Below are 57,671 nucleotides of genomic sequence, written 5' to 3'. Positions count from 1 at the left end.
TTCATTTAAATAACGATGATCCAAATGAATCTCTATCTTTTCTTTCCATATTCCTTTAATATCACCAAAATCAATCATCAAACCCCGTTCATCAGTGTAACCACTCAGTCCTAATATTACGCGATACGTATGACCGTGCAGGTTTTTACATTTCCCCTCATAGTTATGTAAATGATGAGCAGCATCGAAGGTAAATTCTTTACTTACGAGAACGCGCTTTGCATGATAGTTCAATTGATTTCTTTGAATATCTACATCTAGTTTTTGGAGCTTATCGACGATTCTAAAATCTGACATGCCTTATGACTCCTTCCTGTAACTCAAATACTCATCAAGCCCTTTTTTTCGCAGTTTACATGCTGGGCATTCACCACAGCCATCTGCTAGTACACCGTTATAGCAAGTTAACGTTCTTTCCCGAACAAATTCAAGTGCTCCAAACTGATCAGCAAGTTCCCATGTTTGTGCCTTATTCAGCCACATCAACGGTGTATCAATTACAAAGGAATCATCCATCGATAAATTTAACGTAACATTCAAGGATTTAATAAACACATCTCGGCAATCCGGATATCCGCTAAAATCCGTTTCACAAACGCCAGTTACAATATGCTTAGCTCCTACTTGGCTCGCTAAAACGCCCGCAAATGAAAGGAAGAGAAGATTTCGACCAGGTACAAAAGTCGATGGAAGCTCTCCATTTTCTCCGTCTTCTACCTTTATGTCTTGTCGTGTCAATGCATTCGGAGCAAGCTGATTCAGGAGTGACATATCAAGAATGTGATGCTTGACACCGAGCTCTTCTGTTATCATCTTTGCACATTCAATTTCAAGACGATGCCTTTGGCCATAATCAAAAGTTACTGCTTCAACCTCTTTAAAACGTTCTTTTGCCCAGAACAAACAAGTTGTACTGTCCTGACCTCCACTAAATACAACAATTGCTTTTTCCTGCTTCATCTGTAAAAACTCCCTTGTTTCAAGAAAACAGCACTATAAGAAAAAGTACTGCTTCTTTTAGTTTTTTTAGAGGGTAGCTAAATACCTCTTTCTTAATTGAACGATTCAATACCGTAGTTATCGATAATCAATTTTTTCCGAATTAAAATATTGTGTACTTTGGTTACTCAATAATGGTAAATCCTACAGTCCTTCTGTATGGCTTCGGCCAGACATAAAAAAACCTCCTTGTAAAATGTTTCCCAACACTTTTCAAGAGAGGCATAACCAATCGTTCTAATAAAACGTAAGTAAAAACATAAAAAAAGCCACGTCCGATATGGACATGGCATAATTATCATGTTTCCATAGTTTTTTATAGAGGGTATCAGCTATGAACCTCTCCCGTTCTAGTCCGGGCATTCTTTTCTTAAATATAATACAAAAAATAGTAGAAAACGTCAAATGGATTTTTAAAGGCTGTTTCTAAAAGATTGTTGCTATAAAAACATAAGAACAGATTAATTTTACAAAATATGCAGAGAATGAACGCTTTCTTTTGGTTTTGATTATGAATTCTCTTAAAATCTTGGAGATTCGTCATGTTATGGATTACCTTATTTATTATTATTTCCAAATTGCTCATTAGTTTGCTGTAGCGTACGAACTATGATCGATAAGCTATATTACAGGTTCACCAATGATTTTGACTATTTGTAAGAATTGTGGAGAAGTAGCTTCAATGAAAGTTAAGAAACTAGATAAGTTCAAATAGAATCTTTTAGTTATACTTTGGGTCACTTCAAGTAGAGTAACCCTTTATTAATTTCTTACCTCAGGATGACCTCGCCCTTATGAACATTTTCTTTCAGACCCAACAAAAAAAACCGAACTATCCAATGAAACTTTCATGAAGTTTTTTGGAATCGTTCGGTTTTTATATTCATCTTGTTTTGTTAATCAAGATTTTATTCGGCTCTATAAAGGAACGATTTAGTTCTGTCCCAGCCTCTTATTCATCACGATCAAGTGACTCTTTCACAAATGTAGGAAGTGCGAATGCACCAACGTGTAAATCTGTATTGTAATATTTCGTTTTTAGGCCAAATTTATCCCAAGCATCTACTTGAATATCTTTAATTGGATGTAATGCTTTTGAAGCAAATCCGAATAGCCAATGTCCAGATGGGTATGTTGGCATATGGAATTGATATACGCTCGCGATTGGGAAAATACCTTTAATTTTTTTATGTGCTTTGCGCATGTTTTCTGCATACTCGGCAAAGTATGGAGATTCATGTTGGTTAATTAAAATTCCTTTTTCATTTAATACACGGTAACATTCTTTATAGAAAGCTGTTGTAAATAAACCTTCACCGACTGAAATTGGATCAGTAGAATCTACTAATATTAAATCGAATGACTGATCAGCTGCGTTTTGAACATAAGCTAAGCCATCATCGAAAATCATTTCCATACGTGGATCTTCTTCAACACCAGCAGCTGTAATTGGAAGATATTTTTGGCTCAAACGGAATACTAACTCATCGATTTCTACCATTACTACTTTTTCTACTGATTCGTAACGTAGTACTTCACGAGCAGTACCACCATCACCACCACCGATAATTAATACCTTTTTTATGTCTGGGTTAGTAGCGAATGCTGGGTGCGTAATCATATCGTGATAAACGAACTCATCTTTTTCATTAACCATCATCAAACCGTCTAACGTGAAGAAAGTACCAAACTCTTCACTTTTATAAAAATCGATTTTTTGGAACGGAGATTGTTCACTATGAATTTCTTCGTTGTATCCGATTGAAAATTTACAGTTATCGCTCCATTGTTCTGTATACCATTTCATTAAATCACGTCCTCTAATACTTCTTGTTTCACTAGAATTGTATCAATTTCTTGTTCTGCAAATTGGCGAATTTTATCTGCCATTCCACGTGGTACTTCAAATGATTCTGTCTTTTTCGCTTGCAGTTTTTGTTCTAAATATTCTGCTGCCTTCCAAGGACTTACTGAGTCACCACATGTGTAAACATCTACAGAAGCAAATCCGTATTCTGGCCAAGTATGAATCGTTAAATGTGATTCAGCAATAATTACTGCACCCGAAACACCATATGGGTTGAAATGATGGAAGCAAGATTCTACAATTGTTGCCCCAGAATAGTCAGCAGCTTCATTCATAAACTGCTCGATTAATGCGTTTTGCTCAATAATTTCACTTGGGCAACCATAAAATTCAATTAATACGTGTCTACCTAATGTTGATAATTCAATGCTCATTTATTTGTCTCCCTTACGACTGTAATATAATTTTCTTCTTTCGTTTCGAACAGAACATTCCCAAAATTAAGAAAATAGAAGTTGTATAATTCTACTACTTCCTCTGAAATAACTTCACCAGGGATAATTAGTGGTATTCCCGGTGGATAAATCATTAATGAGTCTGCACTAATCCGACCTACCGCATCATAAATTAAAATTGTTTCTGTTTCTGCATTACACGCCTGTTGCGGTGTCATTGCTAATTTATTAATTTGATTCGCTGTCACATAAGCTGACTGAATCGCATCTTTTTTTGTGTGATTAAGTTCAATATCTTTTAACGCATGTACTAATTTACCGATTGTTTCACTCGTATCAACATGACTTATGACTGCCATTATGACATATCCTTCAGCAAGTTCTAATTGAATGCCATACTGTTGTTTCAATATTGTGTAAACTTCGAAACCAGTCAAACCGAGATCGTTCACACGAATAACAAGTTTCGTCCAATCATAGGATTGATTGAAATTTTGTTGTACATAATCAGCTTTAAGCACTTCATAGCGTGAATTATTTTCAATTTCTTCAATTGCTACATCAACAACTGACTTTAATTGGCTATAACGTTGTTGTCCATACATTACTAATTCTCTTCGCGCTACATCTAAAGAACTCATTAATAAATAATTTGCACTCGTCGTTTGAAGCATATTTAATACTTTTTGCAAATGCTTCGAATCGATTCGTTTTTCTTGTAGTAATAGAAGCGAACTTTGTGTTAATGAACCCCCAGTTTTATGCATACTGACTGTTACTGCATCTGCACCAGCACTAATCGCATCGTTAGCATCAGGTAAAAATGTTAAATGCGCTCCGTGTGCACTATCAACAATAACTGTTACATTCTGTTCATGTGCGAGCTTACAAATTTCTTGCAGTTGATTCATTGAACCAAAATATGTTGGATACGTTACTAGTAAAGCTTTCGCTTGTGGATTTTCTGCAAGTGCCGCTTTTACATTTTCAACTGAAATTCCGTGTGCAATGCCAAAATGTTGATCAACTTCAGGTTGAATAAATACTGGTTTTGCTCCGCTTAATATAATGCCGTTCATAACTGATTTATGGCAGTTACGAGGTACGATCAATGTATCGCCCTGTTTACATGTCGCTAAAATCATCGCCAAAATTCCTACAGTAGTTCCATTTACTAAAAAGTAAGCGTAGTCTACATTAAATGCTTGTGCAGCTAATTGTTGAGCTTCTTTAATAACCGATTCCGGGTGACTTAATAAATCAAGCTCCTTCATCGAGTTTACGTCCATTCTTAATGTCATTTCTCCAAGCGTCCATTTTAATGGGTTTTCATGTAGCCCCATTTTATGTCCAGGTACATCAAACGGCGTAACATCTTGTTTAGTATAATTGACTAAAGCTTCAAATAATGGCATGCGGTCTTGAGTGGCTAAAAATTCCTCAGTAGCCACTCGATTTTGCACGCATTGCATTATTGTCCCATAGCAACTGTTAAAAGTTGCTCTAATTCTGAAACTTTGTCTGTTTTTTCCCAAGTTACGTTTACATCACTACGTCCAAAGTGACCATAAGCTGCAACTTGTTGATATTGAGGTTTACGTAGATTTAGCATGTTAATAATGCCATCTGGCGTTAAGTCGAATAATTGACGAATCGCTTTTAAAATTTCTACTTTCGCTACTTTTTCTGTACCAAATGTTTCTAAAGCGATACTAATTGGTTCACTTACACCAATTGCATATGATAATTGGATTTCACATTTATCTGCCAAGCCTGCTGCAACAATATTTTTTGCAACGTATCGTGCTGCGTAAGCCGCTGAACGGTCAACTTTTGTACAGTCTTTACCAGAGAATGCGCCACCACCATGACGAGCTGCCCCGCCATAAGTATCAACAATAATCTTACGTCCTGTTAAACCTGCATCTCCGTGTGGTCCGCCTACTACGAAACGACCAGTAGGATTAATTAAAATGCGGAAGTCTTCATTCATACCAAATTGCTTCGCAACAGCTTTAATTACATTTTCTGTAACGTAATCAATGAATTCTACTCGGTCAAAATCATCATCATGTTGAATTGACATTAAAACAGTATCAATTTTAGGTTGCATACTATCCGTATAATCAATTGTTACTTGTGATTTCATATCTGGTCGAGCCCATTTGAATTGACCATTTTTACGTAACTCAGTTGCACGTTTTACAAGCATATGTGCCATTTCAATTGCTAATGGCATATAGTTTTCAGTTTCATTAGTCGCAAAACCGAACATAATACCTTGGTCACCTGCACCAACTTCTTTTGTATCGCTTGAAGAATCAACACCCATTGCGATATCAGGAGATTGCGTGTGTACTAAAACTTGTACATTACAGTTATGACCATCAATACCGAACTTATCATCTGTGTAACCAATGCCGATTAGGGTATTACGGGCAATTTTTTCGATATCTAGTTCTGCTTTTGTAGTGATCTCTCCACCAACAATTACTGTGTTTGTAGTTGTGAATACTTCACATGCCACACGTGATAGCGGATCTTGCGATAATGCCGCGTCTAATACTGCATCTGAGATTTGGTCTGCAATTTTATCTGGATGTCCTTCCGATACAGACTCCGATGTGAATAATACTTTTTCTGACAATTTTAACTACCCCTAACAAATTATAGATTTTTAGGGCATAAAAAAAAGCTCACCCAATTTTAAGGAAAGCTTCGAATACTATCAGCTGCTGTTCCTCTTATTGTTCACAAAAGTTAATTTTGTGCTCAGGTTCGGCCCACTGGATTCAGTTCATTTTGAACTAAATTGTTTGGCCACCGTATCTTCGACCCCTCGTCTCAACGGTTATTAATAAGAGCTATATTATTATGCTGAGACTCATATTAAGTCATAAACAATTGAGTGTCAATTTATTTTTTAATATTTTTTTATAATGAATCGCTATGAAAATTAATTCATTTACCCTTTTGAACCAAAAAATACTTAGTGTAACATTTCACAAGATGTTAATTTTTATTCCAATAAGTGAATAAAAATACACGTAAAGGTTTTTTATATTAATAATAGAACGAACTCCTATTAAATTTGTAAATAGATGTGTCAAATTAACATATTGTAAGCAAAAAAATTTTTAAATTAGCAAAGAAAATTCAGGTATTTTTAGCGTCTTTTATTTATAGAAATCCGTTAAATTTCCATAATTCAGACTATTATTTTCGGTCAATTCTAAGAAGAACATGACGATTCTTTGTTTCAAATTTGGTATGTTGATTAGCTAATTTTAACCACATTTATCAAAACTGCTAGGTTGATTTTGTCTACGGATATCTCACATATCTTTCCTTATCTTTAAAACCACTATGGACATCAAAGTTATGAAATGAGAAATTCATTTGTCTTAGCGAAGGTTTATTTAATGCCTTTTCCCTCTTTCTACCAATTTTCTGATTCAAATAATTTAAATATATATTGCATTCTACTAAGAATTTTACGGCTTGTTTGATATGTCCAATTATAAAATTTCTACGTATAGTTGACAGAAAATTCGGACTTAGTATATAATTTTTGGTATTACCAATTTATTTAAGTTGTATTACCACATAGTAAAGGGGACAAGGTTTTGAAAGAAAAGGAACGCTCCTCAGATAAAATTGAGAATGAATTAATTAGATCAATAGTGGCTGGTGTTTATTCTGTAGGAAGTACTTTACCGCCAGAAAGAGAGCTTGCAAAAGAATTTGGTGTAGGTCGGCCAACTATTCGGGAGGTACTTCAACGTTTAGGAAGGGGTGGATGGATAACAGGGAGAAAAAGAATGCCTGCGGTTGTTAATGATTATTGGCGCAATGGGAATTTAACGACACTTGTTAATATTATTGAGAATCATCATACCTTAACAGATGAATTTATCATGTATTTATTAGAATTAAGAAGTTCTTTGGCTCCGACTTATATTCGTGATGCTGTCACGTTTAATCAACCTAAAGTGGTTGCTCTCCTTGCCAATCTAGAGCAACTCGAAGATAGTGCAGAAAGCTATGCTGCATTTGATTGGAATTTGCAAAAAAGGTGTGCTGGCCTTGCAGTCAATCCAATCTTCTTACTCATTTTAAATAGCTTCGATTCTATTTATCTGGATATGGCAAAAAGATATTTTTCTATAAAAGAACATCGTCTGTTGTCCTTCGACTTTTACCACGGCTTATTAAAAGCTGCATTAAAAGGAGATGTAATGGAAGCGGAAAGGTTATCTACGACAACAATGGCGAAAAGCTTAGAAATCTGGAAAGATAGAAAAAAATAAAGAATACTGGAGGCGTGATAAATGAAGTTGAAATATTTTAAAGAATATTTTTTCTATCCTGATATATTAATCATGACCTGTCTATTCCTTATTAGTTTTGTATTTATGATTCTACATTTAACCTCTATCGGAATTTTGGGTGCTTTTATTTTGGGAATGATTATGTATTCCTTAGCTGAGTATGTAACACACAGGTTTCTTTTTCATCTGAAACCGCCAAAGAATGCATTTTTGTTAAAAATGCTTAAACGCTTACATTATGACCACCATACAAATCCGAATGAATTGCATTTATTATTTTTACCCTTATGGTATAGTGTGCCAAACATTGCAATTGCAGCAGCCATTTTTAATTTTTTTTCATCTAGCTTAGTAATGACAAACGCATTTATTGCAGGTATCATGCTCTTTTTATTATTTTATGAGTGGAAGCATTATATCGCCCATCGTCCCCTTCAGCCAATATCTCCATGGGGTCGTTGGATGAAAAAGGTTCATTTATGGCATCATTTCAAAAATGAAAATTACTGGTATGGCGTTACGAACCCAGCTTATGATTTTCTCATGGGTACCTTTAAAAACCAAAAGGATGTTGATCAAAGTAAAACTGTTAAAAATCTAGAGAAACGAGGCGACTAGGAAATAGAATGATAAAAAATGCCTTGTAGGTTAAATATTAGGTCCTATTCTGTCAACATAATTATAGACTTTAAATAAACATTAAAAAGTCACAACCCATTTAGAGGTTTTGTAATCCCAAAAAGGAATAAATTTTTCTTAAACTCTTTCTATGTAGAAATTTGCTTAGCTTATATTCTCGTTAAAATGTGAGCGCTACGTCATTATAGAGTTCTATGAAGTTACATCCATTCTTATTGAAAACCATGGATAGAATAAGGGCTGTCACAAAATTCACTTTTATGACAGTCCTTTGTATATTTCTCATACACAATAAATATAAGTATTTGTTATTTAGAAACAACTTCTATGACTGTTGATTCAATTTTTTCCCCAGCTTACATTTGATGTTTTTAGGGGCTCTTTTTTTATAATATTCCAATGTTTACATATTGAATGAAAAGCTGGAGTGAAGCTGATGATCGTTCAAATTTATAATTCTGTTTACATAAAACAGCACCATCCACACGTAATGGAATGGTGCTTTCTCTGTTTATCAAAAAAACTTTATTTACTTATGATACTTTTCTCCATAATGAGTCCAAATGGGATTTTAATTTTTGATTCGGACCAAATTTGGTCCAACAACTACAAACCCCCGAATACAAGTAGTAGTAGTTAGCCAAGAGTTGCGATTAGTTAAAAATATTTAGTCAAACCGGATAGCCCTTTTGGGATGTTAGGAAAAATAACTGTTCTTGATGACTTCTGTGAAAAAAACGCACTTATTTATGATGTTCACCGTAACGTAACTAAATGAGGTTTTCGATCAAATGTACTCATACATTATTCTGGCCCTACGCATGTCAGCTATTCGCTATTAGTCGTTGCTTTACAATCATCTAGAAAGAGAGAGAGAACAGAACAGCATTTATATTTCCTAGAAGATATTATATTTTAATTCTTTTTAACTTTTCCAATGAATTGTAATTGTTACGTTTCCTCTTGATCACCATTCTCACCTTTATTTATTGCACGACCTTCTCCACCAACCGCATGCTGCTGCTTCGTATTAGAACTTCCTATGGCTGAATTAGTTCCTCCCGTACTATCTAAACCACTGCCGCTTGCTACCTGAGTAGCTGAGGACTGTTTTTGCTCCTTATTTATCTGATTATTGATGATGATAACAATTTCTTCGTCACCATCACAGTCTTTATGCTGTTCGTGAGGTTCAGTCTGCTTCCCCTTCATACCGCTGTTTCTAGCTACCCCTTGTGCTCCCACACTTTGCTGTTGATCGGTATTCGAGGAATCTATTGCAGCATTACTACCAGCTGCACTATTTCTTCCTGCCCCACTTGCAATTTGCGTGGTATTAGGTGCACTAGTGAACTGATTATTTATAACAATTACAACCTTTAACTTATCCGATACAGGAGCATCAGTCCTAATTTCTTCACCATCTTTTTTTACAATAATCCTTACTTTTTCATTTTTACTTTCCACTCCGTTTTGTAATTCCTTGGAATTAGACCCATCATTACTATCTTTATGATTTCGTTGATTTGACATTATACCACCTTCTTTTCAATTTAGAATAATATATCTTATTCGAAGAAGAAATTTAGGTTTAGTCAAATACATTATTTTAACTAAAGTATTATTTGGATAATATCTTTGCGTATAGCATTTTATAAAAATCTCCCCATGGCGAGGTGTATGTCTAACCGCATTATCCAATAAATTGTTCACGTATCGCTCCAATAAGTGCGAATCATCAATGACATTTTGACGGAATTCTTTGGTTTAAATCAATTTTTTAGAACCTTGCTATCCAGAGGAACTTCTATTCTCTGCTTTCCCACTATTCTGTTCTCATATTTTATTCTTGTTATACGGCCAAACAACAAAAAACACTTATTCTACTATCTTGGGAGGTGCTGTACTATTTTTCAAAAAAACCTCACTTACTTATGATACGGTTCACCGAAACTAATATGAAATTGTAAGACCTATTTTCGCGCTTACGCCTATCTCTTTTGCTAAACGATAAAACAGTCGTTTTTCTTCAATTAACTTGCGCCGTTAGTAAAAGAGCGATTTCACTAATTGAACAATCACCCTCCCTTATTTTAAATACATTTATTCATTATCTAATTAAGGAATGGATGCAACTGCATTTTAAATTATGCCTCGGCATTATTTCTCTCCCAAAATAAAATACCGCCGTCATCTGCAATTACAAAATAATTGCCACTAAATGAAAACCCATAGCAATACAAAAAATCTCTATAAATGCGGATACAATTTTTATTGTGCCCTTGGACCAAACAGTCCTCAAACGCAGGTTGATAAATTATATCTTCACAAGGGTACAGAGGAGATACTCTTTGTAAACATAAATCAAAGTCATCTGTATAATCTCGGGATATTTTTTCTGCCCTTGCTAAATCTAGTATTCCCCTACCGTTACTTGATACGACAAGTAACAAATCGGATGATTCATCAAACCCGAATTATTCAAAACCACCGGATACTAAAATTACCCTTAAAAGTCCATCCAACCGGACTTTTAGCAGAAAGAATTTGTTCTAATAAGTTATATGTATTTTTTCTATGTTCCTCAAAAGCCTTACTTTTAAAGTAATTCATGATAACCTCCATTGTAGAACTGTTAAAAATATACTAAAAAACTATTAATTAATTTATAAAAGCGTGCACAAATTTTCTATTGTTATTTATACACGCTTAATCACAATCCAATACAGATGAAAAACGATCTTTCTTTATTCAAAACGCTCCTGTCTTTCAGTCAGTACCCATTTTCGTACATAGCCCATTTTTTCCTGAATATTTTCGATTGTTTTTTCACTTTGAAACGCCTTTTGCATGACGGTATAGCGCAAATCCGTGGCTCTCACATTTGTGCCAATATCCTTTGATATCGTTTGGAAAATTCGCTCAATTGTTTTTGTAGAGATGAATTTAGATTGACTAGCCTCACTTACCCATACCCATTCTCCTAAATTTTCTTCATGTAATTCTTCGGTTGCTTCCTTATAGTGTGCCAGCATGTTCATTAAAATTGAAGTCAGCTTTATTTCTCTACGCCCATTTTGATTAGCAATGTAAATAATCGATGAGTCAAACTGAAGATGAGACCATTTCATACGGACAAGTTCTGCTGGTTTACATCCTGTCTCCATAAGTAGTTGGACAATGCAGCCATTTCGTCTTGCTAGCCAAGCATGCTCCATTGTTTTAGCGTATTGAAAACAAGTTGGCCAGACATTCGTAATTTGAATTAATTGCTTCTTTGTCAACAATGTCAAAGCTTCTTTTTGTCTCTTTTTAGGCTGTAAAATAACTTCATAGTCAAATGGATCCACCCATTCTCTTAAAAAAACAAAGTCTATAAAGCCCCGCAAAGTAGCAATTTTATGATTAAACGTGTTGACATTTGTGTAGGTCTCTTTTAAATAATTACTATATATGAATAACAATTCTTTTAAATGATGATTTACATTGAAGTAGTTGTTCTCATGAGCAAACGCTATAAATTGCTGTCCATCTATATTGTATTGTTTTTTCGTAGCAGCACTTTTTTTCAATGAGTTTAAAAGTAAAAAATAGCTGTCCCATGCTTCCACTAAAGTGACCATCTTATGACCTCCTTAATAACTGTGCGTGTTTTATTTAAGTTTACTATATTTTTGGGGCGTTAGTTTATAATTCATTTATATAAATTGTAATGTCGGATAATCTGTAGTATTCATACACTATCCTGCTTTCAGTGTTCAAATGATCCTTTCAAAATGAAGAAACAAATGATCCTATAGCAGTGTCCCACATCTTATGTTTTCTTACAATAGTAATTTTCCGCACTTTGTTGTAATACAATTTCTTTACTATGCCTCTATTCTTGTATAACTAGGCTGATTTACATGAAAATTCGTATAATTTAGTGTTTATGTCCGTTTGTGTTATATAATAGGAGTAACAACTATAACATGTAGGGGGCTTTTCAAGTATGCAAGTAAAAACAACTCGACTTGAAGCAGAAGACGCAAAAATTATTTATCAAGAAACAGCTGGGCTAGCAATCATTACGATCCATCGCCCACAGGCTAAAAACGCGCTTACAGCAAATATGTGGGATCAATTAGCTAAAATTGCCTTACAAGTATTAGATAATCCGAAAAATAAAGTATTGATTTTACGCGGCTCTGGTGAAAACTTTACAGCTGGCTCAGATATTAAAGAATTCAACGCCATTTCTCTTGAAAAAGCCGAAGAAGCGTTTGTACATATGGAAAAAACGATTTCCACAATTGAGCGTTTACCGATTCCAACAATTGGCGTCATTAATGGTCCCGCAATGGGTGCTGGTTTAGAGCTTGCATTAGCCTGTGATATCCGCATCGGCTCTGAAAAAGCAAAGCTCGGTATTCCTGTCGGTAAATTAGGCATCACCTTGAATAACAAATTTGCACAACGTTTAGTTCAATTAGTAGGTCCTTCTACAACAAAGGATTTAGTATTTACGGGTCGCATGTTTAAAGCTGAAGAAGCCTTTAAGCTTGGCATGCTTAACTATTTAGTAACTGAAAAAGACTTAAATAAATACATGATTCGCATGGGTAAGCTTGTTGCAGGCATGTCACCTGAATCTTTACTAGCTGTGAAACAATCTGTTCAAGAATGTGTGGACAGTATACCTTCATTATGGCAAGGCTCAACACCGTTTGTCGGAAAGGATTTTGCAGAAGGTTGCCGTGCCTTTGTAGAAAAACGTCAGCCGCAATTTACACGTCAATCGAAATAGAAAATAGGTACTCCGCTCGCCCTCTTGCGAATGGAGTACCTGTTTTTAGGATTTTCGTTTTTGTACTACCGACTTAATTTGAAGATGAATCGCATCTAATTCATACCCAAAATGCTGGTAGAATTCCTCCTGAATCGATTTTTGTAATGCATACAATCGATCTGGTATGGAATAAGTAATAGGTAACTTTAGCTGTAAAGTAATCGTTGCTTGTACTAGGTCGCCTAACACGAATTGTACGTGCTCAACTTTGTGCACGATATCTTGCTTTACACAGCAATACGTTAGTAGCTGCACATAAACATGCTTACCAATTTCAATATACTCTTGTTGAAAATCAGGACGAACAATCGTCGTCTCCCCTATTTTTTCACGCTTTGTAGAGAAAATCTCCTTCCCTTTTTGAACGAGTCGTTTAAAAAAGTTTTGTTCGACTTGTCGGTACGGGATTGGCATCACATGCTTCCCCTGCGTCTGTCGAATAAAGCGAGCTTTTGCAATTTCTTTTTGAGAACGTACATCCTCAACATAGTAATATGTATTGATAGGACCTAGCTCAAGTTGACGAGCGATTGTTTTAGTCATTTTATCGGACGTACCAATTAGCAAAATCGACTGTACTTTATATGTATCAAGTGCTTTTTTTACTTCATTACGATGTGTATCATCTGTAAAAATGGCTCGACGAACGGCTGTAATCGTATTTTTCTCAAATTTTGCGGAAATTCCAGCTACTTTCACACCATTTACAATAAGAAGACCATCATCAATAAGAGCCTCTACCCCGATTTTATGGGCGAAAACTAGTGCGCTTGTACTTTTCCCTGTTCCACTTGGACCACTCAAAGAATAAACAACCATGACTGACAGCTCCTTTCCATTTTATGATAGCAGAAACAGTACATTTTTTCCGTCAAAATTATTGTTTCCAGCATTAGATCAATTATGCCTCGGCATAATTGCGTCCGGAATCGGCTTTGTGTTTAGGCCTGCACGAGGGCCGACACGATGTCGGTCATTTCGATAATGCCACAGGACGTGGCGTTATTAGACTGAGTTCCTCTATTTCAGCTGGTTTTTACACACTCACTGAAAAACAACTGAAAATTCTTTTCGTTACATCACATCACCTATCAAGATGGGAGACTACAGCTGAAAGAAGTTAATTTATTCCTGCTAGTCTATGCATACAATTTCTCCATTATAAAAATATATTCTTTTTTCAGAATATCTTTCCCTTTATATGCTTTAGTATGATAAAATGTGAACTACTATTCTGTTATACAACTATAAGGAGTGTACTAGTTTGAAAATCGTACCATCTAAAAAAATGTCTTTATTTACACCAGCAATTTTCGGAGATTTAAAAAATCATGCTAAGCAACAGGAAGCAAAAGGCATGAAAATGATTGATTTAAGCTTAGGTAGTCCTGACCTTCCTCCTCATGCTAAAATTCGCGAGCATTTATCGTATAGAGCGGGTTTAGCAGAATCCTACGGCTATACATTAACAGGCACGCAACGTTTTTATGAAGCTGTTAGTCGCTACTATAAACGTCGTAGTAATGTAGATTTAGATCCCGCTTCTGAAATCATTCAAACGATCGGCTCTCAAGAGGGATTAGTGCATTTACCAATCGCCTTTTGTGATCCAGGTGATATCGTACTATCTACAAACCCAGCTTACGTAGCCTATGATGCAGGAATTCACCTAGCAGGCGCAACACCTTACTATATGCCTCAAACAGCTGACAACGATTATTTACCAGACCTAGATGCTGTTCCCGAAGAGATTGCGCAAAAAGCAAAACTATTAATTTTAAACTTACCAGGTAATCCTGTACCTGCAATGCCTTCAATCGCTTATTTTGAAAAAGTCATTGCCTTTGCAAAAAAATACAACATTATCATTCTACATGATGCGGCATACTCTGAGTTCTACTTTACTGGTGATGGCCCAATTAGCTTCCTAGCCACTCCTGGCGCAAAAGAAGTTGGGATGGAAATTAACTCATTATCGAAAAGCTTTAGCCTTGCTGGTACACGTATCGCTTATATCGCGGGTAACGCTGAGATGATTTCGATTTTAAAACAATTAAAATCAAATTTAGATTTCGGTATTTTCGAACCAATTCAAGATGCTGCGGTCGTAGCACTTGATAATGCAGAGGAAATTACTGCAGACCTACGCGCAACTTTCTCTGAGCGCCATAAAACATTAATGAATGGCTTACATACTTTAGGATGGGATGCCGCTCCTTCTGAAGGTGGCATGTTCGTCTGGGCAAAATATCCGTACGATATTGACTGTACAGAGCTAGCCTTTAAACTAATTGAACAAGCTGGCATCGTGACAGTTCCTGGTACAGTATTTGGCTCGGCTGGACAAGGCTATTTACGTTTAGCGTTAGTACAACCGAATGAAATGTTGCAAGAAGCTGTTGATCGCTTAGCACAAGTGCAACTAGCACCACAAAAATCATGAGCTAAACAACATGAAAGCCCTTCTAACTTTAATCGTTGGAAGGGTTTTTATAGATTATTATGTAATTCTTAAGTATTGGTCTATCAGGGGTACCGTCAGGAAAATGCGGATTTACAACGCTAAATGACGGATGTAAACCAATTAGAACGTGATCTTATTCGTATGCGGCAGCTTGAAGGGATTGAACTGGCTAAAAAAGAAGGAAAGTTTAAAGGTCGGTTAAAGAAGTACCATAAAAATCATGTAGGAATGAATTATGCAATAAAGCTTTATAAAGAAGGAGATATGACTGTAAATCAAATTTGTGAAATTACAAATGTGTCTAGGGCCTCATTATATAGAAAGCTATCGGAAAAGAACAGTTGATGAGTTATACCAAAAATCGGAAATATATAATAGAAAATAAATTTCATATAGAGGTGGAATTATATGCCTAAGATTGACAATATGTTAGCAATTCTATGGATGCTTCGTTCAGGTGAAAAAATTACTGCAAAACAAATTTCGGAAAAGTTAGAGATGAATATAAGGACTGTGTATCGTTATATTGATACAATTTCAACAAGTGGCGTACCTATAATTTCAGAACCAGGGCATAACGGTGGATACACTTTATTGAACAATTTTATTGAGGCTCCTCTTTTTTTTGATTTTGAGGAGCAAACTTCAATTTATCATGCTGCTGTTTTTGCAGAAGAAGCTGGATATTATGGTGGTGAAGCACTAAATAGGGCTATTTCAAAGCTAAGCAAATATTCAAATCAAGAGCAAGAAACAAAGATAAACCAACATTTGACCAGTCTTGAAGTAATAAGTCGATTAAGTTCCCTCTCTATGGAACTTTTCTTGAAGGAGTTGGAGCAGGCCGTAGCTGACGGATACTCTTTAAAAATTCTTTACCATAAAAGTGGCGAAGATCAATCACAGTATAGATTGGTTGATCCGTACAGAATTATTTATTGGAATAATAAGTGGTATGTGATTGGATTTTGTCATCTTAGGAACGATATCCGTAGTTTTAGAGTAGATCGAATTGAAAGTCTAAAGCTAACCAAAAATAAGTTTAACCGTCCAGAAAATTTTTCAGCACGTGACTTTTTTATGAAAAACCTCCTTCCAACTATAGAAGATAAGGAAGGGATTATTTCTTTAGTTATTAATGGAAATAAAAGGACGTTGGATGATATTTGCCAACATTGGTTTTTAGGACATTATTTACAAGAACGGACTTCAAATCAAGCAGTTTTTCTTCTTGAAAAAGATATGATACATACATATGTACCTTATTTACTTTTACCGTACGGTAAATCTATTAAAGTTATTGAGCCAATAAGTCTTAAGAAAAGACTTATTGAAGTGCTGTCGGAATTAATAAAATTTCATCAAGTATGATAACTTCCCTGACGTTAACTGTCAGGGAAGTTATCTTATAATAGGCTATATCAATTGTGATTGGAGTGTTATTGGATGCAAACAAAAAAAGTTTATCTTTATGTTTTTAATACAATGTCAGACTGGGAATATGGATATTTAATTGCTGAACTAAACTCAGGAAGATATTTCAAAAAAGATTTAGCACCTTTAAAAGTAGTTACAGTAGGAGCCAATAAAGAAATTATTACTACGATGGGAGGACTGAGCATAAAACCAGATATTTCTCCTGATGAATGTACACTTGAAAGTAAGGATCTTTTAATTTTACCTGGAGGGACTACTTGGAGAGAAGATATTCATCAACCTATCTTAAAAAAAATTGGCGAAGCTTTAAAGCTTGGTACTATTGTTGCTGCAATTTGTGGTGCAACTGAGGCCCTTGCAAATATGGGATACTTAGATTCTAGAAAACACACAAGCAATGACTTAGAGTATATTAAAACGGTTTGTCCTAATTATAAAGGAGAAAAATTTTATGAGATGAGACCTGCGGTATCTGGTGAGAATTTGATTACTGCATCAGGAGTAGCACCTCTAGAATTTACGACGGAAGTACTGAAAAAATTAGATGTATTTGCACCCGACACATTACATTCATGGTATAACCTAAATAAGACTTATCAACCTGAATACTTCTTCCAGTTAATGAATTCAATAAATAACTGAGCTAAAAAATCAACTTAGCAGTTTTTTATTAGTTCGAAAAAAATAATGAAGTAACTGAAATGCTCACTTTCTCTATTTTGTTTTGCAGAGAAGTTGGGCTTTTTAATTTGGAATTTCCTTATCGTTGTAAATCCGCATTTTCCTGACGCTACCCCTATCAGGAGAACTAATAAAAACTGTAGCATTGTGCCTTAGTTTGAATCCTTTATATATCCTATAAAGTTCTCCTTTATTTCATGAAGCTGTTATTCGTTAAAATTGGCGGGAATTTTCACTAACACATAGTCTCCAGTCCACATTTGTGTCGACACAATCAAGTTTTCGCCATGTCTTTCAAAGAAGAGTCCATTCCCCTCTTTTTGTTTAAAAGTCCATCCATTTTGATCAAGCATTTCTCTAATCATTTCATCAGCTACAGATGTATCTCTTTCCTTGACTACATACCATTCTTGACCATTTTCGTTCGACAATTTAACCATTTGTATGTTGGAATCCTTTATTTTTTCTATAACTGTCTTTTTACTTATATTTTCTATTGGGAGTGGGGGGAGATAAAGTTTGTTGTAAAATACGAATGCTCCAACAAGGAAAATGATTATTCCGATTGTTAATAACACCTTTTTCATAAAACACCTCCGTTGATTTTACATAAATATCCTAAGCAACCTTATACATCTAATTTTACACCAGCTTTATATTGAATAGATACTACTTCAGCATATCTTTCTTACCGATGTTGTTCAAAATAGAGGGATTTTCTTGTAGAAAGCTTATATAGCAACATTTATCATATTTTTTTAAAAGAATTTTTTCTTGTTCATAATCTATAAAGCTATTCTCATATACTTTCGAACAATAGATAAATTGATTTTAATATGTTGGGTGCGGAAGAATAAGCAGACTTTCATGGATCAACATTTTGTGCAGATCTATGAAAGTAGCATAAAAGAAATTGATACGTGGAACCGATTTACACGCATATGTTATTCTTTTTAAATATTGGGGCGACTAATGGGGGTTGTACAGTATACCTGGTACTATATCCGACGTAGTATTTCACTTTTTTATTAAGCTTTATGCTCAACAAATATAAATATTCTCATTATTCTTTTAACTACGAAAGGTAGTAAGTTAGAAGCTAAAAATGCAACTACAAAAGCAATCCCCCATGCTCTCATCCATGATTTAAGGAAAAAAGCTGTATATCCAACATTCATTGAAGTCATAACGAAAGAGATAATACAGGATATACCTAAAATCATAAAGATACTAAAAATTAATGGTTCGAATTTTTTATTGATTTTCAAAAATAACACCTTTTCTATTTATTCTACGCTATCAAATTTGATCGACATCTAATATTACTGTTTAAAATCTAGGTTGTCTAGGGTGATTTACTTGGAATCATTTATTAATTCTATAATTGCTTTTCTATAAATCCTCCTATTGTAAATGTGAGTCATGACGTTAGTAAAAGGCATGGATGTATTTTAAGTCATAATTTTATTGATTTTAAAAATGAATCAGGATACGACGAATAGCCTTGCAAAAAAACCTTCGAATAAAAATATTCGAAGGAAGGTAATTTCTATTCATTTGTTATTTTTTCGTTTACTCTTTGCTTTAAATGATTATATTGTTTGTCATTTGTGTCTGCAAAAGCTTCTTCTCTATTAGAAGGAACATCCATATATTCAATAGAACAAGGAAATTGACTTTCTGTAAAATCATAACGTTTTCCATTTATTTCATTTTAAAAATGCCATCCATCTTCAAGTTCTGTCTTTACTATTTCTCCTCCAAATAAATCATTTATCACTAGTGCTGTTACCCCACATTGCCCTTTTGCAGGATTCTTTATAGTCCACTTAGAACTTGATTCTATCGACCAAGATTGAAATATAATATTTTGTATGTTTTCCCCTTCGAAAAATAACAATTCCCCATCTCCTATCTAGTGGCAATTATGTAGCTTCAATCTCTTCTAGAAACGAGAACGCATAAATAAACTTCATAAGCAACAACAAGTCCTACCTTCTTCTAAACAAGTTAAACATGAAATAATCGCTACGAATAATGATATATAGCTTGCCACGTACCCATTTTTATTGTGTAGCATCATTTTTTCAACTATCCATTACTTTTTCTCGGTCGCGTAATAAATCGCCGCAATGGTCGGTAAAGCTATTCCAATCAATAATGCTGCTTTCCAGCCAAACATGGCGTATGCCCATCCTCCTGTCGCAGAACCTATTGCACCGCCACCAAAAAAAATTGCCATGTATAAACCATTAAGTCGGCTTCGAAACTCTGCTCCCAATGAGAAAATGGCGCGTTGACCAAGGACTAGATTAGCAGAAACCCCCATGTCTAAAAGAATGGCCGAAACTACCAATATTACTAATGCTAATGTCGAGCCGCTTTGGATCATAAGGGGTAGAATGACAGAAATGATAACTAAAGCTAAAGCTAAACCTGTAGCTGGTCGAACCCAACCCTTATCAGCAAGACGGCCTGCTACAGGTGCTGCAACCGCGCCAGATACTCCTACCAATGCGAACACCGCAACTTCTTTTTGCGAAAAATTGAAAATCGGACTAGTCAATAACATAGGAACAGTTGTCCAGAACAAACTAAAAGTTCCGAACACACAAAAGTGATAGATTGCTCTACGTTGTAGGACTGGTGTCGATTTGAGTAAATGCAACATAGATCTCAGCAGTGTTGGATATTGTGTTGTTGTTAATGGCTGCCTTGTAGGTAGTAACTTTATTAATACAACAGCCAGAACAAAAATTATTACTGCGGAAAAGACGAATATAGCGCGCCAACCCATATACTCCGCCACAATACTTGATATGGGACGAGCGAGCATGATACCAAGTAACAAACCACTCATAACATTGCCCACATTGCGGCCGCGTGTGGCATCGGGTGAAAGATGAGCTGCATACGGTACTAGTACTTGAGCGGCTACTGAGCCTACCCCGATAAACAGTGAAGTTGCAAGAAATAGCGTAGCACTTTTAACCACCGCAGCAATCGCCAACACGACTGCAGTGAAGAGCAATAAAGTAACAACTAGTTTTCTATTTTCCAGGATATCTCCCAAAGGAACGATAAATAACAATCCGATTCCGTAACCAATTTGAGTCAGCGTGACGATGAGGCCAGCTGCCCTGGAAGATAATTCTAGTGTAGAACTGATAGGTCCTACTAAGGGTTGAGCATAATAGAGATTAGCAACAATCACGCCACAAGCTATGGCCAGAATGAGTATAATCCACGATGAAACAGGTTTCTCCATTTTTTGTTTTGCGATTAAACTCATAGAAAACTCTCCCTCACTTTATTAAAGTCTTATTCTTATTTACTGGAACGAACATTCCAGTAATATTAAAAAAATTGTCTATAGCATCTCAATTACATTATTCATCATGTTATAAATATTTTTTTTGTTGTTATTCACCTTTGATACTACTTTGATACTGTGATTAAGATTAAGCAGTAAATGTGATAAAGCCTTAATATCTTTCTTAGGGTCGATTTCTCCCACCTCTTGTCCTTTACTTAATAGTTCATAGAAAGACTGTTCTAATTCCTCAAAGCTGTCTCGTATCAATTTACGTAGTTGTTCATCCGGTGAATCCAAACCAATACTTGCATTTGTAATCAAGCATCCTTTGGGCAAATCATCATCAAAAGCAGAAGAAATATGCTGATCAAAATACTGCCGTATTCCAACTTTCGCAGATGGCGCATTTACCAAGAGATTGCGTTTATTTTGATTGAATTTTTTGTAATGGCGAATTGCCTCAACATAAAGTGTTTGTTTATCCGTAAAGGTTTCGTACAAACTTGATCTGCTTAATTCCATAGCTTCTAACAAATCCGGTATACTCGTTGCATCGTATCCTTTTTCCCAAAATACTAACATTGCCTTATGTAGTACGTGTTCCTTGTCAAACTCTTTTGAACGTCCGATGGTAAATTCCTCCTTTCAATAACAATAATATAATATTTCCGGAACGAATAGTCCAGTATTTTTTATTACTAAATACTGCATGCGATAATTATTTACCCACTTGCCTTACCGACAAATATATAGCGGGTCTCTGCCCTTATTTCCAGCATTATTCGAAATTGTCGCTGCTCGTTTTGTTCTTTCGGGCTCATACGTATATATCTAGCCTTATAAAAAACAGCTACTGCATGTTCGCAGTAGCTGTCTCTTCTTATACATCATATTTTTGATGCATATCATCCGTATAACGATTATAACGCTTTTTATATAGTTTAAATAAATGTGTTACTAGCACTTTTAAAATGGCATAACCCGGAATCCCTAAAATGACACCTGGTACGCCAAATAAAGAACCAGCCGTTAATAACACGAAAATAATTGTAATTGGATGGATACTCAGTGATTTCCCCATAATTTGTGGAGAAATAAATTTCCCTTCAATGAGCTGTACAACCGTCCATACAATGGCTAGTTTAATAAGCATGAATGGCGATGTAACAAGAGCGATAATGACCGCTGGCGTAATGGCGATGACAGGCCCTAAGTATGGAACCACGCTCGTAATCATAGCAAGGAAGCCAAGCAATAAGGCATATTTCATACCGATAATTAAAAATCCGATAGTCACCATTGCACCTATGCACATGGACACTAAAATTTGTCCTTGAATGTAGGAACTAATTTGCTTGTCCATGTCTTGTAAGATTTCTGTTACTTCTTTACGCATACGTGGCGGACAAATTTTTATAATAAAACTAGGTAGTTTTTTACCATCTTTAAGTAAGTAAAATAATATAAATGGAACCGTCACTAATGATAGAACAATTCCAGTTAACGCTGATACGAATCCAGTAATTCCAGAGGCTACACCTTGCGCTAAATTCGCAGCCGTATCTTTTACCGTGTCCACCATATCTGTAGTAAAATTCTCTACCATTGAATCATAATTTAAATTAACTTTATCTAAGTACTCATTGAGTCGTGCATTATTGAGAAACTCAGCGATATTTTGTGTAAATGCCATAAAATATCCCGGGAATTCCTGTGCTAAATTAGTAAACTGGTCTCGTAAAAACGGATAGACAAGTACTACTAATAACGTAATGATGCCGATCAGAATAATATATAGAAGAAAGATACCCCAAACCCTTGGGATCCGCCATCTTTCGAAAAGTCCCAATATTGGACGAAGTAAATAATACCCAATAATGGCTAATACCCCTGGTAGAATAACTACCTCAAATAAAACTTTTAACGGGGTAAATATAAAGGAAACTTTTTGGAACATAAAAATAACGCATGCTAATAATAATAATACAATCAGTGTAAAAAATAAGTTTTTACCACCGATAAAGCGAATAAACTTCGTTGAAAAGAAATTTGAACGCTCATCTGATCTGTCTTTTTCCATCTAATCACCCCAATACCAATCCTATATCCTTATTTTACAAGATGATGTTGGATTTTGCGAAAAATCACTCTAAAGGAATTCCTAAAAATTTACGTAAAAATTCTTTGTTTTTCTCCACATCCATAACAATTGAATCCCCGACACCTCTAAAGCTTTGGAAATTATAACTACCTTCAATTGGAACTGTTGCTTTTTCTATACTGACTTTACCTTTCGACACCATTTTCAGCACTTGTTGAACCTCTTCTGCTGATGAATAGTCCGTCGTTATATATCCTTGCGCTGCTCCAACGAATTTTGGTAAGTTCATCATATTTTGAGGTGATAAAACTTCATTTTTTAAGGCTTCGATCACCTTTTGCTGACGTGCTACTCGACCAAAATCCCCTTCAGCATCGTGACGGAATCGGGCAAAGCCAAGTAATTCTTGACCGTTTAAGTTATGAACACCTTGTTTTAATGAAACCCCGATATTTTCAGACATATCTTTATCTACATCGATTTCAACACCATTTGGCGCTAAAATATCTACAAGTGATTCGAAATTTTTAAAATCAATAATGGCATAATGATGAATCGGTAGGCCAAACATATTAGTAATCGTATCTTTTAATAATTGAACACCGTCTAAATAGTAGGCCGTGTTAAGCTTATAGGATTTATAACCAGGAATTTCTGCATAAATATCTCGCATGAGTGACACGAGCTTCATATCATTTGTTTTCTTATTCCACGATAATACCATCATTGTATCTGTACGTGATTTTTCTTCACCACGAGTATCGATCCCTAATAATAAATAGTTTTCCACATCGCCATTTACTGTATCGCCCTTGAAAGCCTCTTGGGCTACCTTTGTATCACTTGCCAATTTAAGTCCACTTCGATATTGCATAACGGAATAACCTGCAATCACGATGACTAAAAGTAATAACAATGTGAACAATGCTCGCCCTTTACGCAAGCGGCGTTTTTGTGGGCGCTGCGAGCGTCTTGAATAATCTTGCTCTTCCATAACTGTTAACTCCTCTATTTTTTATAGTAATGTAACGATTCAATCTAAGAAAGGTTCATTTTATAGTATGTTGCTAATCCTTTCAATAACTATTTTAAGGTTATTTTACACCCTTTTTGCCAGGAATGAACCAAATAATGCTATAATATTTTCACGACAGAAAGGATGATGAACATGATTGAGAAAGCTACGTTTGCTGGCGGTTGTTTTTGGTGCATGGTAAAGCCATTTGTTGAATGGGATGGTATACATAAGGTCACTTCTGGCTACATGGGTGGCCATATAGACAATCCTACTTATGAGGATGTCAAAGAAGGTACTTCTGGCCATTTAGAAGTAGTCGAAATTGAATTTGACTCTAGCGTTTTTAGTTATGAGCAGCTCCTTGATATTTACTGGATGCAAATCGACCCTACAGATGCTTTTGGTCAATTCCATGACCGTGGTGAATCATATACGACAGCTATCTTTACTTATTCAGAAGAACAAAAGTGCATTGCAGAAGCTTCCAAGGAAAAGCTAGCAAACAGTGGTCGCTTTGATAAACCTATTGTAACCACAATTCGCGATGCTAAGCACTTCTACCCTGCAGAAGATTATCATCAGGACTTTTATAAAAAAGAGTCGGAGCATTATCAGAAAGACCGCGCGCTTTCTGGCCGAGATCAGTTCATCACTGAGCATTGGGAGAAAAAATTTTCATGAAGTTCCATTTTGATTGACGAATCCCCTATTTAACTCAAGGTTTAGCCGTTTTCGAAATGGATTTATCTCTTTTGTTTTCCTGTATAAAAAATAATGAACGGTCTATACTATTTAAGATTTCACTTTCAAATCCAATGACAAGGAGGGTTAACCCGATGAGTGGGGCTGACCGGTAACTCAGAAGGACCATCAAAGCTGAATGAAGCTTAAGCACAGTTTCTTAAAAATTTTAAGATCAATGCGGAAGCGAGGCAGTGTGTCATGGAGCACTATAAGTAAGTGAATCAAACCCGGAATATTAATATTCCGGGTTATTTTTTGTTTTATCCCCTCTTTAGTAATTCTTCATAAGGATAATGGCTAACTGAGTTGTGTCGCTTCGCTTTCGCACAGACAAAAACATTTTGTTGCTGTCGCACAGACGAAAACATGTTGTTGCTGTCGCTTCGCTTTCGCACAGACAAAGACATGTTGTTGCTGTCGCTTCGCTTTCGCACAGACGAAGACATGTTGTTGCTGTCGCACTGTCGCTTCGATTTCACGCAAAAGAACATATGCGGCTCTAAGGTAATTCAGGACGCATTTATGCGGGGGTATAAATTTAGCCGTTGGATCTTATTCCTTTTTAAAAACGTGTATAGAAAATGATGAACGGTCTATACTATTTAAGATTTCACTTTCAAATCCAATGACAAGGAGGGTTAACCCGATGAGTGGGATTGACCGGTAACTCAGAAGGACCATCAAAACTGAATGCAGCTAAAGCACAGTTGTCTTAAAAATTTAAGATCAATGCGGAAGCGAGGCAGTGTGTCATGGAGCACTATAAGTAAGTGAGAATCAAGCCCGGAATATGTATATTCCGGGTTTTTTTATTTTGGTACTGTAGGTTTGACAAACCACCTCTTTAGTTATTCTTTATGGTAATTTATTTAATAGATATTTATGCTAAAATTGATTTTGTGAAAAATTGTACTTAAACAATTCAAGCGGTATAGTGAAGAAGGAACTAAACCTAAATTCGAAAAATGAAAAAATTGAAAGTCAGACAGGAGCTAGATACGATGATAAAAGGTTTCGGGGGAATATTTTGGAGAACTAATAATCTTGATGTAGTAAAAAAATGGTACAGTGAAGTGTTGAAGATTGAAATGGAAAATTGGAATGGGGCTGTGATTAAACCTCAATTAGGAAATGAGACGATCTTTTCTTTCTTTACCGAAGATGACAGTTATTTTCCAACTGAACAACAAGTAATGTTAAATTTCCAAGTACATGATATAGACGAAACAATTAAGCATCTCGAACAAATTGGTATTCCACTTGAGAAGGAAAAAGAAATAAGTGAATTTGGAAAGTTTATTTGGATTAAAGATCCTGAAGGTCGACTAATCGAACTTTGCGAGAAATAGCAGGTTGTAATACTTTGCAAATATAAAGGAAGTGCCTAATTATGTTGAATTAAGCACTCCTTTTTTTCTCTTTAAACTGTTTTCAAAAAAGATTGCAGAGCCTCGAAGAAACGCTCGCCATATTTTTCGAATTTCACTTCACCAATACCGCTAACATGTCGTAAATCTTCTAGCTCATTTGGTTTTTTGTCACATAAATCACGTAATGTTTTATCAGAGAACACAACAAATGGTGGTACCTTTTCCTCATCTGCGATCTCTTTACGTAATAATCGTAAATGCTCAAATAACGGATCATTGTCTACAAGCTTACGCACAGTAACAGCTTCTTTTCTCATGACTTGTTGATTTCCGAGTAGAACTTCTTTGCCTTCCTCTGAAACATAAATGGTTGGAAACGTGCCATGTTTAACGGCAAGAACGCCCTCAGCAATTAAAAACTCAATAAAGGTTGAGACATCCTTTGAGGAATATTGTCCTTTTAAAATGCCATAGGTAGACAGCCTTGCAAAGCCAAATTCTATGACCTTTTGATTTTTGGAGCCAATTAATACTTGGGCTACCATCGTCTTACCGAATTTTTGCCCCATCCTTACGACGCAGGCTAACACCTTTTGTGCATCTACCGTCACATCTTTCACTTCTCGTCCATCATTACAGTTACTACAACGACTACAAGGCTCCCCTGGTACTTCTCCAAAATACGTTAAGATGGCATTTTGTAAACAGCCTTCTGTATGGCAATAATCCACCATCGTTTGCAGCTTTCCTAATTCCTGTGCAATCCGTGTTTCATCCTGCGTCTGTTCAATTAAAAAGCGCTGTGTTTGAACATCACCTGATGCATACAGTAAAATACAAGCACTTGGTAAGCCGTCACGCCCTGCACGTCCGGCTTCCTGATAATAGCTCTCCATATTGCGTGGCATTTGATAATGAATAACAAAGCGTACATTACTCTTATCAATACCCATTCCAAATGCATTGGTAGCTACCATAATGCGCGCCTCATCTTTTAAAAAGCGCTCTTGCTCTAACATACGCATGTCCTCTGATAATCCCGCATGGTATTTTGCAACAGCTTCGCCCGAACGACTTAACAGCTCATAGATCGCGTCTACAGCCTTTCGTGTAGCCGCATAAATAATGCCCGCTTCATTTTTATTTTTCATTAAGTAATTTTTAATGTAGCGCTCTTTGTTTTCACCGATTAACACAGAAAATGATAAATTGTCGCGAGAAAAACCAGTAATGACAGTTGATTGCTCGTCAATGTCTAATAATTGTCTAATATCATCACAAACAGCTGGTGTAGCTGTGGCAGTAAGTGCTAAGACAGTTGGTTTTTGCGGCCACAACGTAAATAATTTTTGGATTGCTCGGTAGCTTGGTCTAAAATCATGCCCCCACTGAGATATACAGTGTGCTTCATCCACAGCAATCAAAGGTACAGATAAATTCGATAATACTTGTAAAAAACTTGCACTTTCTAATCGCTCTGGCGCTATATAAAGAAGCTTTAAATATCCCGCACTAGCGAGCTGGATCGTTTCATTCACTTCTTGCACGGTTAATGTACTATTAATATACGCCGCTGGAATATTTGCAGCACGTAATGCTTCTACCTGATCTTGCATCAAAGAAATCAAAGGGGATATGACGACTGTAAGGCCATCTAGCATGAGCGCCGGAATTTGATAGCAAATTGATTTACCTCCGCCAGTTGGCATCACACAAAGACTTGATTGACCTCGTAATGTTTGTTCAATAATTGGTTCTTGTCCATTGCGAAATGAATCATAGCCAAAATGATGTTGTAGCATTTGTCTTGCTTGCTCCATCCAACTTTTCACTCCTCAGTTGTTAGACGAATAAGCTTATACTCGCCCTGTTCATTTTTATTTATTTCATATACCATCATAGAGTTTGCAAGTGCCTCTTGACCAGCAGAATTTGTTAGGACATATTCTGTTTTGGCACGAACAATCATATTTTGTCCTTCCATGCTGATATTTGTTATCGTCGTATCGGAAAAATATATTTGCGCTTTTTTGGAAGCGTAATAGGCAACCATATTATCCAGGGTGCTTTGTAAATCGTTTGACCCTACGAAAGAATTCATGACACTTGCATCTTGAACCTCAACAGCTGCTCTTAATTGCTTATGAAATGTATCTAAAAATAGCTTTATTTCATCGGTATTAAAAGCAAAAATGTTCTTTCCATATTGATCAATTGCTTGCTGGACGGCTTCCTTATTACCTTGTTCTATATAAGGATACAAGTTTTTGGCTTGAGTTAGTCTATTACTTGGCTTCATGCCACTTTCACACCATTCATCCAATAACATCACAATATCTTTAAATGGCAATATATACGGCTGTGATCCACCGTTTTCCTTACGTTTAAAATAGATGCCCACAAGTTTGCCATTCTCTGCTTCTAGAACAGGACTCCCTATACGTGTATTTTGATTTGCATCTATGTAATAAGCTGCTACACTGTCACTATATTTTTGAATAGTGTGTGGTAAGCTATCGACATAAACAGCTAACTGATCTAATTCCCCATTATAAACGGTCGGTACCTTTACCGATACGTTATAGGAAACTTCTAAAATGGCTATATTATAAGCTGTCGATAAATAGTGAACTTCGGCTTCCTTCAGTTTATCATTATTAAATTGTACAAGCGCAGTTGGCTTTGAAGCGACGAGCGCCCCATTTGTCACAATATAAAGTTTACCATCCTCTTTTTTAAAAATAATCCCTGCACCGATTCCGTTCTCCCCAACTACTTTTACTTCCGGAACAATTTTTTCTTGCTGCTTCGTCACAGCCTTTTCCGATTTCACATCACTCTTTTTACTTTGAACTACCTCTGCCAATGTTTCATTGCCACAGCCGGTTAAAAGTAAAGTTGTCGCTCCAAGAATGAGCATCTTTTTCCACATACGTTCACCAAAACTTTCTATCATTCAACTATGCCTTGGCATAATTGCGTCCGGAGGCTTTAACTTCTTTCAGTGGACGTGCTGAAAAATAACTTCAACCCGTATTCATCTCATCACCTATAGAGGTGGCAAATTTCATTACTGAAAGTAAGTTAAACATCTTTCTATTCTATCATAAACAAGGTTACGCTACGTTTCAAGTTTACATAATAATATTATTATTTTAAATGTAATATAAAATAAAGCTCTTGTCTTATGTTCAATTCGTTCTACCTATAAAAAACGACTCTTTATTATCTTTGCTATAGAAAATAACTTATCGTTTGCAGTTAAAATGATATAAAAAAAGATGCCTCCCGCTTCAATTACTGAGCTTGGAAGACATGTTGAGTTCAAGGTAGCTGAAAAAAGAATTTTTTTTTAGTAGATCTATTTAAAGTTTTTTCGACAAGTGAATTGGAGACAATGTAGTGGGTCTTAAAAGATGTTATATCGTTTTCATGTTGATGTAAAGGTGGTTTTGAAGAAGACACCTCAATTAGATATGGATTAAAACCAAAATGACGTTTCAGTTGAAGATCTTTAAATAGTTCGAAATATGAAGTAATCATAATTAGGGAGAATGGTCGATTAAAATAAATCCAAGAAGGTAATTACTATTTTGGAGTTTGTCTTGTTTAATAGTGCCTATCTTTCATTCTGGTACTAACTATGATAACCCGCTATTACTTTATTTACACGGTGGTCCCAGTCCCCTTCTAGAAAATAAATGGTAGGCTTCCCTTAAAAAATTATGTATCATTCCATATGCTGAACATCGAATCATGTTAGAACAACCTACCTTGTTTACTAATTATTACACCACTATAATAATGAACATCGTAAACTAATTATTTGTTTTTATATTTATTGTTTCCAGGTAGTTTCTTGATTGTATTCCATGCTTCAATCGCTTCTTCACGACTTTTCCCTTGGTTTTCCGGGTCAGAAAAAAAGTCACGGATGAATTGATTATATTCAAATTGGGGTGCAATGTTTTTCTTGTATGAAGGGTCTTTCTTTCGTTCCTCCTCTTTATTCCAAGCATCTACGACATCTCGATAAGTTTTTCCGACATTGTTTTTAAAATAGTTTTGGATATAGGTTGAAAAATGAAATTTTGGGAGTACTGTCTTAAAAAACGCCCTTACATTTTGACTACAACGATGACTTTCGGTAATGACTGTATCAAGACTTAAGTCTACTTGCTGTTCTATTTTTTTCGCTTTTGATTTTCTGACAGGCTTCTTAATCTCCCCTGTCTGCAGAAATGTTTCAATCCTATTGGCAATCTCTATTTTAGAACCAGAAGCACTTATTCCGTTTTTTCTACAAAAAGATTGCAATTCTTCCTTTAACCAATAAAAATCGTTAAAACTATCTACACTTATATCTTTCGTTAGTTTAGGTCTCATAAAATAGTCCTCCATTTCACTTCTTCCACATTATAGAACAATAGTTCCTATTTGGCAAAATCAATCATGAAAACAGCATAAAAAAACATGCGCGTACATTTGCGCATGTTTCCACATTATTTTTTCTTAAGAAAAATGATAGTAGCTATAATGCCTAGCATTAAAGTGATAAAAATTGCATAAGTAAATGTATGATTACCCGTCAAATCATAGCAATAGCCAATCAGTATAGGGATAATGGCGCTTATCATGAAGCCGCCTGAAAGCACCATAGATGACCAGCTATTTGCTTCCTCGTCATTTCTTGCCTCATCCAATGGTAGTAATAAACCGATTGGAAATAAGCCGCTTAAGACAATACCAATTATGAATACCGCAATCCATAATAAAGCCCCTGAGCCTACCCATAGCAACACAAAGCCAAAAATACCAAAGACCCCCAAGGAGAAGAGCCAGCCGATTCGACTCGACCATTTTTCCATTAATATAGGGACCAAAATATTCCCAATCATTTGTACAATAGACATAAATGTTAGCATAGTACTTGCAGCGCCAAGGGAAAAGCCTTTATCCTGTAACATCGGTGCTAACCAGGACATCATAGAGAAGAACAAAGATGTTTGTAAGCCAAAGTAAATTAAAATGGTCCAAGCACGGACATTTTTCCACGGATTCCGTGCTACTTTTTCTGTAAATACAGCTGTCTCTGGTAGCTCTTGATTTTGTATTGTCAGGATCCATATACATAGAGCAATAATAGCAAGTATTGCCCAAAAGCCAAGTGCCATCGTCCAGCTCTCATGAAAATGATTATAAAATGGTAATGTTAGTGCCGCACTCAATGTTGCACCTGTTCCTATTCCAAATGAATAAATACCAACCACCGTAGTAAAACGACTCGGGAATTTTTTCTTAATATAGGCATTTAATATAGGTCCTATCAGTGCAATGGCAAATCCTGCCGCAAAGCTTGTGACTACAAGTAGTACATAACTTTCTTTTAAAAAGCGTAGACCATTTGCTATTGTTAGGATGATTATTAATAGCGTAATAGCTGTTTTTGTTCCAAGTTTTCTTTGTAATGGGACTGCGAATGGTGCAAAGAGTCCCATACAAAACACCGGAATAGATGTTAAAAAGCTCATTTTCGTATTTGATATATGGAGTGATTCTAAAAGTACATTAAATAGTGGTCCTATTCCTGTGACTGCTGGGCGCATATTGAGCGCAACTAAGAAAATACAAACAACCACAAGTACCATGGAAACACGCCTTTGCTTTTTCTCCATACTTTCTAAAAACCTTCTCTCTAATTATGCGGTTAAAAATTCAACGAAATTTGATAAGACCTTTGAATTCTCACTATACTCTTTTACCATTTTTTCTAGTAATGGTCAATTTCCACAGCTATTACTAGTTGCAGGATATAGCTAGCACGATGTTGTAGACACACTAATCATACTTACATATTTTTAGGTGTGGCAATGCCTAATAATGCCAACGACTCTTTTAACACAATGGATACACATAAACAAAATGCTAATCTTAATTTTAATTGGCTGTCATTGACCAATACTTTATTTTGCGCATAATATTTATTAAATTGACGCGCTAATTGTAAAGCGTATTTAGCAATTTGTGATGGATCTGCTAGTTCAAAGGCGTTAGCAATTACTTTCGGAAACTGTTCGAGTAATAAAATAACAGGCCATGCTTGCTCACCTAATGGTTCGAGTGATACTTCATAACTTTATGCATCTGCTTTTGCCAAAAGAGATGCAATACGTGCATACGTATATTGAATATATGGCCCTGTTTCACCTTCAAAATTCATCATGTGCTCAATAGAAAACTCAATATCATGAACACGATCATTTTTCAAATCATTAAAAATGACCGCTCCTACACCAACCTGTTGTGCGATACTCTCTTTATGCATTAGATTTGGATTTTTTTCCTCGATATTTCGCTTCGCCGTAGCTATTGCTTCTGTTAGTACATCTGTTAATAGAACGATCTTTCCTTTACGCGTCGACATTTTTTTGCCCTCTTTTAAAATCATCCCAAAAGGCACATGTTGCAAGTCTTTTGCCCATTCATACCCCATCTTCTCAATGACCTTAAATAATTGGCTAAAATGAAGTGACTGTTCATGCCCTACAACATAAAATGATTTTTTAGGGTCATATTGTTGTTTACGATAAAAAGCAGCTGCTAAATCACGTGTAGCGTAAAGCGTAGCACCATCAGTTTTGGTTATTAAGCATGGAGGCATATTGTCTATTTCAACGACATGAGCACCCTCGGATTTCACAAGCAGTTCTTTTTCTTCCAACTCCTTATCAACAGCAGCCATTTTGTCATTATAGAACTCTTCTCCAGCGAATGAATCAAAGCCAATTCCAAGCAATTCGTAAATGTTTTTGAATTCTTCGAGTGATGCATCTCTAAACCATTGCCAAAGAGCTAACGTCTTTTCATCCCCATCTTCTAATGCTTTAAATGCAGTACGTGCCTGTTCATTCAGTGAATCATCCTGCTCCGCTTCTTCATGGAATTTTACATAAATTTTCAGCAGTTCCTCTATTGGGGCAGCTTCAATCGTCTTTTGATTTCCCCACTTTTGATATGCGACGATTAATTTACCAAATTGCGTTCCCCAGTCACCCAAATGATTAATGCGAATTGCTTTGTAGCCGTTTTTCTCGGCGATATTAGCCAAAGCATTACCGATTACTGTTGAACGTAAATGGCCCATAGAAAAAGGCTTCGCTATATTAGGTGAAGAAAAATCCAGTACTATATTCCCTTTTGACTCTTGTTGAGTCCCGTATAAATTTTTCTCTTTTACAATTTTGCAAAGAACTTGTTGAGTAATCGTTGGCTGATGATAAAAAATATTGACATAACCACCTACTACTTGAACTTCTTGTATGAAATCGCAGCTTATATTATTTTTTTTGTCGGACGCGATAGTGTGAGGGGATTTTCTTAGTTTTTTGGCTAACGTAAAGCACGGGAATGCCAAATCCCCTAAGTCCAATTTTTTTGGTTTCTCCAGTAAATTTTGAATTTCAATAATTGACAGCACATTATTTAATGCCACAGCTATACTTTTTGCAATTTGTGTATTCATATTCATTCTCCTCCCGTTTTCTTGTAGACAAACAAAGTGTCCGGATTTTGAATTGTGCGCGCACAATTCATACTAAATGAAGATAAAAAAAGCCCTCGTCTCTAAAATAGAGACGAGAGCATAGTTATCCCGTGGTACCACTCTAGTTGCCATATAATATGACCACTTTCCATTGTTAACGGGGTGACTCCCCGATATTCTCTACTACTAATTCGAGAACCTTCTCCAAAGTGCGTTTCATTTATGGCTTCTGCATTAGGCTCACACCATCCCTAATTCGCTTTCCAGTAATTCCATAAACTACTCTCTTTATCATCGAATTTATCTGTAATTTCAAAATATTTTACAGGAGTTCTTTTTTTTAGTCAACCGTCTTTTCATTTTTAAATAATTGAATCGATTCAAATGGAGCACTTAAAGTGATAGAGCATATTACGAATACATGAATGCGATAACTAAAAGGAAAAGGAACATTCCCCACTAATTAGTGGGTATGTTCCTTTTCTGAATAATGGATGACATCAGCCATTATCGCATACAACTCTTTTAATTTTAGTTCCTTGTTTTCCGTTAATCTTTTTGCTAATTTTTCACTGATAATCCCTTTTTCAAGCAATACATCCCAGTTATTATCACTTGACTTGCCTACTAATACTTCCGTCAAGAATTCTGCAACTTCATCTCTTTTAATTGGGCTTTTTTCTTTTTTAGCTACTTTATAGATAACGACATCCAGCTTATCCTTTAGCTCGTTCATTTTCTCTGGACTAACACGTTGAACGCCCTCTTTTAGCATTTTCGCAAACTTAATCTTTGTTGCCGTATCTTCAACATTTAAGTTATTCGAATAACCACCGACAACAAGACCGTAATTGATTAAAGTTTGAATAGATTTATCATACCATTCATCTTTATAAGGATAATCCATTTCAAAAGGATCTACAAAGGCTCCTTGGTTCTTCAAATCTTCCCGTAAAGTATTGATGAGTTTTTTGTCCTTGCTCAATGCTCTAAAGGTTACGTCTTCTTTAATCGCTAATGCTGCTGCTGCTCCAGCTGCTTCACCTGTCACCATACCCGTTGGAACGACACGTGCACTCCCCGCTGCAAGTGATGAATAACCTGCAGAACGACCTACAACAAGCAAGCCATCGATTTCTTTCGGCACTAAAGAACGGAAAGGAATGGCATATTGTTTTGGAGCTGAAATAACATATCCATAATCATGAGGCGTTTGAGCTTGTACATCAACTGGATACGCAGCTACGCCAATGCTATCCCAATGATCACTATTCTTCCAAACATCAGACATCGGTAATTGGTATTCTGCCCAAATATGTCTTGTTTCGCGGACGTATAGTTCCTCCGGATAACTCACAACTTCTGCATTTTCAAAACCAGGAAACTTCTCATGTAAATATTTTAAAATATGTTCAGTCTCTTTCTTTCCTTTTTCAATTGCTTCCTGTTTGGAAAGTTCATTCAAACCATCGATTCCGAAAATTTGTAAAGCATTAATATAATATTCATCATCTACTTTTGCTAAATTCAAGCCTCGTAGTCTCGTACCTTCTTGTACTGGCTTATAGTCATCATGAAGCTTTGTAAAGCCCCACATAACTGAATCATTTAGGTGAGCACCACCAAAAGTATTTGAATTTGCTTCTTTTTTCACCTTATCCCAATCAACATTTTTTAAATGTAGCATCAAGGTAACAGCCATTCTCTTATCCTTAATACCAATATCTTCTCCACCCATGAAAAATGGAACTTTTGACATTGTAGCAAAATCAGCATCTTGTGTAGCATCAATGAATGTCTTGCCTTTTACAATATACGTACCATATTTATTTTTTAATTCTACTGATGTTAGCTGATTTGAATCAAGGCCGGCATTAACAACTTCGGTTTGAACAGAAAGCGTTAAATTCGGTTCTTCATCGACAAGCTTTTTAAAGGCAGCTTTCGCATCTAAAATTCCAAAGGCATCTTTCCCTCTAACTAGGTCGTGCCATTCTTTAAAAATACCCATACTGACTGGTCGTTTAGAGTCATTTCGAGGTATATCAAGGAAATTGAGCATTCCATACGTAAATAACCCACCTAATTCCTCACGCTTTTCTACTAAAAGTGTTTTTGCACCATTACGAGCTGCTGAAACTGCAGCAGCAACTCCTTCTGGCTCTCCACCAATGACAATTACATCATATTCGTCATTTATCGTTTTCGGAATTGGTTTTTCATAGTTTTTCACAAGTTTTTTATGTGCCATTTCACTTCTAATATCTGTTATAAAATAATAACTTCCTATACCTAGTACAATTACTACTATTAATATGGCTGATCTTATCAAGCCCTTACCCATAACATACCTCCGATAGATAAATTTTCCATATGCATCTCTTGTTTATAATCATGATCACCTTTTGAAAAAGTTGACATGACATATTTATATAGTTATTAACTGTTTTACATTTCAACGTGAGTTCGTAGCAAACCTAATAGGTCTTTACAGTCTAGGTACTTATCAAAATAGTTTTTCATACAGTAGATAAAATTGAATCCCACTAAAATAACTTACCTTGGTGAGTTCATGGGTTTTCATTTCCTATAACAAGTGGTACCATTTTTGGACGGCACGGCATGAAAATATGATGAAATAATAGTCATCTACTGACAGTTACCTATACTGATATTCGTAGTGGTAAATCTTTGGGGTTGGAATAGCAGCAGAATATCAACTTTAAGAACTAACCAAATGCATTTAACGCATATGCAACAATAAATATGTATGTATAATCTAAAACAAAAAAAGATACATAATCATTCTAGCGATATTGTAGCAATGAAGCAACTACAACCTATTAAATTGTTGTAGGTCTTTATGATTGTTTTTTCATTTTCCGACAGAAATCTCCATTTCAAGGAATATAAAGGGCAGTAAGATAATGAAAACCTTCGATTAAGAAGGTTTGCTTTGGAATCTCCCCCTTCTAAGAGAAGCGAAATTGGTGTAGTTCAATAAATTATCATTTTATATGATATATCATAATCTAATAGAAGGTATGAACGCATGTTAAAGGACAAATGTGTAAATGTATGTGTTCTATCGCAAAGCCATCCACCTCCTTCATGATCAAGCTTTTGATACATAGTTAGTTATTACTGTCCGTTTGCCCACCAAATAAATCTAATTCCATTACTTCTGAATACGCCAAATCACTCCCACTAATGGCATGTCTGTATTTCTTGTAAAATAGAAGCAAAGCCCTCCTCAACACGGAAGGCAAAAGACTTATTTTTTATTTTCTAACAGAAAGGACAAAGATGATCTCTATTTATAAAAATAGCACTGAACATAAATGACCATGGAATATCATCTGTACATCTTTCACATTTATCATAATAATAAGGTAATAAACCATTTTCTATAAAGACATGCCATTGTTCATCTGATAATCTTCCCGGTCCGTTTTTTATGGCAAGTATCGATATTTCCAACACTTCACCATCTTCAAATCTATTTGTACTAATTAGTTTCTCCACATAAGAAGTGAATTCAGATGGTTCACTTACTATTCTTTGTTTTAGCTCTCTATGCATAAAAACCCCTCTAAATTAAAGAAATTGAAAAAGACCAAGTCTCATTTTTTCGAGTACCTGGAATAAATCTTTCTTACTAAATACTTTCGTTCACAACTATTTGGATTTAATCATCAATTTGTTTAAAAAGCATTTCTAGATTATCGTAAAATCTTAAATAAGCGTCATGTTCTCATTACTACATGTTCAACCCTTTCTAACTCATCCTCCAATACCTCATTATGCTTTGCGTTTGCTACCCATAAGGACAAATGTTAAAAGAATAAATAAAAAACCATTAAAAAATGCATCTTTAATAATATATAATTTTCATTCCATACCATTTTATTCAGATACAAATGCACACCTAGTTAGGCTGTTAATGACCTGTTTAGTCTTCCAATGTACTTCATAGCTTATAATTGACGCTAAGACAGCCACTGAACTTCCTCAGATAACACCTTGGATTATTCAATAGTTTGTATTACTTATCCCCTCGCGTAAATATTATATGGTATTTAAGGGATAATTTGTATAAAATAAAAATAGAGACTCAAATTAATCTATCCCTCAGTGTGTATGTAACTATCAGATTGTAATACTCATACCGTTTGTATCATTTATTTGTCAAACGATCTATCGTTCATCCTCTTACTTTTAAATAAGCCGTTGCCTAACTTACCCCAAAGCTTACATATTTCAAAAAATTTCTTCACTGATTCAAGATCATAATTAATTGTTATTTTTTTGCGTGTCAAATATTGTCTAATAAGTAGGATGTGTTTAAAAAGCTGTAGAGAAATAGATTGCGAGGTATATATGAAAAAATCATTAAAAATTTCTTCAATTATTATTCTTGTTATTGTAGTCGTGTCTATAGTAGCTTTGCTCGCTTTGCTATTATTTGGGCGTAGTAACCATAGTAATTTATCTGGAAGCGTTCCTGAAAAAATCGATCAATATTTGATAAATGAAAAATTTCAGGGTACTGTCCTATTCGCTAAGGAAGATGAAGTTTTATTTTCAAAGGGTTACCTACTGTCTGCCACTGATTTACCTAATAGCCCAAGCAGGCTCTATCAGATTGCTTCATTATGTTACACGGCTAAATGACGAAGAATTAACAGTGATTGTTCTTAGCAATGAGATGACGGTGAATTCAAAAAAAATCAACCGTCACCTTACATCCATCGTTCTTCAGCAGCCAATTTGGATATGGGAAGAGAAACTTTAATGATAAAAGCCTTTTCTCCAGTTTGATTTAAAATAATTTAGTGAAATAAAGCCATTCTCACTAGAGAGGTCTTTATTTCATAAAACCTGTTCTTTACAATTGAGACGATTAAATACATAAAAAAAGTATATGTATTCACTTTTTATTAACATTATCCCCACTCTTATCCCACTCAAATATTTGACAATACATAACCAAACGTTGATTTAATAATGTTTATAGACTATGGTACATATTTCATGATATACTAGTGCCATTGTGAAAAAAGGAGGAACTTGCATGATTCAAGTAAGTAATGTAGGTCTTCGCTATGGCGATCGTAAACTATTTGAAGACGTAAATATAAAATTCACACCAGGGAACTGCTACGGTTTAATAGGTGCAAACGGTGCTGGTAAATCAACATTTTTAAAAATTCTTTCTGGTGAAATTGAAGCGCAAGAAGGACACGTATCAATGGGTAAGGACGAACGTTTATCAGTTCTTAAACAAAACCACTTTGAATACGATGAATTCAATGTATTAGATACAGTTGTTATGGGGAACAAACGTCTTTGGGAAGTAAAATCTGAAAAAGACGCTATCTACGCTAAAGAAGACTTTTCTGATGAGGATGGCATGCGTGCTGCTGAATTAGAAGGTGAATTCGCTGACCTAAATGGTTGGGAAGCTGACTCAGAAGCAGCAACATTATTAAACGGGTTAGGAATTGGCGACGAGCTTCACTATATGCTAATGGCTGATCTTGAAGGTTCTGACAAAGTCAAAGTATTATTAGCACAAGCTCTATTTGGTAAACCAGACGTTCTATTACTAGATGAGCCTACCAACCACCTTGACTTAAAAGCAATTCAATGGTTAGAAGAATTCTTAATTAACTTTGAAAATACTGTTATTGTCGTATCCCATGACCGTCACTTCTTAAATAAAGTGTGTACGCATATCGCGGATTTAGACTTCTCTAAAATCCAATTATATGTTGGTAACTATGACTTCTGGTATGAGTCTAGCCAATTAGCACAAAAAATGATGGCAGACCAAAACAAGAAGAAAGAAGAGAAGATTAAAGAGCTACAAGCATTCGTTGCTCGTTTCTCTGCGAACGCTTCGAAATCAAGCCAAGCGACTTCTCGTAAGAAAATGTTGGATAAAATCGAGCTTGACGACATTAAACCATCTAGCCGTAAATATCCATTCATCAACTTCCAAACTGGACGTGAAATCGGTAACGATGTGTTAACAGTGGAAGGTCTTACAGCAAGCAATGAAGGCGAAACACTATTTAAAGATATTCGCTTTTCAATGAACAAAGAAGATAAAATCATTTTACTTGGTAATCCAATGGCCAAAACAGCTCTTCTTGATATTCTAATGGATGAAAGAAAAGCAGATGCTGGTACGTTCAAATGGGGCGTAACAACTTCTCAAAGTTACTTTGAAAATGATCACGATAAATACTTCGAAGGTTCAGAAAAATCATTAGTTGAATGGTTACGCCAATATTCTCCTGATGATGAAACAGAAAGCTTCTTACGCGGCTTCTTAGGTCGTATGTTATTCTCTGGTGAGGAAGTAAAAAAATCACCTTCTGTACTTTCAGGGGGAGAAAAAGTACGTTGTATGCTATCTAAAATGATGCTTGCTACAGCAAACGTTGTTTTACTAGATGAACCAACGAACCACCTTGACCTTGAATCTATTCAAGCACTAAACGAAGGACTTATGCGCTTCAAAGGTGCGATGCTGTTCACATCTCATGACCATCAGTTCATTCAAACAATTGCGAACCGTGTCATCGAAATCCGTGAAGACGGCACAATTTTAGATAAACTATTAACTTATGATGAATTCCTTGAGTGGAAAGATAGCCAAGGCTTAAGCTAATATTAAAAGGGTTCTCCTATTCAATAAAATGTACCCTTTGTAAAGGACATTAATAAAAAGGTTAGGCAACTTTTTGTAGCTGCTGTCTGTATTTTGCAGGCGGCAGCTTTTTTAAATTCCATTGCCCTCGATAATGATTGTAATAAATCATATAACTCTTTATTTCTTTTTTTACTTCTTCTAACGTTTCACATGCTCTAATAGTTGTTTCATCTTTAAAATGCCCAAAGAATGATTCTTGTGGCGCATTATCCCAACAGTTTCCTCGGCGTGACATGGACTGTCCTAAGCCCATTTTCTTTACTAAGGCTCGGAATTTTGGATTCGTATAGTGGAAACCTTGATCCGAATGGATAAAGGCATCTTCTCTTAAATGGCGATGCTTCTTCAATTTATGTAACGTGTTGAGCGCAATTTCTATACTCAATGTAGAAGATACTTCATAGGCTAGAATTTCATATGTTTCGGCGTCTTTTATCGTTGATAAATAAGCACGTTTACCGCCTTCATATGTTAAATATGTGATATCGGTTAGTAATACTTTTCCTGCCACACCTTGCTTAAAGTTACGGTGTAAATTGTTAGGGCATGTGCGATGTTCCTTCGTTGCTTTTGCCATACGACGTGCTGGATTCGCTTTTCGAATGGGGCAGATGATATTAAATTTCTTCATAATGCGACGGATTCGCTTGAGGTTGTATGTAGTTCCATATTGGTTTTCGAGTGTCATTTTTATTTGACGTGCACCTTTCTTTCGTCCTCGGAAATGAAAGGCCTTTAAAATAACTTCCTTCACCACTTCATCTTCTTCATTCTGTTTTTGACGAGTCAAGGCAGCTTCTTCCTTAAAATAGCGATAGTAACCTGAGCGTGAAACATTTGCAATTTCACAAAGATAACGCACCATTCGTTTTAATTGATATTTTTCAATAATCTGATGGATTAATTCAAATTTTTGTACAGTACTTATTTTGATTTCTTCCTCATCAGCTGCCTTTCGAGTTGATCTAGCTTTTTTAAAAGTTCGTTTTCTGCTTCTAACAATTTCATCTTCGCCTCTAAGCGGGCGTATTTTTCTTCTAAACTTAATTCACGCTCTAAAGGGCGACCTGAAGTATGTTTTCTGGCATCTTTTAAACCTGTTAGCCCATGTTCTTTATAAGCCGTACGCCAACGATTCGAAGCTCTACGAATACGCGTTGGACCAAGGGCTTCAATGTCAAAACCCGCCTCAAGAAAAATTTCACTTGGATATTTTCCTTTATCGTATTCATCAATAAAAAATTCCTTAAATTCATCCGTATAAGTAATGGCTTTCGCACTTACCGTTTTGACGTATGGATTTAATTTTAATTGCGCCTGTTGTTGTTTCGAAAATAAATTTTTAGTCATCCTATTTAACCACCTCTCGTTTTTTTCTTCATTATAAACAAAAATACCCTATAAGATGACCTTTTTGAAAGTGTCTATCTTATAGGGTACATTTTACAAAAAGGAGAACCCTGCTTTTTTATTGCTATAAAACACACTTTTGCTTTCCTTGTAAAAATAATGTCCACGATTACTTTGTCGATGTTGTCATTGCCACTTCCACTTGAGTATCTGACAGTCGTTCATTTTCTTGTACTTTCTCGACAGTTTCTTCATATTGAGTGATTATCCGTGTATCAGGCGAAAATACTGCAAGTAGCAGTGATATTAGAAGCCCGGCTATCATCAATCCACCAAATAAATACGGTGAAGCCCCATACTCTGTTGCTAAAGAAGTCCATAGCATTGGTCCAAAACCGACGATTGCTGCAGCGATTTGATAGCCAAAGGATAGCCCCGTATAGCGAACATTCGCTGGGAATAATTCAGAAAAGAACGTACCTTGCGTCGCGAAAATGGCTGCCCATACGACACCAAGTAATACGACTTGTAACATAAAGAAATACGTTGAACTAATCGGAATCATCACGAAATAAGGAATTGCAAGCAGTAACATTGTAATAAGGCCACCGATATAAATTTTCTTACGTCCTATAAAGTCTGAAAAATAACCAACTAGTGGAATTGTTACTATCATTGTTGCACAGCTTATTGTTAAAGCAAATAATGCAACATCCCTTGTGTAGCCAATATACGTCGTCGCATACACTAAAATAAATGACATTAAAAATACATTAAAGAATCCGTCCCCTATTTTTAATCCAATAATGCGGAAAATGTCTTTTTTGTTATATTTAAATACTTGGACAATTGGTATCTTTGCTAGTTCACCATTGTCTTTTTTGCGTTTAAATTCAGGTGTTTCTTCAATCCCACTTCGAATCCATATCGCTAATACGATTAAAACTGCACTAAATAGAAATGGTAAACGCCATCCCCAGGCCATAAATTGTGCTTCAGTCGTTAATGAAGAAATAAGTGTAAAACTAAATGTCCCTAAAACTAAACCGATTGGAACACCAAGCTGCGGAATAGAACCAAAAAAGCCACGCACACCTTTCGTAGCCGATTCGGTAGCTAGTAACACAGCACCTCCCCATTCACCCCCAAGTGCAATCCCTTGAATAAGTCGCAAAATGACTAATAGCGTTGGCGCGAGTAACCCTACTTGCGCATAGGTAGGTAATAAACCGATCAAAAAAGAACTACCACCCATTCCAATTAACGTGAGCATAAGCGAGGCTTTCCTTCCGACACGATCACCCATATGTCCAAAGATTAAACTTCCAATTGGTCGTGCCGCATAGCCAGCTCCAAACGTAGCAAATGCAATTAAAATCGAAATTGCTGGATTAGTCGAAGGGAAAAATAGCGTTGTAAAAACTAATCCTGTTGCCGTACCATACAAATAAAAATCGTACCATTCAATGATTGAGCCTGCTAAACTTGCTAATAATACTTTCACATTTTTCATATAGCCCCTTCTCTCTACAGTCAAATTTTTATTTCATTCGCTTTACCTAAAAACAGCGTTACGTAAAACATGCTTTTGAATTTTGCCGACTAGTGTGCGAGGGAAATCTATCACAAATTCAATACGATCCGGCACTTTAAATTTTGCGAGACGTTCCCGACAATGTGCAATCAATGCCTCTTCACTAATTGCAGAGCGAGTAAACATGATCCCCTTTTTTATGCCCAGCTTAAGAAGTGCATTACGAAAGCGCATAACTTCCTGATAAAAATCCCCATTATTTTTTTCGACATACATTCCATTACGATCTTCAAACCGCATAAAACTTTTTTCAGGCTGTTGCGCAACTCTCTCCCTAAAAAGAGATCCATGATCTACACCCCTTTTGAAATAGTTTCATAGACTATAGTCTGTATATTAATCGTCAAGACAAATAATTGTCAATATTATTTCTGAATATTCAGAAAACAAATTAATTACATAAACGAGTATTATGCTAAAGTTAAATAGCAAATATAGTGGAAATAAGGTGATGTAGAAATGAAAATGACAAGAAAACAACAGGCTCAAGAAACGAAGAAACATATATATTTAACAGCGCTTACATTGTTTCAAACGAAAGGCTTTGATCAAGTAACGGTTGATGAAATTGTTCAGCAAAGCAACAGTTCAAAAGGAGCATTTTATGGTCATTTCTCTTCAAAGTACGATATTTTCCTAGAAAAATTTAAAGAAATTGATCATTTTTATGAAGAATTTACGACTACTCTGCCCGTAAATCTTACCTTCAAGGAAAAGGTAATCTCATTAATTGATGCACAAATGACATATTTAAAAGATGATTTAGGAATGGATTTAATGCGGTCTGTTTACAAAAGTGGCTAAATTGAAAACGAAAGAAATTTCTTTTCTAACTCTGAACGCAAATTGTATAAAATCTTGCATTCATTTATACAAAAAGCAATTAAAGATGGCGAATTATCTGTACAAATAAATGTGCAAGAAACCGTCATTTACATTACTCGTTGTATGCGAGGTTCTTTATATGACTGGTTAGTTTTTGGAAAAGATTTTGATTTGTTACACGAAAGTAAAGGCTTTATTGCAATATTTTTAGATGGTTTGCTATTAAATAAGGATCGTTAAAAATTTGTAGCCTATATCCAATTCTACTTTAAACAAAAATAGGCACTTCCTAGTTGGATTGCCTATTTTCTCGTTATATGTAATTGTTATTCATTTTCATAAAAAATAAAAAAGACAGATACATTGAGTATCTGCCTAATACGTCTACTTTTGCATGTCTTTCGTTGGTCCCATTACGCCTGGTACTGGTAAGCCTGCTTGACGTAGTAGCACTGTCATTTGTCCACGGTGATGTGTTTGATGATCGATTAGTACACGTAATAATGCACCTCTAGCAATTGGTCCAGTGAAGCCTTTTACTTCTTCCAGCAAGTCTTCATCTGATAGCTTTGCCGCTTCCTCTTTCACACCATTTGCTAGTTTTTCGTAAGCAGCTACAATCTCAGCCGCTGTAGATGGAATTGGATCTTCTTGACGAATCATCGGCACCTGCAAACCTGCTAAATAACTGAAATAACCAGCAGCACCAACTAAATGCCACCCTAACCAGCCTAATGTGCTGTGACCTTCTACGATGCTTTGCTCTAGCTTTTCATCTGTTACAGCCTTTAATACTTGAATTGTGCCTTGTGCTGATGCTGACCACTCATTTAAAAAATCATCTACTTGTCGATACATCTATACGCCCCCCATTTTCGTAAATTCAACTCTATCATATTAAATTAGAGACTCTCTTACAAGTTTCTAGCTCAGTTTACATAATATTATTATTTTAATTATAATTGCTTTTCTTGCTAACACATCCTTTTGTCCAGTATACCTAGCAAATAACTTACTCTTGTAAACTAGTTTTCATAATATTCGTATAACCTATAGACTTCACGTATAATGAAAGTAAAGAACTAAAAAGTCTCACTGTAAAATAGCAAATAACTTGAACTATTCAATCACCCCTGACTTCTTTTAGATTACACGCTATAAAGGGTACAATGACCACAATGACATATTCCGTATAGAAGACATGATATTGACACTAATATGGAACCGTTTGGCATTAAACCTACCCTACAAAAATTGCATAAGAATTACTTCACAGGCGTCCTGCTTGGGCGCTTTTCATTTTGAGTAAGGAGGGCTTTTATGAGTGACATACATAGATCAACAACAGATGAAGATTTGTCAGAAGAAGAATTGATTGAGCTTGTCCTCGCTGAACAGGAAAAAGCGTTAGCACAAGAACAAGAAGAACGCCTCAAAGGTAAAAAGCCCAAAAAACAAAGACCGATTGTCAAATGGATTGTCTGGAGTATGGCATTTGTGTTATTTTTGAATACATTTGCACTTATCTTTCAAATTTACTCCATTCCAGCGATTGAATTTTTGAAAGTGTCTGCTCGGTTATCAACGCAAGAAGATATAAAAACATATAAAAAGGCTGTTGTAGAGATCTCTACAGGTTCTAGTAAAGGTACTGGTTTTGTTATTTCTTCAGATGGACTTATCGTAACCAATGCACACGTTGTAGAAGATGCACAATCATTACTCGTTGTTTTCCCTGAGGAAGGATTAATGGGTGCCAAGATAGTGGAAAGTTACCCCGACGTAGATTTAGCATTATTGCAAGTATCCGGGGATGATTTACCCTCCCTTTCACTTTCTAATAATCCGAGCTATAGCAAAAATGAGCCTGTCTATTTCATTGGTAATCCACTAGCCTTTACGGGCATCGCAAATGAAGGAACATTACTGGAATTAACATACCTAGAGGATTGGCAGGAACCTGTTATGATGATGGATGCCCCTGTTTATCGAGGAAATAGTGGGAGTCCTGTCATAAATGCTGATGGCGAGGTTATCGGGATTGTCTTTGCAACTGCGAAAAAAGATCCATATGGCCGTGTCGGTTTATTTATACCGGTTCAGGTGCTACAACGTATATTAAATAAATAGACCAATGGCTAAATACGGTTGAAAATATAGTTGTTCAATTTTTGATAGTTAACTACACTACACAATGCTAATTAGTTTATTTTATACATTATTTAACAAGTAAAGCCGTCAGTCCTTTATATATAAATGACCTCCATTACAGATAGGAAGGTCATTTTTTTGATTAAACTTAATTTCCTGTTTGAGAAATTTCACTAATAATATGGCTAAGAGCTTCGTTTATTGGTGTAACAGGGCGACCAAGTAATTTTTCTAAATCGTTACTTTCAATTTCTAAACCACCTTCTCGAATACCTTTTTGCGTGTTTACGAGCATAGGAAGGTATGCTTCTGGTACTCCTGCACCTTTCAAAATGTCCGCATAAGTAACATCATCGACTTGTTGTAGATGGATTTCTTTCGCTAATACATCTCCAAGGACAGATACTAATTCCTCTTGCGTCTTTAGCTTTCCAGAAAGCTCGTAAATTGTATTCTCGTGTCCTTTCCCAATCAATACATTTGCTGTTGCCTCCGCTAAATCTTGTCGAAGTACCCAGCCTACTTTTCCTTTTCCTGCTGATGTAACCCAATGTGCTCCTACCATCGCGCCCTGTATGCTCCCAATTTCATTTTCAAAATACCAATTGTTTCGTAAAAATGAGTAAGGAATACCTGTTTTCAAAATAGCTTCTTCTCTGGCTCTATGAGATGAAGCGAGGAAAAACTTACTTTCACGTGCATTTGTTACACTAGTATAAGCAATAAATTTTACTTGAGCATGTTGAGCAGCGGTTAAGGCATTCGTATGCTGTCTCATTATTGTTTCATCATCCCCAAACGTAGATATCATTAATAGTCGATCAATTCCTGAAAAGGCAGCATCTAATGTTTCTGGTCGATTAAAATCTCCGTGTCGAACTTCTACTCCAAGAGCTCGAAATCCTTCTGCTTTCTCAGGATTTCGAACACTAACGGCCAACTCACTTGCCGGTACAGCTTTTAATAATGCTTCTACAACCTTTGACCCTAATTTTCCCGTTGCACCTGTAACTAATATTTTCATTTTTTCCCCTCCAATTAAATTTTCATTTTGAAAAATGAAATCTAGGTATATACTATTTCCACAGTCACAAAAATAAAAGTAGGCATTTTTTTATGACATAGTCACAAAAAAAGTTCCTAATGAGAGAAGGGAATATCAATCAATGGCTCGATTTAATTTTCAAGGAGAACCACCTACCGAAGAACAAGAAGAAGTATGTTCTTTGACACTTACTCAAAATGTAATCGCTGGAAGATGGAAAATCACTATTTTATGGTATCTAAGTCGACGAACAAGAAGATTTAATGAACTTCAAAGGTTGTTACCAGGCATTTCAAAAGGGATATTAACAAGACAACTGAGAGAGTTGGAAGAGGATGGAATGGTTCATAGAGAAGTGTATAAACAAGTTCCTCCTAAAGTGGAATACTCGCTAACAGCACAAGGGAAAAGCTTTATACCCGTATTGCACGCTATGGGTGAATGGGGTAAAAAATATATGGAGAAAAAACAACAGGAAAATAATTAGTCCAAACTAAATTATTTTAAAAAGGGCATGTCTGAAAAGTTCTATAAGAATTCTAGCATAATTATCAATGGTAAAAATCCACTTCACTTTTCGTGGGTAAGACATGTGCTCCTTACGCTCATTGCCAGGTCTCGTGTCCTAGCATCTCGCAGGATCTATGCTCTATTTATTACAGATATTCTTTGACAATCATATATTTAGACAGCCCACCTCTTTTCTCTCATTTGTAAAAAAAAATTTATAAATACATCTAATTGGCACAAAAAAACACTCTTTAAATGACTTTTTAATTTACATAATAAAATTATTATCAATAAATGTATTGTTCATTTCTCATCGACTAAATCTATTTGAATACAAAAAAAGACATCCTATTGAAATAGGATGTCTTAAGTTTAACGAAAGTAATTTTAATTACTGAGAATTAAAGTTTAGTTACGTTAGCAGCTTGTGGTCCGCGGTTGCCATCTACAACTTCGAATTCCACTTTTTGACCTTCGTCAAGAGTTTTGAATCCTTCTCCTCCGATAGCTGAGAAGTGTACGAATACGTCGTTTTCGCCTTCTACTTCGATGAATCCAAAACCTTTTTCTGAGTTAAACCATTTTACTGTACCTTGTTTCATTTAAGAAAACCTCCAAAAAAATAAAAGTGAACAATATGTAATTTCTTCAGCGAATGAAAAAATTCACATATTACAAAGAGTACCGTACTAACGCGATCACTTTTTGTAATATGTGAATTCATGTTTCCGGTGAAGCAATTAAATTGTTAACCTAAGTATAACCATCATTCATAATTTTGTCAAATAAAGAAAAATGTTTTTTTTAAAATGTCAAAATTTTATTTCTATGACTCAGATTTCAAAGTGATAATACCGTGATAAATTTGTACATCATCATCACAAGCTTCGCAAAAAGCACTTTCATCCTCTGACCAAAAAGCCCAAAATCCCCCTTCTTTCGTTACTTCATTGTCATATGTTGATCGGAAGTGTTGCAGTTTTCTTTGTAAAGCTGATTCAAATTGCTCTTCTGTTTCAAAGGTTTCATTTGTTTGTATAAAAGCTTCCCAGCCTTCAAACTTCCACCAAGGCTCATAATCAGCTTTCATGTAAATGATTGTATACATATTTGCCACATTCCCTGCTGTAATAAGATACTTTCATTTTAGCAAAGACATTTGAAATGTCTATTAATACACACTTTAATATGCTATTATTACCTTATTATTCATAATTTTTGGAGGTATTTTTTTTATGTTTTCAAGTATTCGACCTAAGGCCGAACTAGATGAATTATTAAAGCGTGGTACAAATTTAAATGCTACAGGCCGTTTTAATAAAACACTAGCATTTAACCATTTCAACTCTCAAGATGAAGAGAATTTAAAAACTCTTTATAATAAATTAAACGATATCACGCCTTCAATGAACGCTATTTTTAATAACTATTTAAGTGAAATCTCTCTCTCCACTGAGCTAACGATTAGTGAAGAATATATTAATCGATACTTAACTCAATTTTTCTTAGCTACTCGTGATGATGAATATGTAGATGAAACCGTTAAATTTTTCAATTTATTCAGAAAAAATCAATATGAGCCTGGTAAGTTAATCGTCGTCTTCAATCAATTTGCATTTTATATTACTACATACATACTACATAATTTTGGTTTGAAACCTAATAAGGCATTTGAATACATGAAATCCTTCCAATCTGCAGTCAATGTTGATCAGGAATTGCTCGTTGAAGTATTAACAGAACGTACAATTGAAAATGTAGTTGCTGAAATTTCCTCTTTAATGGATGTTAACGCAAAAATCATGTATATGAAAGATTTAGTATTTAGCTTAGATAAGCAAAATGAGGAAATTCAATCCTCTACCGCAGCAACTGAAGAAATTGCCGCTTCTATTAATGAGGTTGCACGAATGTCTTCACGTATTTCAGAAAAAACAACTGAATCTGTTGATCACGCCGTACAAGGAAAAAATGCCATAGAGCATGCCCTTTCTGAAATCTTTAAAACTGAAGAGACATTTACAACGATTGTTGAGTCCTTTTCAGAATTGCAAAAGCGGGTAAATGATATTGAAAATGTTGTAACGTTAATCAACCAAATTGCCGATCAGACGAATTTACTTGCTTTGAACGCTTCTATTGAGGCAGCACGAGCAGGTGAACATGGAAAAGGCTTCGCCGTAGTTGCACAGGAAGTTCGAAAGCTCGCTGAGGGCACAGTATCAGCGCTTAGTGAAGTCTCTACAAATGTACATCATTTAAAGAGCTATTCAAATGATGTGTCAATCTCGATTACGGAAACGACAGAGATTATAAAAGAAGCAACCGTCGAAGCTAAAGAATCGTTACCCTTATTAAATGCGATTGTTATTGCCATTGAAGGTATTAATCTGGATGTTACAAATACAGCGGCGATATCAGAGGAGCAAGCTGCAGCTATTGATGAAGTATCCGCAAGAATGATTGAGATTTCTAGTCTTCAAGATGATATTCGCGATTATAGCCATAACACATCTAGTGATATTCACGCATTAGGGAAAGAAATTAATCGATTCCGAAATGACATTATTGCGAATAATAATGTTCAGCTATCATCTATAGCACTATTACAATTATCAAAAGCCGACCATATTTTATGGAAATGGCGAATTTACAATATGTTCCTCGGTCTTGAAAACGTCCAACCAAGTGATGTTTCATCCCATACAGATTGTCGACTCGGTAAATGGTATACATCTGCTCGCTCAGTAGAACGTTTTGGGCACCTACAGGATTATCGTGATTTAGATGCATATCATTTACATGTCCACGAATCAGCGAAGTTAGCAGCGGAAGCTTATAAGGCTGGGAATATCGAACAAGCTGAAGTTCATTTAAAAGAAGTAGATCAAGCTTCCAAGCAGGTTCTTTATTATATCAATAACTTAATTGCCTATTTAGAACAAGAACGTGTTATGCACTAAGCACAAAGGGGGTACTTCCCTTTTCACTAGGAGGTGTAAGCTTGAATAAGCGAGCGCTAATTAAATTTTTCGGTGACGTTTATGGGACTGGCTACCGCTTTTTCATTAAACAAAAAGCAATTGAGCTAGGATTAAAAGGTTACTGTAAACTTAATGATCAAGAACAAATTGAGGTTGAAGTAGAAGGATCCAAAAAAGCGATAGATGAATTTTTAGTCTTTGTTCAAAAGGGTGTTAGCCCACAAGCAGATTCCAATTCGTTTGCATTAGAGCTTTTTGATGATTTAAAAGGCTATGCACGCATGGACTCAGACATTGTTTAATCTGGCTACTCCTTTTTTTGTAGCGTCATTATAGCTAGCTATTGTGGCCAATGAATGAATTCAGTGACGTTGCAGGCGCCAAATTAAAATTTATTAATTAGGATTGGGAATAATACCCCAGTCCTTTTTATTTTCCCCTTCCATAAAAACCGCTGATGATTCATTGATTCCCCCCTATTTCGATTCCTCTTACTTTTTTAACACCTAATTTCAAATCATAGTTTTGACTTCTTTTGATATATCTTTTAATAACGGAAAACTTGCACTAACAAGCATTAATTTCTAAAGTGGTTGCATATGCCACTGCCCTATTCTGCTGCCCTAATGTATTGGAACTCATTTTTAGCTGTTCTTGATGATTTTTCATAAATTTTCTTGATTCATCATAAAATAGAAAACATTTGAACAAAAGAGAGAAAATGCAATAACGGATTTCATGGATAATAACAGAAAGAACGGGGTGATTTACATGAAATTTATAAAAAAATTAAGTGTGATCGGACTGTCAGTATGTATATTGAGTATCGTCTTTTCATCAGCCAGCATGGCAACAAAAATCGTTACAGATGAGCACCAGAATTCAGTAAACGAAAAAAATAAAAATGAAATTCATAATTACAAAAACGACTCCGCCAAAATATTAGCACAAGAAACAAAAACGGTGCTCATCAAAACAACAAGAGAAGATAAGTCATTATTAGAGAAAAAAACAAAAGAATTTGAAGGAAAAATGAAAATGGAACAAATAGCCTTAATAGAAGAGGGATTAAAAAAAGCAACAACGCTGCAAGATGTAGAAAAGGTAAAAAGTGAAGCAGCTAACTTATTAAAAAAAGAAAAAGAATTGTTTAAAGAAGAAAGTAAAAACTATGTAAAAAAAGTGACTGATACGGAAAAAGTGAACTTAGCGATGATTTCAAGTTCATATAAAACGATAAATGATGACTTTTTCACCTTTAACAAACACAGATTTTATTACTACGATGTAGATAAAAACGAACTGCTTTCAAATGATAAAGTAAATACTATAGAAGAGGTAAGAGCATTTGAAAAAAAACATAAAGAAGATACAATTGTAAAAGATAATCCAATCAATACTTTAATACTGTTCATTCTCCTTGGATCGTTATGTATTATTCCTCTTATCATAAGCAATAGACAAAAAAACAAAGCATGAGCTTTGTTTTTTTATTTGACCGTATTCGTTTTATTGAGAAATTAAACGTCATTTAAATGATTGTATTTAGAATCGCTCTCGCACTCGCATTAAAACCCTTGAGTCTTTAATTCTCTCAGCTATATGAAGGGATATCACCTTTAAGAGTGATTTCATTAATTTTATCCATTAAATGAGATGTTGCCTATTGGACAACTCTTAATTAATTATTTATGCAGATAAACTATAAAACCTCTTGCTTTGTCTATTATGTGTTGTATTTGTTGCTGCATGTTCTCATTTATCTTTTTACCTATGTTTTATTTAGTCGCTACCGCATTTAAAAGTAATTGTTTGTTGTGATCAGACATAACACGCCATTCTTTAACCGTTACTTTCATTTGCCTCCACATCCTTTCAAATGTTTGCTTCCAAACACTGTATGCCATTGTAGGCGCATATAGGACACTTCGTCATTGATTTATTATCTGTGGTAATTTATATGGCGCTATTTCAATCTTTATATAAAAATGAGGTCTAACACTTCTTGATTGCGGAAGTCTCTATCTGACTTTGCTAGGAAAATTAAAAGCCACACCTTGTTAGATGTGACTTAGGATGTTATTCGTTCGGATCAAAGCAAAGCTAATGTTAACATCTTACATACTTACGTTTGAAACCGATTCTTCCTCTATCCATTTCTTTTTGAATATTTTCGTAAGCATTTAAAAAACTTGTTTTTTTGTTGTCCCTTTTAAGTTCTACTACACCTGTTTCCTTTGCGGTCTCGATCGCCTTTTCATGTAGTGGCAAATACGAAATCCCAACTGTGGATAGAAAATTATTCATAGCAGATTTTGTTCTCCCTGGTGAATCGTGAATTGACCTTTTCACCATATCAAGCATATTGGAAACCTTGCTTTCAGAAAAATCTTTGTCTTTGCGATTCCCTAAAAGCCAGCAGTAGCAACTCCAACCTGCTGACATTTTTAGCTCGTCCCCACTTGCAATCCATTTATCAGAAACCTCTTGGGCAATATCTGACTCTGATAATGTTACTGCCACTACATAATCAGATAGCATATAAAAATACGCTCCATCTATCCAACGATCAAAATCCGATTCAGTCATTGCTTTTGGGTCTGCAATAATGCCTGCAAAATACATTGCATCATAGTTACCTGTAGCATAAAGCTCTTCAGCTAATTGTTGATTTTTTTTTATTTTCTTTGCAATGGGTTTCATAGCACCTGTAGCAACACCAAAAAGAGGCTCATGCGCACCATTGGATATATACATTTTTTTAGATCGTTCCTTACCGAGTGCTTCAAGCTCCTGCATAACAGTTTCGAAATCCATAGTTTTATACTTCCCTTCTTATCACTCTATACTTCTCAAGTATACATAGTGGCCTTTTTACGATTTAATTAACTAAGGTTCTGAAATTACTTTTTGAATCTGCTCATTAATTTTATCCTTACTCAGTCCTCCATGGTAACAAATCACAGATTCAATGTCGAGTTCTAGGTATTTCTTCAAAGAGTTTCGAGCTTCATCTATATCAAGTGCTGTCGGTATATGAATTCCCCCAATTATTCCGTTTACACTGTACATCGAATCTCCAGCAATTAGTGTTTTACTTTCTTTCAAATACAAGCTGATGTGACCAGGTGTATGCCCTGGAGTATGAATAATGCGAATCCCACCGCAATACGGTAATACTTGACCATCTGTCAAAATATCATCCACCTTGCCCTTTGGTAGTTCCTTTAGGTGCCCATCCTTCAACAGAGTTAAATCCCCTTGAATATATGGCTTATCCAGTTCATGAGCATATACTTTAATAGTATTTCCATACTTCTGTAATATATCAGGAAGGCTACCTATATGATCTAAATCTTGATGCGTCAAAATGACAACTTTTAATTTATCAAACGGCACTCCTACCTTTTCCATAGCCACGCGTAAATCTTCCATTTGTCCAGGGAATCCAGTATCTATTAAAACAGCCATTTCTTGATCCCATAAAAGAGTTGGATGAATAATTTGTCCATGAAATTCAATATGGAGCATTTCTACGCCCTTCGATATTTTCATAACTTTGGTCTCCTTCCAATTAGACTTTTTGATATTACAGTTGGATTTAATTACAAAATAAGTTAAAGAAATGAACCACTTTTGTATGTATACTGCTTATACTATTCATGATCACAAAACCTACTATTACATACAATAATATTATCTTCTGCTATATGCCCAAAAGTTCCTGCCAATATGGACTAATACCGAACAAAATTGTTTAACTTCCTTCAGTAAGTGAGTTACGTAGCGAAAGAGAAAGCGGGGCGGGGCGAAAACGAAAGCGGGGCGTCAGCGATGTTGACAACACACGACTAAGTGACCAACATACGTTTGTTTCAAATCCTCTAGCGGATGTCACTCATAAGGAGAATAGTATAAGGTTCTTGTGCTATGTGTTGTCTCCTGCAAACAATAAATGTTTAGTCATTTTAAATTATTTATCTATCTACAATCAATGAATTTCGAAAGTAAACTCCCACGCGTATTGGCTTGCTTGCTTTCGCGGGTATTCACTCTTCTTCCGCGGGTATTGCTTTGCTCCGCGGGTATTCACCTTCCTTCCGCGGGTATTGCTTTGCTCCGCGGGTATTCACCTTTCTTCCGCGGGTATTGCTTTGCTCCGCGGGTATTTGCTCTTCTTCCGCGGGTATTCACCTTCCTTCCGCGGGTATTCGGGTATTCACCTTCCTTCCGCGGGTATTGCTTTGCTCCGTGGGTATTTGCTCTTCTTCCGCGGGTATTCACCTTCCTTCCGCGGGTATTCACTCTTCTTCCGCGGGTATTGCTTTGCTCCGCGGGTATTCGCTCTTCTTCCGCGGGTATTGCTTTGCTCCGTGGGTATATGGATACCCGTGGAAGGATGTTACATCTTTTTCTAAGACAACCTATGATAGATATCTCACCCCCCATAGAAAACTATACATATTATAAATTACAGAAAGGAGGGAATTATTATGTCTCAGTCTTATGGTAATGGAGGATCTGGCTACGGTTCAGCATTTGCGCTACTTGTTGTTCTTTTTATTCTCCTAATTATTATCGGTGCTGCGTTTTTGTATAATTCGTATTAACGTACCTGACATATTTCATAGATATTTAATCCATAACATGACAATTATGAACTTCAAACCTTTAATGAATTATACAAAATAATACATCTTTTTTCTTTCTAAGGGTCACTACCCTTCGGTGGCCCTTTATATAATGCAATAACATGCAAAATAAAAAGCCACTACTCGTTGTGAGTGTGGCGCCTTGCTATCGGTCCTAAAGTGGCCAAATTTTCCTCTCATGAGATGAGATAAGATATATCCTATGCTCTTTCCAATTATAAACTGTAGTTACTAGTCTAAGTCATTATGTAGTCTAGCTTCTTTATTATTGCACGCTAGTAATAACAAACTTCTTGAATCTATCTCCCTCAGAATATGTAACAATCGAAAGTATGAAGCATATTATAAACCTAATTCAAATTGGATGTGACTTGATCTCACTATTTTATTCAGTTATTGATGACACAATGGTTTTATTGTTATTACAGTTTAGATTATTAGCTTTAAATTTTATACTCGTTGAAAGTAGCTGCAACATATTTAATTCGTTTGCTAGCTTTTCTAATTCAACTAAACCTTCACTTTGCAAATGACTAACTTCAAACTCTAGTTGATTTAATGATTTTTGAATTGATTCTATATTTTCCTTATATTTCTCTAAAATAATTTTAGTTTCCAATATCTCAACATTCTTTGTGTTCTTTAGCATATGGCAGACTCCCTTTCTTCTACATGAAAGCATCCCAAGAATTGGATATAATTAACACTATTATAATGTTGTTTATCTTATTAAACAATATTAATCTCTATCAAATGAAATTAAAAAACTACATATAGTTAGATGTGACTATATGAAATATAAAGGACTATCTATAAACGACAAGACAATATAATAATTTTTAGAAACGAAAATAGGCAGAACTGTTTAGGGAGATGACGAATGAAAAAAATTTTGATCGTTGGGATAATCATTATATTGCTTGCACCATTTTGTACAGTACATATCAAAAAGCGTCTTTATGAAAAAAGAATCGAAAACTATTTGATCGAAGATATGTCGTATCGGAAGGAAGCTATCCAATCTATTGAATGTAATTGGCACTTTTCAGGTCTTCCTAGTTATTGGGTAAATGTTATTTTTTCTGATGAAACAAATATCGTCTATATTTATTTTGCTCATGATAAAGACCATATAGGGCAATTTGAGTATTATACAATAGATGGGACAACTCTTTCGCCAGAACAATTAAAGCATTTTAAGCGTTACGATTAAACTTAGCTAAGGCGTGATGTTTATTCGAAGACGCTTTTTCGAAAAGCAAAAAAATAAAAAGATTGAAAACGACTGCTTCAATCTTTTTATTTCAAATGAAACTATTAATTTAAATAACACCTATTGGAATGCAAATGGGGGCTTGATTAACAGGGCTTTCGATAATTTTTGAATTGAGTCCAAATACATGTTGAATCATTTCTTCTGTAAAAATATCATTAGGCGTTCCCTCTTGATATATTTCCCCATCTGCTATACTAATTAAATAATCTGCGTAGCTCGCTGCTTGATTTAAGTCATGAAGCACCATTATTATTGTGTTTTTGTGCTTCTGATTTAATGCACGAAGTAATTCAAGTACTTCTATTTGATGTGCTAAATCTAAATATGTTGTTGGCTCATCAAGTAGTAATACATCTGTTTCTTGCGCTAATGCCATAGCAATCCATGCGCGTTGTCTCTGACCACCAGATAATGCATCTAATGTGCGATCTTTTAATAAGTCCATTTTTGTAGCTTTTAATGCTTCTTCCACTACTGCCTTATCTTTATCTGAATGACGTGCAAACAAGCTTTTATGTGGGTGACGTCCATATAGACATAATTCCTCTACTGTTAAATCTTCCAGTATTTCTGGTGACTGCGCTAAAAAAGCGAGTTGCTTTGCTACTTCTTTCGGAGAATATTGATGAATGTTTTTCCCATTTAGATAGACACTACCTTGTTTAGGTTTCATCAAACGACCTAAGGCATGAAGAATCGTCGATTTCCCACAACCATTCGCTCCAATGATGATCGTTATTTTCCCTTTTGGAATGTTTAAATTGATTCCATTTATAATCGTATTTGTTTCATAAGTCAGTGTTAATTCTTCTGCTGATAGTTGTGTCATA

Annotated in this window: 52 protein-coding genes, 4 pseudogenes, 1 riboswitch and 1 other annotated feature (1 of these 58 only partly in view); of the genes and pseudogenes, 20 read left to right on the top strand and 36 right to left on the bottom strand. The window is 35.5% G+C overall.

Annotated features, from left to right (window positions below):
• The 7 genes and pseudogenes from queD to ABNX05_RS00540 form a co-directional block, all read right to left on the bottom strand.
• On the bottom strand, positions 1-297 hold the 5' portion of the coding sequence (gene queD / locus ABNX05_RS00570) for a 6-carboxytetrahydropterin synthase QueD (RefSeq protein ID WP_349657894.1). Its footprint begins 177 nt before the window's first position; 297 of the gene's 474 nt are visible here — the first part of the coding sequence; its start codon is at positions 295-297; the stop codon falls past the left edge of the window.
• A gap of 3 nt (positions 298-300) precedes the next feature.
• Positions 301-960, bottom strand: coding sequence for a 7-cyano-7-deazaguanine synthase QueC (queC, locus tag ABNX05_RS00565; RefSeq protein WP_349657893.1), 660 nt, complete (start codon positions 958-960; stop codon positions 301-303).
• A gap of 341 nt (positions 961-1,301) precedes the next feature.
• A riboswitch (PreQ1 riboswitch) is annotated at positions 1,302-1,348 on the bottom strand.
• Between the two features lie 603 nt (positions 1,349-1,951).
• Entirely contained in the window at positions 1,952-2,806 is an 855-nt protein-coding gene (speE, locus tag ABNX05_RS00560) for a polyamine aminopropyltransferase (protein WP_349657892.1), read from the bottom strand.
• Positions 2,806-3,240, bottom strand: coding sequence for an adenosylmethionine decarboxylase (gene speD, locus ABNX05_RS00555; protein ID WP_082172725.1), 435 nt, complete (start codon positions 3,238-3,240; stop codon positions 2,806-2,808). Before speD ends, speE begins: the two co-directional genes overlap by 1 nt.
• Positions 3,237-4,733 (bottom strand): aminotransferase class I/II-fold pyridoxal phosphate-dependent enzyme, encoded by a 1,497-nt coding sequence (locus ABNX05_RS00550; RefSeq protein WP_349657891.1) that lies wholly within the window; start codon positions 4,731-4,733, stop codon positions 3,237-3,239. Before ABNX05_RS00550 ends, speD begins: the two co-directional genes overlap by 4 nt.
• The gene (gene metK, locus ABNX05_RS00545; RefSeq protein WP_349657890.1) at positions 4,733-5,908 is read right to left on the bottom strand and encodes a methionine adenosyltransferase; all 1,176 of its coding nucleotides are present in this window, start codon (positions 5,906-5,908) and stop codon (positions 4,733-4,735) included. Before metK ends, ABNX05_RS00550 begins: the two co-directional genes overlap by 1 nt.
• Positions 5,909-6,594: 686 nt before the next feature.
• Positions 6,595-6,708, bottom strand: a pseudogene (locus ABNX05_RS00540) (radical SAM protein); the annotation flags it as partial.
• A 179-nt stretch (positions 6,709-6,887) separates the two neighbouring features.
• Here ABNX05_RS00540 and ABNX05_RS00535 point away from each other — a divergent pair.
• Positions 6,888-7,571, top strand: a complete 684-nt coding sequence (locus ABNX05_RS00535) for a GntR family transcriptional regulator (protein WP_349657889.1) — start codon at positions 6,888-6,890, stop codon at positions 7,569-7,571.
• 21 nt (positions 7,572-7,592) lie between these two features.
• Positions 7,593-8,210, top strand: coding sequence for a sterol desaturase family protein (locus ABNX05_RS00530; protein WP_349657888.1), 618 nt, complete (start codon positions 7,593-7,595; stop codon positions 8,208-8,210).
• Positions 8,211-9,182: 972 nt separating this feature from the next.
• Here the strand turns inward: ABNX05_RS00530 and ABNX05_RS00525 are convergent.
• Positions 9,183-9,698, bottom strand: coding sequence for a hypothetical protein (locus ABNX05_RS00525; protein WP_432760115.1), 516 nt, complete (start codon positions 9,696-9,698; stop codon positions 9,183-9,185).
• 1,280 nt (positions 9,699-10,978) lie between these two features.
• Positions 10,979-11,854: a tyrosine-type recombinase/integrase gene (locus ABNX05_RS00520; protein ID WP_349657886.1), complete on the bottom strand. Its 876-nt coding sequence runs from the start codon at positions 11,852-11,854 to the stop codon at positions 10,979-10,981.
• 368 nt (positions 11,855-12,222) lie between these two features.
• Here ABNX05_RS00520 and ABNX05_RS00515 point away from each other — a divergent pair, with 368 nt between their 5' ends.
• The gene (locus ABNX05_RS00515) at positions 12,223-13,017 is read left to right on the top strand and encodes an enoyl-CoA hydratase/isomerase family protein (RefSeq protein ID WP_349657885.1); all 795 of its coding nucleotides are present in this window, start codon (positions 12,223-12,225) and stop codon (positions 13,015-13,017) included.
• 45 nt (positions 13,018-13,062) lie between these two features.
• Here the strand turns inward: ABNX05_RS00515 and ABNX05_RS00510 are convergent, their stop codons facing one another.
• Positions 13,063-13,878, bottom strand: coding sequence for a hypothetical protein (locus tag ABNX05_RS00510; RefSeq protein WP_349657884.1), 816 nt, complete (start codon positions 13,876-13,878; stop codon positions 13,063-13,065).
• Between the two features lie 445 nt (positions 13,879-14,323).
• Here ABNX05_RS00510 and ABNX05_RS00505 point away from each other — a divergent pair, with 445 nt between their 5' ends.
• The 4 genes and pseudogenes from ABNX05_RS00505 to ABNX05_RS00490 all read left to right on the top strand — a co-directional run bounded on the left by ABNX05_RS00505 (position 14,324) and on the right by ABNX05_RS00490 (position 17,602).
• Positions 14,324-15,502 (top strand): aminotransferase class I/II-fold pyridoxal phosphate-dependent enzyme, encoded by a 1,179-nt coding sequence (locus tag ABNX05_RS00505; RefSeq protein ID WP_349657883.1) that lies wholly within the window; start codon positions 14,324-14,326, stop codon positions 15,500-15,502.
• A gap of 123 nt (positions 15,503-15,625) precedes the next feature.
• A pseudogene (locus ABNX05_RS00500) lies at positions 15,626-15,868 on the top strand (helix-turn-helix domain-containing protein); the annotation flags it as partial.
• Between the two features lie 63 nt (positions 15,869-15,931).
• Complete coding sequence (locus tag ABNX05_RS00495; RefSeq protein WP_349657882.1) at positions 15,932-16,894, top strand: helix-turn-helix transcriptional regulator; 963 nt, start codon at positions 15,932-15,934, stop codon at positions 16,892-16,894.
• 75 nt (positions 16,895-16,969) lie between these two features.
• Positions 16,970-17,602, top strand: a complete 633-nt coding sequence (locus ABNX05_RS00490; RefSeq protein ID WP_349657881.1) for a type 1 glutamine amidotransferase family protein — start codon at positions 16,970-16,972, stop codon at positions 17,600-17,602.
• A 245-nt stretch (positions 17,603-17,847) separates the two neighbouring features.
• Here ABNX05_RS00490 and ABNX05_RS00485 read toward each other — a convergent pair whose 3' ends face one another.
• The 7 genes and pseudogenes from ABNX05_RS00485 to ABNX05_RS00455 form a co-directional block, all read right to left on the bottom strand.
• Positions 17,848-18,228 (bottom strand): hypothetical protein, encoded by a 381-nt coding sequence (locus tag ABNX05_RS00485; protein WP_349657880.1) that lies wholly within the window; start codon positions 18,226-18,228, stop codon positions 17,848-17,850.
• Between the two features lie 441 nt (positions 18,229-18,669).
• Positions 18,670-18,909, bottom strand: coding sequence for a DUF2798 domain-containing protein (locus ABNX05_RS00480; protein WP_349657879.1), 240 nt, complete (start codon positions 18,907-18,909; stop codon positions 18,670-18,672).
• A gap of 281 nt (positions 18,910-19,190) precedes the next feature.
• Positions 19,191-19,541: pseudogene (locus tag ABNX05_RS00475) on the bottom strand (YunG family protein).
• Positions 19,542-19,739: 198 nt separating this feature from the next.
• Positions 19,740-20,933: an MFS transporter gene (locus ABNX05_RS00470; protein ID WP_349657878.1), complete on the bottom strand. Its 1,194-nt coding sequence runs from the start codon at positions 20,931-20,933 to the stop codon at positions 19,740-19,742.
• Between the two features lie 78 nt (positions 20,934-21,011).
• Positions 21,012-21,539 (bottom strand): TetR/AcrR family transcriptional regulator, encoded by a 528-nt coding sequence (locus ABNX05_RS00465; RefSeq protein ID WP_349657877.1) that lies wholly within the window; start codon positions 21,537-21,539, stop codon positions 21,012-21,014.
• A gap of 298 nt (positions 21,540-21,837) precedes the next feature.
• Positions 21,838-23,037 (bottom strand): AI-2E family transporter, encoded by a 1,200-nt coding sequence (locus ABNX05_RS00460; RefSeq protein WP_349657876.1) that lies wholly within the window; start codon positions 23,035-23,037, stop codon positions 21,838-21,840.
• A 64-nt stretch (positions 23,038-23,101) separates the two neighbouring features.
• A complete protein-coding gene (locus tag ABNX05_RS00455) occupies positions 23,102-24,052 on the bottom strand; it encodes an LCP family protein (RefSeq protein ID WP_349657875.1) in 951 nt (316 codons plus the stop codon).
• A 174-nt stretch (positions 24,053-24,226) separates the two neighbouring features.
• Here ABNX05_RS00455 and msrA point away from each other — a divergent pair, with 174 nt between their 5' ends.
• Complete coding sequence (gene msrA / locus ABNX05_RS00450) at positions 24,227-24,757, top strand: peptide-methionine (S)-S-oxide reductase MsrA (RefSeq protein ID WP_349657874.1); 531 nt, start codon at positions 24,227-24,229, stop codon at positions 24,755-24,757.
• Positions 24,758-25,821: 1,064 nt separating this feature from the next.
• A complete protein-coding gene (locus ABNX05_RS00445; RefSeq protein ID WP_349658295.1) occupies positions 25,822-26,169 on the top strand; it encodes a VOC family protein in 348 nt (115 codons plus the stop codon).
• A gap of 71 nt (positions 26,170-26,240) precedes the next feature.
• On the opposite strand, the gene recQ is transcribed toward ABNX05_RS00445, so the two are convergent.
• From recQ to ABNX05_RS00410, 7 genes and pseudogenes are all read right to left on the bottom strand, one after another.
• Positions 26,241-28,010: a DNA helicase RecQ gene (gene recQ, locus ABNX05_RS00440; protein WP_349657873.1), complete on the bottom strand. Its 1,770-nt coding sequence runs from the start codon at positions 28,008-28,010 to the stop codon at positions 26,241-26,243.
• A gap of 8 nt (positions 28,011-28,018) precedes the next feature.
• The gene (locus ABNX05_RS00435) at positions 28,019-29,146 is read right to left on the bottom strand and encodes a TcaA NTF2-like domain-containing protein (protein WP_349657872.1); all 1,128 of its coding nucleotides are present in this window, start codon (positions 29,144-29,146) and stop codon (positions 28,019-28,021) included.
• An 866-nt stretch (positions 29,147-30,012) separates the two neighbouring features.
• Positions 30,013-30,576 (bottom strand): DUF6434 domain-containing protein, encoded by a 564-nt coding sequence (locus tag ABNX05_RS00430; protein ID WP_349657871.1) that lies wholly within the window; start codon positions 30,574-30,576, stop codon positions 30,013-30,015.
• Positions 30,577-30,692: 116 nt separating this feature from the next.
• A complete protein-coding gene (locus tag ABNX05_RS00425; RefSeq protein WP_349657870.1) occupies positions 30,693-31,865 on the bottom strand; it encodes an MFS transporter in 1,173 nt (390 codons plus the stop codon).
• A gap of 173 nt (positions 31,866-32,038) precedes the next feature.
• A pseudogene (argS, locus tag ABNX05_RS00420) lies at positions 32,039-33,718 on the bottom strand (arginine--tRNA ligase).
• Positions 33,719-33,817: 99 nt separating this feature from the next.
• Positions 33,818-34,037: a binding site (T-box leader), on the bottom strand.
• Positions 34,038-34,196: 159 nt separating this feature from the next.
• Positions 34,197-36,077, bottom strand: a complete 1,881-nt coding sequence (locus ABNX05_RS00415) for an FAD-dependent oxidoreductase (protein WP_349657869.1) — start codon at positions 36,075-36,077, stop codon at positions 34,197-34,199.
• Positions 36,078-37,021: 944 nt separating this feature from the next.
• Entirely contained in the window at positions 37,022-37,315 is a 294-nt protein-coding gene (locus ABNX05_RS00410; RefSeq protein ID WP_349657868.1) for a hypothetical protein, read from the bottom strand.
• A 798-nt stretch (positions 37,316-38,113) separates the two neighbouring features.
• On the opposite strand from ABNX05_RS00410, the gene ABNX05_RS00405 reads away from it, so the two are divergent.
• Together ABNX05_RS00405 and ABNX05_RS00400 are read left to right on the top strand one after the other, a co-directional pair.
• Positions 38,114-38,407 carry a hypothetical protein gene (locus tag ABNX05_RS00405; protein ID WP_349657867.1) on the top strand — a complete coding sequence of 98 codons (294 nt, stop codon included), beginning with the start codon at positions 38,114-38,116 and terminating at the stop codon, positions 38,405-38,407.
• A gap of 400 nt (positions 38,408-38,807) precedes the next feature.
• Entirely contained in the window at positions 38,808-40,412 is a 1,605-nt protein-coding gene (locus ABNX05_RS00400) for an ABC-F family ATP-binding cassette domain-containing protein (protein WP_197140750.1), read from the top strand.
• Positions 40,413-40,473: 61 nt separating this feature from the next.
• Here the strand turns inward: ABNX05_RS00400 and ABNX05_RS00395 are convergent, their stop codons facing one another.
• The 4 genes from ABNX05_RS00395 to ABNX05_RS00380 form a co-directional block, all read right to left on the bottom strand.
• On the bottom strand, positions 40,474-41,457 hold the full coding sequence (locus tag ABNX05_RS00395) for an IS3 family transposase (protein WP_349658294.1): 984 nt from the start codon (positions 41,455-41,457) through the stop codon (positions 40,474-40,476).
• Positions 41,379-41,804, bottom strand: coding sequence for an HTH domain-containing protein (locus ABNX05_RS00390; protein WP_349657866.1), 426 nt, complete (start codon positions 41,802-41,804; stop codon positions 41,379-41,381). The genes ABNX05_RS00395 and ABNX05_RS00390 overlap by 79 nt, the downstream gene beginning before the upstream one ends.
• Positions 41,805-41,973: 169 nt before the next feature.
• On the bottom strand, positions 41,974-43,317 hold the full coding sequence (locus ABNX05_RS00385; protein WP_349657865.1) for an MFS transporter: 1,344 nt from the start codon (positions 43,315-43,317) through the stop codon (positions 41,974-41,976).
• Positions 43,318-43,359: 42 nt separating this feature from the next.
• Positions 43,360-43,638 (bottom strand): AMP-binding enzyme, encoded by a 279-nt coding sequence (locus tag ABNX05_RS00380; RefSeq protein ID WP_349657864.1) that lies wholly within the window; start codon positions 43,636-43,638, stop codon positions 43,360-43,362.
• Between the two features lie 219 nt (positions 43,639-43,857).
• Between ABNX05_RS00380 and ABNX05_RS00375 the strand changes: the two genes are divergently transcribed.
• Positions 43,858-44,202: a TetR/AcrR family transcriptional regulator gene (locus ABNX05_RS00375; RefSeq protein WP_349657863.1), complete on the top strand. Its 345-nt coding sequence runs from the start codon at positions 43,858-43,860 to the stop codon at positions 44,200-44,202.
• Positions 44,203-44,244: 42 nt separating this feature from the next.
• Complete coding sequence (locus ABNX05_RS00370) at positions 44,245-44,463, top strand: TetR family transcriptional regulator C-terminal domain-containing protein (RefSeq protein WP_349657862.1); 219 nt, start codon at positions 44,245-44,247, stop codon at positions 44,461-44,463.
• A gap of 144 nt (positions 44,464-44,607) precedes the next feature.
• Here the strand turns inward: ABNX05_RS00370 and ABNX05_RS00365 are convergent, their stop codons facing one another.
• Complete coding sequence (locus ABNX05_RS00365; RefSeq protein ID WP_349657861.1) at positions 44,608-45,081, bottom strand: DinB family protein; 474 nt, start codon at positions 45,079-45,081, stop codon at positions 44,608-44,610.
• Between the two features lie 462 nt (positions 45,082-45,543).
• On the opposite strand from ABNX05_RS00365, the gene ABNX05_RS00360 reads away from it, so the two are divergent.
• The gene (locus ABNX05_RS00360) at positions 45,544-46,353 is read left to right on the top strand and encodes a S1C family serine protease (RefSeq protein ID WP_349657860.1); all 810 of its coding nucleotides are present in this window, start codon (positions 45,544-45,546) and stop codon (positions 46,351-46,353) included.
• A 169-nt stretch (positions 46,354-46,522) separates the two neighbouring features.
• Here the strand turns inward: ABNX05_RS00360 and ABNX05_RS00355 are convergent, their stop codons facing one another.
• On the bottom strand, positions 46,523-47,398 hold the full coding sequence (locus tag ABNX05_RS00355) for an SDR family oxidoreductase (RefSeq protein WP_349657859.1): 876 nt from the start codon (positions 47,396-47,398) through the stop codon (positions 46,523-46,525).
• A 142-nt stretch (positions 47,399-47,540) separates the two neighbouring features.
• Here ABNX05_RS00355 and ABNX05_RS00350 point away from each other — a divergent pair, with 142 nt between their 5' ends.
• Positions 47,541-47,906: a winged helix-turn-helix transcriptional regulator gene (locus ABNX05_RS00350; protein WP_349657858.1), complete on the top strand. Its 366-nt coding sequence runs from the start codon at positions 47,541-47,543 to the stop codon at positions 47,904-47,906.
• Between the two features lie 424 nt (positions 47,907-48,330).
• Here the strand turns inward: ABNX05_RS00350 and ABNX05_RS00345 are convergent, their stop codons facing one another.
• Both ABNX05_RS00345 and ABNX05_RS00340 read right to left on the bottom strand, forming a co-directional pair.
• Positions 48,331-48,531 (bottom strand): cold-shock protein, encoded by a 201-nt coding sequence (locus tag ABNX05_RS00345; RefSeq protein WP_049665398.1) that lies wholly within the window; start codon positions 48,529-48,531, stop codon positions 48,331-48,333.
• 224 nt (positions 48,532-48,755) lie between these two features.
• Entirely contained in the window at positions 48,756-49,037 is a 282-nt protein-coding gene (locus ABNX05_RS00340; RefSeq protein WP_349657857.1) for a DUF1033 family protein, read from the bottom strand.
• A gap of 127 nt (positions 49,038-49,164) precedes the next feature.
• On the opposite strand from ABNX05_RS00340, the gene ABNX05_RS00335 reads away from it, so the two are divergent.
• The 3 genes from ABNX05_RS00335 (at position 49,165) to ABNX05_RS00325 (ending at position 52,392) form a co-directional block, all read left to right on the top strand.
• Entirely contained in the window at positions 49,165-50,892 is a 1,728-nt protein-coding gene (locus tag ABNX05_RS00335; protein WP_349657856.1) for a methyl-accepting chemotaxis protein, read from the top strand.
• A gap of 41 nt (positions 50,893-50,933) precedes the next feature.
• A complete protein-coding gene (locus ABNX05_RS00330) occupies positions 50,934-51,215 on the top strand; it encodes an acylphosphatase (RefSeq protein ID WP_197140733.1) in 282 nt (93 codons plus the stop codon).
• 469 nt (positions 51,216-51,684) lie between these two features.
• A complete protein-coding gene (locus ABNX05_RS00325) occupies positions 51,685-52,392 on the top strand; it encodes a hypothetical protein (RefSeq protein WP_349657855.1) in 708 nt (235 codons plus the stop codon).
• 630 nt (positions 52,393-53,022) lie between these two features.
• Here the strand turns inward: ABNX05_RS00325 and ABNX05_RS00320 are convergent.
• Complete coding sequence (locus tag ABNX05_RS00320; RefSeq protein ID WP_349657854.1) at positions 53,023-53,730, bottom strand: DNA alkylation repair protein; 708 nt, start codon at positions 53,728-53,730, stop codon at positions 53,023-53,025.
• A 72-nt stretch (positions 53,731-53,802) separates the two neighbouring features.
• The gene (locus ABNX05_RS00315) at positions 53,803-54,468 is read right to left on the bottom strand and encodes an MBL fold metallo-hydrolase (protein WP_349657853.1); all 666 of its coding nucleotides are present in this window, start codon (positions 54,466-54,468) and stop codon (positions 53,803-53,805) included.
• A gap of 938 nt (positions 54,469-55,406) precedes the next feature.
• On the opposite strand from ABNX05_RS00315, the gene ABNX05_RS00310 reads away from it, so the two are divergent.
• On the top strand, positions 55,407-55,523 hold the full coding sequence (locus ABNX05_RS00310) for a YjcZ family sporulation protein (RefSeq protein WP_349657852.1): 117 nt from the start codon (positions 55,407-55,409) through the stop codon (positions 55,521-55,523).
• Positions 55,524-55,950: 427 nt separating this feature from the next.
• Here ABNX05_RS00310 and ABNX05_RS00305 read toward each other — a convergent pair whose 3' ends face one another.
• Positions 55,951-56,214: a hypothetical protein gene (locus tag ABNX05_RS00305; RefSeq protein WP_349657851.1), complete on the bottom strand. Its 264-nt coding sequence runs from the start codon at positions 56,212-56,214 to the stop codon at positions 55,951-55,953.
• Positions 56,215-56,445: 231 nt separating this feature from the next.
• Here ABNX05_RS00305 and ABNX05_RS00300 point away from each other — a divergent pair, with 231 nt between their 5' ends.
• Entirely contained in the window at positions 56,446-56,778 is a 333-nt protein-coding gene (locus ABNX05_RS00300; protein WP_349657850.1) for a DUF3139 domain-containing protein, read from the top strand.
• A 109-nt stretch (positions 56,779-56,887) separates the two neighbouring features.
• Here the strand turns inward: ABNX05_RS00300 and ABNX05_RS00295 are convergent, their stop codons facing one another.
• Complete coding sequence (locus ABNX05_RS00295; RefSeq protein WP_349657849.1) at positions 56,888-57,670, bottom strand: ABC transporter ATP-binding protein; 783 nt, start codon at positions 57,668-57,670, stop codon at positions 56,888-56,890.
• Position 57,671: the final 1 nt, after the last annotated feature.

This window comes from Lysinibacillus zambalensis, assembly GCF_040183165.1.
GTDB classification, from domain to species: domain Bacteria; phylum Bacillota; class Bacilli; order Bacillales_A; family Planococcaceae; genus Lysinibacillus; species Lysinibacillus zambalensis.
Note: the sequence above shows the minus strand (reverse complement) of the source record. Positions and strands in the feature narration are given on the sequence as shown.

What these genes read in the sequence shown, in the direction of transcription:
- queC (WP_349657893.1), bottom strand. Translation starts at nt 960, where the DNA reads ATGAAGCAGGAAAAAGCAATTGTTGTATTTAGTGGAGGTCAGGACAGT.
- speE (WP_349657892.1), bottom strand. Translation starts at nt 2,806, where the DNA reads ATGAAATGGTATACAGAACAATGGAGCGATAACTGTAAATTTTCAATC.
- speD (WP_082172725.1), bottom strand. Translation starts at nt 3,240, where the DNA reads ATGAGCATTGAATTATCAACATTAGGTAGACACGTATTAATTGAATTT.
- ABNX05_RS00550 (WP_349657891.1), bottom strand. Translation starts at nt 4,733, where the DNA reads ATGCAATGCGTGCAAAATCGAGTGGCTACTGAGGAATTTTTAGCCACT.
- ABNX05_RS00530 (WP_349657888.1), top strand. Translation starts at nt 7,593, where the DNA reads ATGAAGTTGAAATATTTTAAAGAATATTTTTTCTATCCTGATATATTA.
- ABNX05_RS00520 (WP_349657886.1), bottom strand. Translation starts at nt 11,854, where the DNA reads ATGGTCACTTTAGTGGAAGCATGGGACAGCTATTTTTTACTTTTAAAC.
- ABNX05_RS00515 (WP_349657885.1), top strand. Translation starts at nt 12,223, where the DNA reads ATGCAAGTAAAAACAACTCGACTTGAAGCAGAAGACGCAAAAATTATT.
- ABNX05_RS00510 (WP_349657884.1), bottom strand. Translation starts at nt 13,878, where the DNA reads ATGGTTGTTTATTCTTTGAGTGGTCCAAGTGGAACAGGGAAAAGTACA.
- ABNX05_RS00495 (WP_349657882.1), top strand. Translation starts at nt 15,932, where the DNA reads ATGCCTAAGATTGACAATATGTTAGCAATTCTATGGATGCTTCGTTCA.
- ABNX05_RS00490 (WP_349657881.1), top strand. Translation starts at nt 16,970, where the DNA reads ATGCAAACAAAAAAAGTTTATCTTTATGTTTTTAATACAATGTCAGAC.
- ABNX05_RS00485 (WP_349657880.1), bottom strand. Translation starts at nt 18,228, where the DNA reads ATGAAAAAGGTGTTATTAACAATCGGAATAATCATTTTCCTTGTTGGA.
- ABNX05_RS00470 (WP_349657878.1), bottom strand. Translation starts at nt 20,933, where the DNA reads ATGAGTTTAATCGCAAAACAAAAAATGGAGAAACCTGTTTCATCGTGG.
- ABNX05_RS00465 (WP_349657877.1), bottom strand. Translation starts at nt 21,539, where the DNA reads ATGTTAGTATTTTGGGAAAAAGGATACGATGCAACGAGTATACCGGAT.
- ABNX05_RS00460 (WP_349657876.1), bottom strand. Translation starts at nt 23,037, where the DNA reads ATGGAAAAAGACAGATCAGATGAGCGTTCAAATTTCTTTTCAACGAAG.
- ABNX05_RS00455 (WP_349657875.1), bottom strand. Translation starts at nt 24,052, where the DNA reads ATGGAAGAGCAAGATTATTCAAGACGCTCGCAGCGCCCACAAAAACGC.
- msrA (WP_349657874.1), top strand. Translation starts at nt 24,227, where the DNA reads ATGATTGAGAAAGCTACGTTTGCTGGCGGTTGTTTTTGGTGCATGGTA.
- ABNX05_RS00445 (WP_349658295.1), top strand. Translation starts at nt 25,822, where the DNA reads ATGATAAAAGGTTTCGGGGGAATATTTTGGAGAACTAATAATCTTGAT.
- recQ (WP_349657873.1), bottom strand. Translation starts at nt 28,010, where the DNA reads ATGGAGCAAGCAAGACAAATGCTACAACATCATTTTGGCTATGATTCA.
- ABNX05_RS00435 (WP_349657872.1), bottom strand. Translation starts at nt 29,146, where the DNA reads ATGATAGAAAGTTTTGGTGAACGTATGTGGAAAAAGATGCTCATTCTT.
- ABNX05_RS00430 (WP_349657871.1), bottom strand. Translation starts at nt 30,576, where the DNA reads ATGAGACCTAAACTAACGAAAGATATAAGTGTAGATAGTTTTAACGAT.
- ABNX05_RS00425 (WP_349657870.1), bottom strand. Translation starts at nt 31,865, where the DNA reads ATGGAGAAAAAGCAAAGGCGTGTTTCCATGGTACTTGTGGTTGTTTGT.
- ABNX05_RS00415 (WP_349657869.1), bottom strand. Translation starts at nt 36,077, where the DNA reads ATGGGTAAGGGCTTGATAAGATCAGCCATATTAATAGTAGTAATTGTA.
- ABNX05_RS00410 (WP_349657868.1), bottom strand. Translation starts at nt 37,315, where the DNA reads ATGCATAGAGAGCTAAAACAAAGAATAGTAAGTGAACCATCTGAATTC.
- ABNX05_RS00405 (WP_349657867.1), top strand. Translation starts at nt 38,114, where the DNA reads ATGAAAAAATCATTAAAAATTTCTTCAATTATTATTCTTGTTATTGTA.
- ABNX05_RS00400 (WP_197140750.1), top strand. Translation starts at nt 38,808, where the DNA reads ATGATTCAAGTAAGTAATGTAGGTCTTCGCTATGGCGATCGTAAACTA.
- ABNX05_RS00390 (WP_349657866.1), bottom strand. Translation starts at nt 41,804, where the DNA reads ATGACTAAAAATTTATTTTCGAAACAACAACAGGCGCAATTAAAATTA.
- ABNX05_RS00385 (WP_349657865.1), bottom strand. Translation starts at nt 43,317, where the DNA reads ATGAAAAATGTGAAAGTATTATTAGCAAGTTTAGCAGGCTCAATCATT.
- ABNX05_RS00380 (WP_349657864.1), bottom strand. Translation starts at nt 43,638, where the DNA reads ATGCGGTTTGAAGATCGTAATGGAATGTATGTCGAAAAAAATAATGGG.
- ABNX05_RS00375 (WP_349657863.1), top strand. Translation starts at nt 43,858, where the DNA reads ATGAAAATGACAAGAAAACAACAGGCTCAAGAAACGAAGAAACATATA.
- ABNX05_RS00365 (WP_349657861.1), bottom strand. Translation starts at nt 45,081, where the DNA reads ATGTATCGACAAGTAGATGATTTTTTAAATGAGTGGTCAGCATCAGCA.
- ABNX05_RS00360 (WP_349657860.1), top strand. Translation starts at nt 45,544, where the DNA reads ATGAGTGACATACATAGATCAACAACAGATGAAGATTTGTCAGAAGAA.
- ABNX05_RS00355 (WP_349657859.1), bottom strand. Translation starts at nt 47,398, where the DNA reads ATGAAAATATTAGTTACAGGTGCAACGGGAAAATTAGGGTCAAAGGTT.
- ABNX05_RS00350 (WP_349657858.1), top strand. Translation starts at nt 47,541, where the DNA reads ATGGCTCGATTTAATTTTCAAGGAGAACCACCTACCGAAGAACAAGAA.
- ABNX05_RS00345 (WP_049665398.1), bottom strand. Translation starts at nt 48,531, where the DNA reads ATGAAACAAGGTACAGTAAAATGGTTTAACTCAGAAAAAGGTTTTGGA.
- ABNX05_RS00340 (WP_349657857.1), bottom strand. Translation starts at nt 49,037, where the DNA reads ATGTATACAATCATTTACATGAAAGCTGATTATGAGCCTTGGTGGAAG.
- ABNX05_RS00335 (WP_349657856.1), top strand. Translation starts at nt 49,165, where the DNA reads ATGTTTTCAAGTATTCGACCTAAGGCCGAACTAGATGAATTATTAAAG.
- ABNX05_RS00325 (WP_349657855.1), top strand. Translation starts at nt 51,685, where the DNA reads ATGAAATTTATAAAAAAATTAAGTGTGATCGGACTGTCAGTATGTATA.
- ABNX05_RS00320 (WP_349657854.1), bottom strand. Translation starts at nt 53,730, where the DNA reads ATGGATTTCGAAACTGTTATGCAGGAGCTTGAAGCACTCGGTAAGGAA.
- ABNX05_RS00315 (WP_349657853.1), bottom strand. Translation starts at nt 54,468, where the DNA reads ATGAAAATATCGAAGGGCGTAGAAATGCTCCATATTGAATTTCATGGA.
- ABNX05_RS00310 (WP_349657852.1), top strand. Translation starts at nt 55,407, where the DNA reads ATGTCTCAGTCTTATGGTAATGGAGGATCTGGCTACGGTTCAGCATTT.
- ABNX05_RS00305 (WP_349657851.1), bottom strand. Translation starts at nt 56,214, where the DNA reads ATGCTAAAGAACACAAAGAATGTTGAGATATTGGAAACTAAAATTATT.
- ABNX05_RS00300 (WP_349657850.1), top strand. Translation starts at nt 56,446, where the DNA reads ATGAAAAAAATTTTGATCGTTGGGATAATCATTATATTGCTTGCACCA.
- ABNX05_RS00295 (WP_349657849.1), bottom strand. Translation starts at nt 57,670, where the DNA reads ATGACACAACTATCAGCAGAAGAATTAACACTGACTTATGAAACAAAT.